Annotated in this window: 51 protein-coding genes and 3 pseudogenes (1 of these 54 running past the window's edge); 30 read left to right on the top strand and 24 right to left on the bottom strand. The window is 69.8% G+C overall.

All coding sequences use genetic code 11. From position 1 onward, the window contains the following. The 3 genes in view from AB0D34_RS39980 to AB0D34_RS39970 are tightly spaced (each overlapping or abutting the next) and all read left to right on the top strand, a layout consistent with a single transcriptional unit that may run on beyond the window. On the top strand, positions 1-1,631 hold the 3' portion of the coding sequence (locus tag AB0D34_RS39980; protein WP_362671284.1) for an AMP-binding protein. The gene continues 85 nt to the left of window position 1, outside the view; 1,631 of the gene's 1,716 nt are visible here — the last part of the coding sequence; the start codon falls outside the window, past its left edge; it ends in the stop codon at positions 1,629-1,631. Then, the gene (locus AB0D34_RS39975) at positions 1,628-2,833 is read left to right on the top strand and encodes an acyl-CoA dehydrogenase family protein (protein WP_362671282.1); all 1,206 of its coding nucleotides are present in this window, start codon (positions 1,628-1,630) and stop codon (positions 2,831-2,833) included. The genes AB0D34_RS39980 and AB0D34_RS39975 overlap by 4 nt, the downstream gene beginning before the upstream one ends. Next, positions 2,830-3,801: an SDR family NAD(P)-dependent oxidoreductase gene (locus AB0D34_RS39970; protein ID WP_362671280.1), complete on the top strand. Its 972-nt coding sequence runs from the start codon at positions 2,830-2,832 to the stop codon at positions 3,799-3,801. The genes AB0D34_RS39975 and AB0D34_RS39970 overlap by 4 nt, the downstream gene beginning before the upstream one ends. Positions 3,802-3,833: 32 nt before the next feature. On the opposite strand, the gene AB0D34_RS39965 is transcribed toward AB0D34_RS39970, so the two are convergent. Genes AB0D34_RS39965 through AB0D34_RS39955 form a run of 3 tightly spaced genes read right to left on the bottom strand, consistent with a single transcriptional unit; the run spans position 3,834 to position 6,451 of the window. Beyond that, the gene (locus AB0D34_RS39965; protein ID WP_362671279.1) at positions 3,834-4,364 is read right to left on the bottom strand and encodes a cupin domain-containing protein; all 531 of its coding nucleotides are present in this window, start codon (positions 4,362-4,364) and stop codon (positions 3,834-3,836) included. Between the two features lie 45 nt (positions 4,365-4,409). Beyond that, positions 4,410-5,462, bottom strand: a complete 1,053-nt coding sequence (locus tag AB0D34_RS39960) for an aminoglycoside phosphotransferase family protein (RefSeq protein ID WP_362671276.1) — start codon at positions 5,460-5,462, stop codon at positions 4,410-4,412. Further along, on the bottom strand, positions 5,459-6,451 hold the full coding sequence (locus tag AB0D34_RS39955) for a C-terminal binding protein (RefSeq protein ID WP_362671274.1): 993 nt from the start codon (positions 6,449-6,451) through the stop codon (positions 5,459-5,461). Before AB0D34_RS39955 ends, AB0D34_RS39960 begins: the two co-directional genes overlap by 4 nt. 684 nt (positions 6,452-7,135) lie before the next feature. Between AB0D34_RS39955 and AB0D34_RS39950 the strand changes: the two genes are divergently transcribed. Beyond that, complete coding sequence (locus AB0D34_RS39950) at positions 7,136-8,404, top strand: MFS transporter (RefSeq protein WP_362671271.1); 1,269 nt, start codon at positions 7,136-7,138, stop codon at positions 8,402-8,404. Positions 8,405-8,675: 271 nt separating this feature from the next. Here AB0D34_RS39950 and AB0D34_RS39945 read toward each other — a convergent pair whose 3' ends face one another. Continuing rightward, positions 8,676-9,455 carry a fumarylacetoacetate hydrolase family protein gene (locus AB0D34_RS39945; RefSeq protein WP_362671269.1) on the bottom strand — a complete coding sequence of 260 codons (780 nt, stop codon included), beginning with the start codon at positions 9,453-9,455 and terminating at the stop codon, positions 8,676-8,678. Positions 9,456-9,634: 179 nt separating this feature from the next. On the opposite strand from AB0D34_RS39945, the gene AB0D34_RS39940 reads away from it, so the two are divergent. The 7 genes from AB0D34_RS39940 (at position 9,635) to AB0D34_RS39910 (ending at position 17,294) form a co-directional block, all read left to right on the top strand. After that, entirely contained in the window at positions 9,635-10,648 is a 1,014-nt protein-coding gene (locus AB0D34_RS39940) for a LacI family DNA-binding transcriptional regulator (RefSeq protein WP_362671266.1), read from the top strand. 547 nt (positions 10,649-11,195) lie between these two features. Beyond that, positions 11,196-12,518 carry a phosphopyruvate hydratase gene (gene eno / locus AB0D34_RS39935; RefSeq protein WP_362671264.1) on the top strand — a complete coding sequence of 441 codons (1,323 nt, stop codon included), beginning with the start codon at positions 11,196-11,198 and terminating at the stop codon, positions 12,516-12,518. 60 nt (positions 12,519-12,578) lie between these two features. After that, positions 12,579-13,583: a VOC family protein gene (locus AB0D34_RS39930; RefSeq protein WP_362671261.1), complete on the top strand. Its 1,005-nt coding sequence runs from the start codon at positions 12,579-12,581 to the stop codon at positions 13,581-13,583. A gap of 25 nt (positions 13,584-13,608) precedes the next feature. Then, positions 13,609-14,160, top strand: coding sequence for a carboxymuconolactone decarboxylase family protein (locus AB0D34_RS39925; protein WP_362671260.1), 552 nt, complete (start codon positions 13,609-13,611; stop codon positions 14,158-14,160). Positions 14,161-14,200: 40 nt separating this feature from the next. Beyond that, the gene (locus tag AB0D34_RS39920) at positions 14,201-15,310 is read left to right on the top strand and encodes an alcohol dehydrogenase catalytic domain-containing protein (protein WP_362671257.1); all 1,110 of its coding nucleotides are present in this window, start codon (positions 14,201-14,203) and stop codon (positions 15,308-15,310) included. Positions 15,311-15,401: 91 nt separating this feature from the next. Further along, complete coding sequence (locus AB0D34_RS39915; RefSeq protein ID WP_362671255.1) at positions 15,402-16,301, top strand: LysR substrate-binding domain-containing protein; 900 nt, start codon at positions 15,402-15,404, stop codon at positions 16,299-16,301. 126 nt (positions 16,302-16,427) lie between these two features. Beyond that, positions 16,428-17,294: a 3-hydroxybutyryl-CoA dehydrogenase gene (locus tag AB0D34_RS39910; RefSeq protein WP_362671252.1), complete on the top strand. Its 867-nt coding sequence runs from the start codon at positions 16,428-16,430 to the stop codon at positions 17,292-17,294. A gap of 88 nt (positions 17,295-17,382) precedes the next feature. On the opposite strand, the gene AB0D34_RS39905 is transcribed toward AB0D34_RS39910, so the two are convergent. The 5 genes from AB0D34_RS39905 to AB0D34_RS39885 all read right to left on the bottom strand — a co-directional run bounded on the left by AB0D34_RS39905 (position 17,383) and on the right by AB0D34_RS39885 (position 22,031). Continuing rightward, the gene (locus AB0D34_RS39905) at positions 17,383-18,348 is read right to left on the bottom strand and encodes an electron transfer flavoprotein subunit alpha/FixB family protein (RefSeq protein ID WP_362671250.1); all 966 of its coding nucleotides are present in this window, start codon (positions 18,346-18,348) and stop codon (positions 17,383-17,385) included. Positions 18,349-18,375: 27 nt separating this feature from the next. Continuing rightward, on the bottom strand, positions 18,376-19,158 hold the full coding sequence (locus tag AB0D34_RS39900) for an electron transfer flavoprotein subunit beta/FixA family protein (protein ID WP_362671247.1): 783 nt from the start codon (positions 19,156-19,158) through the stop codon (positions 18,376-18,378). A gap of 26 nt (positions 19,159-19,184) precedes the next feature. Continuing rightward, entirely contained in the window at positions 19,185-20,360 is a 1,176-nt protein-coding gene (locus tag AB0D34_RS39895; protein WP_362671245.1) for an acyl-CoA dehydrogenase family protein, read from the bottom strand. 36 nt (positions 20,361-20,396) lie between these two features. Then, entirely contained in the window at positions 20,397-21,587 is a 1,191-nt protein-coding gene (locus tag AB0D34_RS39890; RefSeq protein WP_362671243.1) for a CoA transferase, read from the bottom strand. Positions 21,588-21,650: 63 nt separating this feature from the next. Further along, positions 21,651-22,031 carry a zinc ribbon domain-containing protein gene (locus AB0D34_RS39885; protein ID WP_362671240.1) on the bottom strand — a complete coding sequence of 127 codons (381 nt, stop codon included), beginning with the start codon at positions 22,029-22,031 and terminating at the stop codon, positions 21,651-21,653. 408 nt (positions 22,032-22,439) lie between these two features. Here AB0D34_RS39885 and AB0D34_RS39880 point away from each other — a divergent pair, with 408 nt between their 5' ends. Beyond that, entirely contained in the window at positions 22,440-22,835 is a 396-nt protein-coding gene (locus AB0D34_RS39880; RefSeq protein WP_362671238.1) for a hypothetical protein, read from the top strand. 176 nt (positions 22,836-23,011) lie between these two features. On the opposite strand, the gene AB0D34_RS39875 is transcribed toward AB0D34_RS39880, so the two are convergent. The 4 genes from AB0D34_RS39875 to AB0D34_RS39860 all read right to left on the bottom strand — a co-directional run bounded on the left by AB0D34_RS39875 (position 23,012) and on the right by AB0D34_RS39860 (position 27,574). Further along, positions 23,012-23,713, bottom strand: coding sequence for a FadR/GntR family transcriptional regulator (locus AB0D34_RS39875; RefSeq protein ID WP_362671235.1), 702 nt, complete (start codon positions 23,711-23,713; stop codon positions 23,012-23,014). An 89-nt stretch (positions 23,714-23,802) separates the two neighbouring features. Continuing rightward, positions 23,803-24,846: an ABC transporter permease gene (locus tag AB0D34_RS39870; protein WP_362671232.1), complete on the bottom strand. Its 1,044-nt coding sequence runs from the start codon at positions 24,844-24,846 to the stop codon at positions 23,803-23,805. 2 nt (positions 24,847-24,848) lie between these two features. Beyond that, entirely contained in the window at positions 24,849-26,420 is a 1,572-nt protein-coding gene (locus AB0D34_RS39865; protein WP_362671230.1) for a sugar ABC transporter ATP-binding protein, read from the bottom strand. A 104-nt stretch (positions 26,421-26,524) separates the two neighbouring features. Continuing rightward, entirely contained in the window at positions 26,525-27,574 is a 1,050-nt protein-coding gene (locus AB0D34_RS39860) for a sugar ABC transporter substrate-binding protein (RefSeq protein WP_362671228.1), read from the bottom strand. Between the two features lie 791 nt (positions 27,575-28,365). Here AB0D34_RS39860 and AB0D34_RS39855 point away from each other — a divergent pair. From AB0D34_RS39855 to AB0D34_RS39820, 8 genes are read left to right on the top strand one after another with little or no spacing between them, the layout of a single operon-like run. Then, positions 28,366-29,217, top strand: a complete 852-nt coding sequence (locus tag AB0D34_RS39855; protein ID WP_362671225.1) for a fumarylacetoacetate hydrolase family protein — start codon at positions 28,366-28,368, stop codon at positions 29,215-29,217. Between the two features lie 11 nt (positions 29,218-29,228). Continuing rightward, positions 29,229-30,566 carry an L-fuconate dehydratase gene (locus AB0D34_RS39850; protein ID WP_362671222.1) on the top strand — a complete coding sequence of 446 codons (1,338 nt, stop codon included), beginning with the start codon at positions 29,229-29,231 and terminating at the stop codon, positions 30,564-30,566. Further along, positions 30,563-31,336 carry an SDR family oxidoreductase gene (locus AB0D34_RS39845; RefSeq protein ID WP_362671220.1) on the top strand — a complete coding sequence of 258 codons (774 nt, stop codon included), beginning with the start codon at positions 30,563-30,565 and terminating at the stop codon, positions 31,334-31,336. The genes AB0D34_RS39850 and AB0D34_RS39845 overlap by 4 nt, the downstream gene beginning before the upstream one ends. After that, on the top strand, positions 31,333-32,370 hold the full coding sequence (locus AB0D34_RS39840; protein ID WP_362671218.1) for an aldo/keto reductase: 1,038 nt from the start codon (positions 31,333-31,335) through the stop codon (positions 32,368-32,370). The genes AB0D34_RS39845 and AB0D34_RS39840 overlap by 4 nt, the downstream gene beginning before the upstream one ends. A gap of 2 nt (positions 32,371-32,372) precedes the next feature. Next, entirely contained in the window at positions 32,373-33,275 is a 903-nt protein-coding gene (locus AB0D34_RS39835; protein WP_362671215.1) for an amidohydrolase family protein, read from the top strand. Beyond that, positions 33,266-34,006 carry a (Fe-S)-binding protein gene (locus AB0D34_RS39830; RefSeq protein ID WP_362671213.1) on the top strand — a complete coding sequence of 247 codons (741 nt, stop codon included), beginning with the start codon at positions 33,266-33,268 and terminating at the stop codon, positions 34,004-34,006. The genes AB0D34_RS39835 and AB0D34_RS39830 overlap by 10 nt, the downstream gene beginning before the upstream one ends. After that, on the top strand, positions 34,003-35,502 hold the full coding sequence (locus AB0D34_RS39825) for a LutB/LldF family L-lactate oxidation iron-sulfur protein (protein ID WP_362671210.1): 1,500 nt from the start codon (positions 34,003-34,005) through the stop codon (positions 35,500-35,502). The genes AB0D34_RS39830 and AB0D34_RS39825 overlap by 4 nt, the downstream gene beginning before the upstream one ends. Beyond that, positions 35,499-36,134 carry an LUD domain-containing protein gene (locus AB0D34_RS39820; RefSeq protein ID WP_362671208.1) on the top strand — a complete coding sequence of 212 codons (636 nt, stop codon included), beginning with the start codon at positions 35,499-35,501 and terminating at the stop codon, positions 36,132-36,134. Before AB0D34_RS39825 ends, AB0D34_RS39820 begins: the two co-directional genes overlap by 4 nt. Before the next feature lie 215 nt (positions 36,135-36,349). On the opposite strand, the gene AB0D34_RS39815 is transcribed toward AB0D34_RS39820, so the two are convergent. The 4 genes from AB0D34_RS39815 to AB0D34_RS39800 all read right to left on the bottom strand — a co-directional run bounded on the left by AB0D34_RS39815 (position 36,350) and on the right by AB0D34_RS39800 (position 42,708). Next, entirely contained in the window at positions 36,350-39,550 is a 3,201-nt protein-coding gene (locus AB0D34_RS39815; protein ID WP_362671207.1) for a glycoside hydrolase N-terminal domain-containing protein, read from the bottom strand. Beyond that, positions 39,547-39,969: a hypothetical protein gene (locus AB0D34_RS39810; protein WP_362671205.1), complete on the bottom strand. Its 423-nt coding sequence runs from the start codon at positions 39,967-39,969 to the stop codon at positions 39,547-39,549. Before AB0D34_RS39810 ends, AB0D34_RS39815 begins: the two co-directional genes overlap by 4 nt. A gap of 1,172 nt (positions 39,970-41,141) precedes the next feature. Next, a complete protein-coding gene (locus AB0D34_RS39805) occupies positions 41,142-41,666 on the bottom strand; it encodes a hypothetical protein (protein WP_362671203.1) in 525 nt (174 codons plus the stop codon). 385 nt (positions 41,667-42,051) lie between these two features. Beyond that, positions 42,052-42,708, bottom strand: a complete 657-nt coding sequence (locus AB0D34_RS39800) for a hypothetical protein (protein ID WP_362671201.1) — start codon at positions 42,706-42,708, stop codon at positions 42,052-42,054. A gap of 264 nt (positions 42,709-42,972) precedes the next feature. Between AB0D34_RS39800 and AB0D34_RS39795 the strand changes: the two genes are divergently transcribed. Beyond that, positions 42,973-43,773: an alkyl sulfatase dimerization domain-containing protein gene (locus AB0D34_RS39795; protein WP_362671199.1), complete on the top strand. Its 801-nt coding sequence runs from the start codon at positions 42,973-42,975 to the stop codon at positions 43,771-43,773. Next, a complete protein-coding gene (locus AB0D34_RS39790) occupies positions 43,676-44,443 on the top strand; it encodes an alkyl sulfatase C-terminal domain-containing protein (RefSeq protein ID WP_362671196.1) in 768 nt (255 codons plus the stop codon). Before AB0D34_RS39795 ends, AB0D34_RS39790 begins: the two co-directional genes overlap by 98 nt. Here AB0D34_RS39790 and AB0D34_RS39785 read toward each other — a convergent pair. The 3 genes from AB0D34_RS39785 to AB0D34_RS39775 are packed head-to-tail and all read right to left on the bottom strand — an operon-like array spanning position 44,430 to position 46,971. Beyond that, on the bottom strand, positions 44,430-45,077 hold the full coding sequence (locus AB0D34_RS39785; protein ID WP_362671194.1) for a 3-oxoacid CoA-transferase subunit B: 648 nt from the start codon (positions 45,075-45,077) through the stop codon (positions 44,430-44,432). The two genes, AB0D34_RS39790 and AB0D34_RS39785, sit on opposite strands and share 14 nt — an antisense overlap. Next, the gene (locus AB0D34_RS39780; RefSeq protein WP_362671192.1) at positions 45,074-45,769 is read right to left on the bottom strand and encodes a 3-oxoacid CoA-transferase subunit A; all 696 of its coding nucleotides are present in this window, start codon (positions 45,767-45,769) and stop codon (positions 45,074-45,076) included. The genes AB0D34_RS39785 and AB0D34_RS39780 overlap by 4 nt, the downstream gene beginning before the upstream one ends. Next, a complete protein-coding gene (locus AB0D34_RS39775) occupies positions 45,766-46,971 on the bottom strand; it encodes a thiolase family protein (protein ID WP_362671190.1) in 1,206 nt (401 codons plus the stop codon). The genes AB0D34_RS39780 and AB0D34_RS39775 overlap by 4 nt, the downstream gene beginning before the upstream one ends. A 71-nt stretch (positions 46,972-47,042) precedes the next feature. On the opposite strand from AB0D34_RS39775, the gene AB0D34_RS39770 reads away from it, so the two are divergent. Beyond that, positions 47,043-47,924, top strand: coding sequence for a LysR substrate-binding domain-containing protein (locus AB0D34_RS39770; protein ID WP_362671188.1), 882 nt, complete (start codon positions 47,043-47,045; stop codon positions 47,922-47,924). Between the two features lie 631 nt (positions 47,925-48,555). On the opposite strand, the gene AB0D34_RS39765 is transcribed toward AB0D34_RS39770, so the two are convergent. Beyond that, positions 48,556-48,795, bottom strand: a complete 240-nt coding sequence (locus AB0D34_RS39765; protein ID WP_362671185.1) for a hypothetical protein — start codon at positions 48,793-48,795, stop codon at positions 48,556-48,558. A gap of 475 nt (positions 48,796-49,270) precedes the next feature. Here AB0D34_RS39765 and AB0D34_RS39760 point away from each other — a divergent pair, with 475 nt between their 5' ends. Together AB0D34_RS39760 and AB0D34_RS39755 are read left to right on the top strand one after the other, a co-directional pair. After that, entirely contained in the window at positions 49,271-49,855 is a 585-nt protein-coding gene (locus AB0D34_RS39760) for a hypothetical protein (RefSeq protein WP_362671183.1), read from the top strand. A 594-nt stretch (positions 49,856-50,449) separates the two neighbouring features. Continuing rightward, positions 50,450-50,653, top strand: coding sequence for a hypothetical protein (locus AB0D34_RS39755; RefSeq protein WP_362671181.1), 204 nt, complete (start codon positions 50,450-50,452; stop codon positions 50,651-50,653). 8 nt (positions 50,654-50,661) lie between these two features. Here the strand turns inward: AB0D34_RS39755 and AB0D34_RS39750 are convergent. Next, positions 50,662-51,249 (bottom strand): annotated as a pseudogene (locus tag AB0D34_RS39750) (IS630 family transposase); the annotation flags it as partial. A gap of 423 nt (positions 51,250-51,672) precedes the next feature. Between AB0D34_RS39750 and AB0D34_RS39745 the strand changes: the two are divergent. The 5 genes and pseudogenes from AB0D34_RS39745 to AB0D34_RS39725 all read left to right on the top strand — a co-directional run. Next, positions 51,673-52,022, top strand: a pseudogene (locus AB0D34_RS39745) (AAA family ATPase); the annotation flags it as partial. A gap of 135 nt (positions 52,023-52,157) precedes the next feature. Then, a complete protein-coding gene (locus tag AB0D34_RS39740; protein ID WP_362671179.1) occupies positions 52,158-52,655 on the top strand; it encodes a hypothetical protein in 498 nt (165 codons plus the stop codon). Between the two features lie 471 nt (positions 52,656-53,126). Continuing rightward, positions 53,127-53,369, top strand: coding sequence for a PASTA domain-containing protein (locus AB0D34_RS39735; protein ID WP_362671176.1), 243 nt, complete (start codon positions 53,127-53,129; stop codon positions 53,367-53,369). Between the two features lie 464 nt (positions 53,370-53,833). Then, entirely contained in the window at positions 53,834-54,106 is a 273-nt protein-coding gene (locus tag AB0D34_RS39730; RefSeq protein ID WP_362671173.1) for a hypothetical protein, read from the top strand. Between the two features lie 11 nt (positions 54,107-54,117). After that, positions 54,118-54,288, top strand: coding sequence for a hypothetical protein (locus tag AB0D34_RS39725; protein WP_362671171.1), 171 nt, complete (start codon positions 54,118-54,120; stop codon positions 54,286-54,288). Between the two features lie 50 nt (positions 54,289-54,338). Here AB0D34_RS39725 and AB0D34_RS39720 read toward each other — a convergent pair. Both AB0D34_RS39720 and AB0D34_RS39715 read right to left on the bottom strand, forming a co-directional pair. After that, positions 54,339-55,105: pseudogene (locus AB0D34_RS39720) on the bottom strand (transposase). Positions 55,106-55,148: 43 nt separating this feature from the next. Continuing rightward, positions 55,149-55,832: an aminoglycoside phosphotransferase family protein gene (locus AB0D34_RS39715; RefSeq protein WP_362671169.1), complete on the bottom strand. Its 684-nt coding sequence runs from the start codon at positions 55,830-55,832 to the stop codon at positions 55,149-55,151. Positions 55,833-56,138 lie beyond the last annotated feature (306 nt).

Genomic DNA, 56,138 nt, shown 5'->3' with positions numbered 1-56,138 from the left:
GCGCTCCGGACGCCTGTGCCGCGGAGCTGCTCTGCGACCGGCATCCCGCGGACGCGGTGGCCTTCACGGTGGTCGAGAAGGACCTGACGGCCACGGACCTCACGTACGGGGACCTGCGCCGCGACTCGGCCCGTTTCGCCGCCGCACTCGCCGACCTGGGGGTCGGGCCCGGCGACGCGGTCGCCACCCTGATGGCCAAGTCAGCCGACCTGGTCGTGGCCCTGCTGGGCATCTGGCGCCGCGGGGCCGTGCACGTGCCGCTGTTCACCGCCTTCGCGCCGTCCGCCGTGGCTCTGCGGCTCGGCGCGAGTGCGGCGAAGGCCGTCGTGGTCGACGCGGACCAGCGGGGCAAGCTCGCGCCCGGCGAGGACATGCCCGCCGACCAGACCTGGCTGACCGTGGTCGCCGGGGGTGCCCCCGAGGGCGCGGAACTGTCCTTCGGTGAACTGCTCGCCCGGTACTCCGGCGAGGAGCCGCTCGGCCGCCCGGTCGCGACCGGCCCGGATGCTCACCTGGTCCTGCTGTTCACCTCGGGCACCACCGGCGCTCCCAAGGGCGTCCCCGTTCCTGTCCGGGCGCTGGCGTCGTTCCAGGCGTATCTGGAGTTCGGCCTCGACGTGCGCGAGGACGACGTGTTCTGGAACGCCGCCGATCCCGGATGGGCGTACGGCCTCTACTACGCGATCCTCGGCCCGCTCGCGGCCGCACGCCGCAGCCTGCTGCTGCACGCCGGCTTCAGCCCCGCCCTGACCTGGCAGGTCATGGCGGCTTTCGGGGTCACCAACTTCACGGCCGCACCGACCGTCTACCGCAGCCTGCGGGCCGCGTCCGATCCGGTGCCCGAGGGGCTACGGCTGCGGCGGGCCTCCTCCGCCGGTGAGCCGCTCACCCCGGAGGTCGTCGCCTGGTCGGAGCAGGCCCTCGGCGTGGCCGTACGCGATCACTACGGGCAGACCGAGCACGGCATGGTGATCGCCGCCGGCTGGGCCGACGCCGTCCGGACACCGGTGCCGCCCGGCTCGATGGGCCGGCCGCTGCCCGGCTGGTCCGCCGAGGTGCTGTACGAGGAGCGGGACGAACCCGCCCCGCCCGGCACCCTCGGCCGGGTGGCCCTCAGTGTGCCGGACAGTCCGCTGCTGTGGTTCACCGACTACGCGGGAGCGCCGGAGAAGACCGCAGAGAGGTTCACCGCCGACGGCCGCTGGTACCTCACGGGCGACGCCGGTCTCAGGGACGACAACGGCTGCTTCTTCTTCTCCTCCCGCGACGACGACGTGATCATCATGGCCGGGTACCGCATCGGCCCCTTCGACGTCGAGAGCGTGCTCGTGCAGCACGAACGGGTGCTGGAGGCGGCCGTCGTCGGTGTCCCCGACGCCCTGCGCGGCGAGGTGCTGGAGGCGTTCGTCGTGCTGCGCCCCGGGACACCGCCCGACGAGGACCTGGTGACGGAACTCCAGCAGCTCGCCAAGCGGAGGTTCGCCGCCCACGCCTACCCGCGGGCGGTGCACTTCACCGACCAGCTGCCCAAGACGCCCAGCGGGAAGATCCAGCGCTTCCTGCTGCGTCGGCAGCGCGGGCAGGCCACCGGCGAGATGCCGGCCGGCCCGACCCGGGAGACGAACTCATGACCGCGCACGTGTCCCGCCTGCTGCCCACCCAGGAGGCGGCCGAACTGCTCGACCTGACCCGGGAGATCGCCGACGGCGCCCTCGCGCCCCGGGCCTCCGCCGACGAGCGGGCCGAACGCTTCCCACGTGACGTCTTCCGCACGCTCGGCCGGGCCGGGCTGCTGGGCCTCCCCTTTTCCGAGCAGTACGGGGGCAGCGCCCAGCCCTACGAGGTCTACCTCCAGGTCGTCGAGGAGATCTCGGCCCGCTGGGCGAGCGTGGGAGTCGGACTGAGCGTGCACACGCTGTCCTGCTTCGCGCTCGCCGAGTACGGCACCGAGGAGCAGCGCGAGAAGTGGCTGCCCGACATGCTCGGCGGCGAACTGCTCGGCGCCTACTGCCTGTCGGAGTCTCACGCCGGCTCCGACCCGGCCGCGATGCGCACCCGGGCCCGGCGGGACGGCGACGCCTACGTCCTGCGGGGCGAGAAGGCGTGGACGACCCACGGCGGGCACGCGGACTTCTACCAGGTGATGGCCCGTACCTCCGACCATCGCAGCCGCGGCGTCTCCTGTTTCCTCGTGCCCGCCGAGTCGCCCGGGCTGTCGGCCGACCCGCCCGAGCGCAAGATGGGGCTGACCGGATCGGCCACGGCGACCGTGCGGTTCGACGACGTCCGCATCCCCGAGGATCGGCGTCTCGGCGACGAGGGGCAGGGACTGCCGATCGCCCTCGCCGGGCTGGACGCGGGGCGGCTCGGCATCGCGGCCGTCGCCGTCGGCCTGGCCCAGGGTGCTCTCAATGACGCGCTCGCGTACGCGAAACAGCGGGAGACCTTCGGACAGCCGATCGCCGGTCACCAGGGAGTCGCGTTCCTGCTGGCCGACATGGAGGCCGCCGTGGACTCCGCCCGGGCCACCACGCTGGCGGCGGCCCGGCGCAAGGACGCCGGACTGCCGTACGCCCGTCAGGCCAGCATCGCCAAACTCGTCGCCACCGAGGCGGCGATGCGGGTCACCACCGACGCCGTCCAGGTCTTCGGCGGCGCGGGCTACACCCGGGACTTCCCCGTCGAGCGCTACATGCGCGAGGCCAAGGTCATGCAGATCTTCGAGGGCACCAACCAGATCCAGCGCCTCGTCATCAGCCGTGACCTGGTGCGCGACCGCGCCGAGCCCTCCCACCACGTCCTGCGCACCGCGATCGAGGAGCCCCGCGCATGAAACTCACCGGATCCGCCGCTTTGGTCACCGGCGGCGCCAGCGGTCTCGGACGCGCCACCGCCGCCGCACTGCTGCACGCCGGCGCCCATGTGGTCGTCGCCGACCTGCCGTCCTCCCCGGGGTCCGTCACCGAGGAGCTCGCCGGCGCCGGACCCCGCGTCCGCTTCGTCCCCTGCGACGTCACCGACCCGGACACCGTGCAGGCCTCGGTGGACGCGGCGAGCGAGCTGGGCCCACTGCGTGTCGCGGTCAGCTGCGCGGGCGTCGCGACTCCCGGCCGCATGCTCTCCCGCAGCGGCCCCCTGAACCTGGACGCCTTCGCCCGAGTGGTCCAGGTCAACCTCGTCGGCACCTTCAACGTGTTCCGGCTCGCCGCCCAGCGCATCGCCGAGTCCGAGCCCGTGGACGGCGAGCGCGGGGTCCTCGTCGCCACCTCTTCGGTGGCCGCCTACGACGGCCAGATCGGCCAGGCCGCCTACGCCGCGTCCAAGGGCGGGGTGGCCGCCCTCACCCTCCCCGCCGCCCGGGAACTCGCCCAGCACCTCATCCGCGTGGTCTCGATCGCGCCTGGCCTTTTCGACACCCCGTTCATGGCAGGACTGCCTCAGGAGGCCCGCGACTCCCTCGCCCAACAGGTCCCGCACCCCGCGCGCCTCGGCGACCCGGCCGAATTCGCCGCCCTGGTACGGCACATCGCCGAGAACCCCATGCTCACGCGAAGTCATCCGCCTCGACGGTGCCATCCGGATGGCACCCCGCTGAGAAACGAGACGGGCGGGAGGCGCTGCCGAGACGGCTTCGCGGTCGCGTCACGCACGGATCGAGCCGGAAACGGCCTCGGGAAGTTCTCGGGGCGGAGCGGAGTGGTGGCGGTGGTCTCTCGCGCGGGACGGCAGCCCCTCAGGATCGGCGCCCTCGGTCCGCGTCCCGGCGGCATCCGGGACAGACCGACACCCTCGCGCTCATGAACCGCCCACTGCCGCGTTCGCCACGCCCCCCGTCAGCCGTCGCCCTCGGCGCCGATCAGGACGAAAGCCATCGTGGCCGGTTGGCCGCTGCGGTTGCGCCAGGCGTGGCGGGTGCCGTTCTGGATCACGATGTCCCCTGCTGAGAGCGGGGTGCGGTGGCCGTCGTCGAGTTCGAGGACGATCTCGCCCTGCAGCACGATGCCGTAGTCCACGGTCGGGGTGGCGTGCATGCCGTCGGGTTCGATGAGTTCGGCGAGACCGGGCGAGTCGGCCCGCTGCTCCCGGTCGAAGGCGACGGGGTCGAACGCCGGGTCGGCCATCGTGGCCTCCGGCGGGAAGGTCAGGACGATGAACCGGGTGCCGCCCGGCGCCGGGAGCAGGCTGGTGACCTTCGGTGTGGGGTCCTCCCCCGTCCTGCTGACCGGTCCGCCCGGTTCGGTGGCCCAGGGCAGGCGGGACACCCAGCCCGGGAGGCTGGTGAACTCCCGGCTGCGCGGGATCGGGCCGTCGCTGACGACCGTCGATCTGCCGTTCTCGTCATGGCCGGTGACGACTCTGCGCATGTGACTCTCCTCGGTCGGGTCGGCGAACCTGTCTAGTCGGTCGGTTCAGGCGGGCCGGACGCTGCCGGGACCGGCGGAAGACACGAGAGCGGTCTCCCAGGCGTCCACCACGTCCGCGACTGTGGGGGCAGGAGCCCGCAGCAGAGCGGTTGCCACCGTGCGCACGAACAACCGGTGCCGTTCGTTCGTGAGGTACTCCACCGGAGACTTGCCGTCCACCCGCGCGAGCGACAGCGCAGGCAGCAGTGTCGCCGCCCGCTCGTCGAGGGCGGGGCGGGGCTCCCAGTCGACGCACCGGAGGTACTCCTCGGCCAACTCCCGGGCGGACCGCAGGAGTTCGGCGCGGCGCCCGGGCACCACCAGGCTCTTGAGGAGCAGATGGTTGACACAGAACGCCAGGTCGAACGCGGGGTCGCCGTACCAGGCGCACTCGGCGTCCAGCAGTACCGGCCCCGACGGGCCGACGAGGATGTTCTTCGGGCTGACGTCACCGTGCACCAACGCCAGACGCGTGGCGGCCGTACGGTCGGCGAGGTCCTGGAGGGGGCCGCTCAGACCGGGGTGTGCGGCAGCCGTGGCCAGCAGGTACGGCTCGATGCGCAGCGCGTGGAAGTTGTCGTCGGTGGCGAACTCCACGGCGAGGGCGGCGTCGCCCGCGCTCGCCGCGTGAAGGCCGCCGAGCAGTTCCCCGACGGCCGCCGCGGTCGCCACCCGCACCTCGCCGTCCAGCAGTTGCGCCTTCCACATCGGGTACCGCTCGGGCGGCAGGTACGCCATCGCGAAGAGGCCGGCTTCGGGGTCGTGGGCCAGCAGTTCGGGCACGCTGTCCGAACGGTGCCGGGACGCGAACCGCATCCACGCCCACTCGTAGGCGTTGCGCGACACGGGTGCCTGCCAGTCGGCGGAGACCTTCAGCTTGGCCAGGGCACGCTTGACACAGAGGGAACGTCCCGGCAGGTCCACCCGCCACAGGTCCGACGAGACACCGCCGGCCAGCGGCGTCCAGCGCGTGGCCGCACCGGGCTCGGCGAGGCCGTGGGCGATCAGGAAGTCGGCGAGCAGGGGGTCCGGGCTCGTGGGCGCGGTGGTCGGGTTCATCGCCGGTCGCCCGATCCGGCGGGGTGGTTGCAGGGGTGCGCCGGAGCCTCGGCCGCGAGGACCCGTACGACCTCCTCGGCGGCCCGGCGGCGCAGCTCCGTCACCGAGGCGTCGGAGGAGAAGGCGACATGCGGGGTGAGCAGCGCGCCCGGCTGGTCCAGCAGCTCGGCGGGTACGTGCGGTTCGCTCTCCAGTACGTCGAAGGCGGCGCCGTCCAGGTGTCCGCTCTCCAGCGCCTTGGTGACGGCGTCGGTGTCCACCAGCCCACCGCGGCTGACGTTGACCAGCAGGCCGCCCGGCCGCATCCAGGCCAGTTGCTCGGCACCGATGATGTGGTGCGTGCCCGGCGTGAGGGGCACATGGAGGATCACCACGTCACTGCGGCGCAGCAGTTCCTCCAGCCCGACCATCTCCACTCCGGGGGCGTCCCGCGGTGGGTACGGGTCGTGGGCGAGGATCCGGCTGCCGAACGCGCCGAGCTTGCGCGCGGTGGCTCGTCCGATCCGTCCGAAACCGACGATGCCGCAGGTCAGCGTGGACAGACGGCGAAGTCGGGCGCTCGCGGGGTTCCAGTGGCCCGCGCGGACCTCCCGGTCGAACACGGCCAGGCCGCGCGTCCAGGCCAGCACCATGCCGACGGCGTGGTCGGAGACCTCCTCGACGCAGTAGTCCGGCACGTTGGTCACCCACACGCCCCGCGCGGTGGCGGTGTCCACGGCGATGTTGTCGAGACCGACCCCGAGCCTGGCCACGATACGGAGATCCGGCACGGTGCCGATCGCGGTGGCGGAGACGGGTGCCCAGCAGGTCAGGATCGCGTCGGGCCGGTGCTCGGCGACCAGTTCCTCGATCACCTCGGCGGAGGCGGGCTCGGCAGGGCCGGTCACCAGGGTGTGGCCCGCCTGCTCGATGACCGAGCGCTCGACGGAGTCGTCGGGCCACGCGTGGTCGGTGAGCAGCACGGTTCCTGGGCGGCTCGGTGGGTTCATGGCAGATCGTCCTCGAGAAGTCGTGCGACGGCGGAGTCGTGCGGTCGCGGGGGGCGACCGGGCGTCCCGCCCGGTCGCGTCGATCAGCAGGTTTGGTCATCTGGGGGGGCGGCCGACGGTACCGTCCGATCGGGCCTTCGGCCGCCGTGGGCGAAGCGGGAAGAGGGTCGCCGGGCTCGGGTGGGCCGGCGCTCGCCGACTTGTGGTCGGTTCGGGTACAGCGGTAGGCCCCTGGGACGGGTCACGGGATGCCGGGGCACGTCGAATCACTTTGTCACAGCCACGTGATGCTAACGATAGCACTCGGGCACTTCGACACGTCAAGAGTGCGATGTCCGTCGTAGAAATACGCCGTTCATGTCTTGACGCGCCCGGATTCTTCCCTTCATGGTTTCTGCCAACGCCGACCGTGCGGTCCGATAAGGGTCCGCCCGAGTTCCGGCTGTCGAAGACGCCATAGCCACGGACGTCCCCGACGGGCGATATACGGCTGAATTCCGCATGCGGCATCCGACCCGCGCGTCAGCCCGTCGCCCCCATTCCGCCAGTCGGCGGCCGCTTCGCCACCGCCGACTCGATCGAGTCCGTGTTCAGCTCACCGCTTCCCGTTGCCGCCCGCTCGCCCCCGTGCCGGCGGCGCATCCGCCGCGGCCTGCCGTGGCCCGTTTCTCCTCAGGAGCCGCTATGACTCACGCAGCGCAAGTCGACAGCAGTGCGGTGCCCGTCGCCGACGCACAGGAAATCAGCCGTCCCCCGCTTTCCCGGGTCATGATCGGCGTGGGCTTCCTGCTGATCGTCCTCTCCTACATGGTCAACGCGATGGACCGCCAGGTCTTCCCCCCGCTGCTGCCCAACATCCGGGCTGAGTACGGGTTCTCCCTGGAGCAGGGCGGCCTGCTGGCGACGAACTTCACCCTGGGCATGGCCCTGGCCGGACTGCCCGCGGGTTACCTGCTGGACCGTTTCCGCCGCAAGACGGTGCTGCTGGCCAGCATCGCGATCTACTCCGTGGGCACGATGGCCACACCGCTGGCGACCGGTTTCGCCGACATGACGTTGTACCGGGTCGTCTCGGGCTTCGGCGAGGGCATGCAGTCGGCCGCCATCTTCGCGGCGATGGGCGCCTTCTTCGCCCACCGGCGCGGCCTCGCCTTCGGCCTCATCGGCGTGGGCTACTCGGTCGGCGTGTTCGTCGCCCCGCTGATCGGGGTTCACCTCATGAGCGTGCACGGCACCTGGCACTCGCCGTTCTACCTGTTCGGCACGGCCGGGCTGCTGATCGCCGCCGCCTCCGCCTTCCTCGTGAAGGCCGGTCTCACCGAGCACTCCGTCGAGAAGACCGTGTCGACCGCGACGTACGAGTACATGCCGGCCTCCCCCTTCAACCGCAACACGATCGCTCTGGCCGTCCACTCAGTCGTCAGCGGTGTGGCCATCTACGGGTTCCTCGGCCTCTACCCGACGTACCTCATCACCTCGCTCCACTACTCCGCCGAGCAGGCCGCCCTGGCCATGAGCCTGCTCGGCTTCGGCGGGATGACGGCGGTGCTCGGCGGCTGGCTCGGCGACCGCGTGAACCAGCGCAACCTGCTGATCCTCAGCCTGGTCGCCGTCGCCGCCATCAGCGTGTGCATCTACGAGTCGCATGCGGGAGTCGGCGTCCAGTGCGTGTTCGCCTTCCTCATGGGCGCCTTCGGGCTGGGCTTCATCTATCCCAACACCAACAGCGTGATGCAGCGGGCCGTCCGCCCCGCGCAGATCGGACGCGCCTCCGGCCTCTTCGTCACCAGTTACTACGGGCCGGCAGCCTTCTCAGGACTGCTCTTCGCCGCCCTGGTGGACTCCTTCGGCTGGAGCCGGGCAGGTCTGCTACAGGTCACGGTCCTGCCGCTGGTCGGCGTCGCCGCGCTGGCCTTCGTCCGTCCCGCGCAGTTCAACAACGCGGCCCGCTAGCCCTGTCGTCTGCATCAGCTCGGCCGTGAGGACCGGTTCCTCTCGGCCGACCCGAGCGGGCCGTGGTGCGTGCAGCTGCAAGGCGGAGGAGGGAGTCGACGCGCGGGGGTCGGCGACCGGCGACAACGCCACAGATGTGCGCGCCACGGCCCGCGACGCCGGGATGATCCAACCGACAGGGCCCGGGGCGCACCGCCGACATGCAAAGGGGCCTGCCCACCGCCGAGCGGTGGGCAGGCCCCTTTGCATGTCACCTGGTCGGCGCCCTGATTCAACGGCTCTCGGCGACGACCGGATTACGCAGGACTCCGATGCCCTCGATCTCGACCTCCACCTCGTCTCCGGGACGGATCGGTCCCACTCCGGAAGGGGTGCCGGTCATGATCACGTCTCCGGGCAGCAGGGTCAGGTAGCGGCTGAGGTAGCTGACGATGCCGGGCACCGGGAGCAGCAGGTCGGCTGTGCTCGCCGACTGTACGACGGTGCCGTTCACACGGGTCGTCAAGGACAGTGCAGAGGGGTCGAGTTCGGTCGCGATGACGGGCCCGAGGGGAGCGAAGGTGTCCTGCCCCTTCCCGATGAGAAGCGTTCCGAACTGGCTTTCCTTGCGCTGGACGATGCGGTCGCTGACGTCATTGCCACACGTATAGCCGAGAATGTACTCATGGGCCTCGGAGGGCTTCACATGGCGGGCTTCCTTTCCCATGACGACGACCAACTCGCCCTCGAAATGGATCAGTTCGCCGTCCGCGGGATAGACGATGGCCTCACCGGGCCCCACTACCGCCGTACTCGGTTTCATGAAGCACACGGGAACTTCCGGAATCTCACGGTCGGTCTCGTCGACATGTGAGGCGTAGTTGTAGGCGAATCCGAAGATCCTGGGCCGCTCGACAGGCGAGAGGACGACCACGTCGCTTACTTCGTCGACGTGCCCCGTGGGAGCCGCCCCGGTAAAGGGATCTCCCTCGAATCTGGCGATCCTGACGTCACCGGCTTCCAGTTCTCCGTAGTGACACACGCCGTCGACGGCATACCTGACGATCCGCACGGACAACCTCCGCAACTAGGCAGCCGCGGGCGGCTGCACGGCCCTACCAGCAGTGCTAACGTTAGCATAGCCATCATGATCAGCCCGGCGCCTCGCTTCGCCGACCATGGCGCAGAACGTGAGCGCTATCGTTGGCATGCGAAACGGCACGGGACCAGTCAGCCGAGGAGGCCCCTTTCGTGGTCACGACCAGGGACATCGCCGAACGCCTCGGGATCTCCGTCTCGACGGTCGGCCGGGCGCTCGCCGACGACGCGCGCATCAGCGAGGAGACCAAGTTCCGGGTCCGGCAGACCGCTTCCGACATGGGTTACGTCGGCAACCGCGCGGCACGGATGATGCGCGGAGCCTCCAGCAACGTGGTCGCGCTGGTGATCCCGGACATCCGCAACAGCTTCTACTCGACGATCGCGCACGAGCTGTCCAAGAACATGGAGGCCGAGGGCTTCCAGCTGATGCTCTCGGAGACCGACGACGACCGGATGGTGGAGCTGCGTCATCTGCGGGAGCTGTCCGCGAACCGTGTGGCGGGCGTCATCATCGTGCCCACAGCGCGCCCGCACAACGAGTCCGTCAAACTCCTGCGCGCCGTACCGCACCTACAGCTGCTGCGCAGGAACCCGTCGCTCGGCACCCAGTGGTTCGGCGTGGACGACCAGGAGGCGCTGCGCCGGGCCACGGCCCATCTGGTCGCCCAGGGCCACACCCGTATCGCCTATCTCGGCGGTCCCGAGGAACTGCCCACCGGCGCGGAGCGTCTGCGCGGATTCCGCAGCGCCCTGCGCGAGGGCGGCCTGCCCGCCGAGGCCGGGCGCACGGAGCTGGGGCCGCCGGCGTCGGTGGACCACGGTCGCGAGTCGGTGCGTCGACTGCTGAAGGGGCCGGACGCGCCCACCGCGCTCGTCCTGGGGTCGGTCCAGCTCACCCTGGGGGTGCTGGAGGAGCTGTCCCGGCAGGGCGTGAAGGTGCCCGCGGAGCTGTCGGTGGTCGGCTTCGGAGACGAGCCCGGGTTCTCCTGGTGGGGCCCCGGGCTCACCACGATCGGCCTGCCGATCCAGGAAATGGCCACCGGCTGCGCCTTGTGGCTGCTGCGCCGCCTCAAGACGAAGCCGGACAACGACGGCCCGTACACCTCGGTCTCCCCCGGCTCCCTGATCCTGCGCGGCAGCACGGCACCGCCCGGCCCGGCGTAGGAGTGCCGTCCAACTCCGCCTGAAGGAGGGACGGACACCCCCGCCCCGCAGACGTGAAAGGCGCCCGGAGCATCGCGCTCCGGGCGCCTTTCAGTTCTCGGCGCCGCTCAGTACGTTCCGCTGCGCGGCCTCCTGCCGACCATGACCGAGCCCGGCGAACCCGCGCCGCCTGTGCTGTCCGACCGTCCAGGAGCGCGGGTCCGCCGGAGTTTTCGTCGGGCAACTCGATAATGCGAACGATAGCACTGAGGCTCCGGCGAGCCAAGAGAGCGGAAAAAAGCAACGCGTCCTGCCCTTTGAAACGCACCCGACCCCTTGACAGGACCGCCGAGGCTTCGCACGATTGCGCTATCGTTAGCACAGCGAGAGCCGCAGAGTATGAGCATCGCTCACCCTCCCCCTTCGCAGTCGAGCCAGGCGCCGCACGCCCGCTCATCGGCGAGGAACTGCGAACACCCACCCCGGGATGGGGGCGTGCGCGCGCCGATGACAGACACGGACGCCGCTCAGCACCCCGATCGTCCGAACTCCGAAAGGTTGCACCGCCATGACAGACGCGCGGATCTCCAGGCTCCACGCCCGCAGAGTGTGGGACTCACGTGGGCGACCGACCGTGGAGACCGAAGTGCACCTCGCGGACGGCGCGGTCGGCCGGGCCATCGCGCCGGCCGGGGCCTCGACGGGTTCGGGCGAAGCACTCGACCTGCGCGACGGCGGACACCGCTTCGCCGGTCTCGACGTCCGCCGCGCGGTGGGTTCGGTGAACCGTGAGATCGCACCGGCCCTCCTGGGCCGGGACGCGGCCGACCAGGAGGCCGTCGACCGCCTCCTCGTGAATCTCGACGGCACGCCAGACCGCGGCCGCCTCGGCGGCAACGCGATCGTGGCCACCTCCATGGCGGTCCTGCACGCCGCCGCCGCGTCGGCGGGCGTACCGCTGTGGCAGCACCTGTCGGGCGGGCGTCCGGTGCGGATTCCGCTGCCGGAGATCCAGATCTTCGGCGGCGGCGCCCACGCGGACCGCCGTGTCGACGTACAGGACTTCATGGTGGTCTGTCCCGCGGCGGGGAGTTTCGCCGAGGCCCTGGACTGGACGGCGGAGATCTACCGGGCGGCCGGCGGTCTGATGCGGAAGGCGGGCAAGGCGCAGGGCGTGGCCGACGAGGGCGGCTTCTGGCCCGCGTTCGACTCCAACGAGGAGGCGCTGGAGACACTGACCCTGGCGATCGAGACCGCGGGGTTCGCACTCTCGACCCAGGTCGGCATCTCCCTGGACGTCGCGGCCTCGCAGTTCGGCGGCGGCGGGCGGTACACCCTGGCCCTGGACGACCGCACGCTGGACACCGCCGCGCTGATCGACATGCTGGGCGGCTGGATCGAGCAGTATCCGATCCTGTCCGTGGAGGACCCGGTGGGCGAGGACGACACCGACGGCATGGTGGAGTTCACCCGCCGCTACGGCCACCGCTGCCAGGTGATCGGCGACGACTACCTGGTCACGAACGCCAAGCGGGTGGAAGCCGCCGCCACCAGTGGGGCGGCCAACGCCGTCCTCGTCAAGCCCAACCAGGCCGGCACGGTCACGGAGGCGTTCCAGGCCCTGCGCGCCGGGAAGGAAGCCGGCTTCGGCACCATCGTCTCGGCCCGGTCCGGTGAGACCGAGGACGTCACCATCGCGCACCTGAGCGTCGGATGGGACGCGGGCCAGCTGAAGGTGGGCTCGTTCACCCGCTCCGAGCGCATGGCCAAGTGGAACGAGGTGCTGCGTATCGAGGAGTCACTCGGCGAGTCCGCGGAATTCAGCGGATGGTCGGCCTTCACCTTCGCCGTCACCGACGGCGAATCAACGCCTTTCACGACCAAGCCGTAAAACGGTCTCAAAGTATTACAGTCATCGAAATATAGAGCCGATCGGAGCACGGAGACCAGCATGCTGCCACCCGTCAATCTGCGCCCGAGTTTCAACATCACCCGCTCCAGCCACGTCCGGCTCACCGTCGCCGACCTGGCCGAGAGCCGCAAGTTCTACACGAACGCCCTCGGTCTCGTCGTCAGTGACGAGGACGAGCGCACCTGCTACCTCCGTGGCCTGGGCGAAGCCTGCCATCACAGCCTCGTCCTGGAACTCGACGAGGAGCGGGCGGGAACCTGCCGGAGGATCGGGTTCCGCGTCTTCTTCGACGAGGACCTCGACCTCGCGTACGACTGGTTCCGTGAGCGGGGACTGCCCGCCGAGTGGGTCGACGTCCCGTACCAGGGCCGCACCCTGCACGTCAGCGACCCCATCGGCACGCCCCTCGAACTGTGCGCGCACATGGAGACCCGGCCGCGGCTGCACATCGACTTCGAGCACCACAAGGGCGCCCACGCCCAACGGCTCGACCACTACCAGATCTTCGCGCCCGACGCCTACGAGCTGTGCGCCTTCTACAGCGAGCTCGGCTTCCGCAACTCGGAGTACCTGGAGCACGGCGACAAGCTGCTGAGCGCGTTCATGTACCGCAAGGGGACCTGCCTGGACCTCGCGATCGTCGAGAACACCGGGCCCGCCCTGCACCACTTCGCCTACACCGTCTCCGAGAGCCACGACATCTTCACCGCCTGCGACTGGGCGGGCATCCTCGGCTACGGCGAAGGCGTGGAGCGCGGTCCGGGACGGCACGGTCCGGGAGGCATGCTCTTCGCCTACCTGCGCGACCCCGACGGCCACCGGGTGGAGGTCTTCAACAGCCACTACCAGACCATCGACACCGAGGTCGAGCCCGTGCGCTGGGACGCGGCGTCGCTGAGCACGAACGTCCGCTGGGGGCTTCCGGCGCTGGAGAAGTGGTACTTCGAGGCGTCGCCCTTCGCCGGCGCACCGCAGATCCCGCCGGCCGAGCCGCCGAAGCCCATGTCGCTGGAGCGGTTCCTGCTCGAACAGCCCCTCCCCTGACCTTCCCCTCTCGTAAGGACACGCCATGGCACGAGTTCCCTACGTTCGCCGCGAGGACGCGGACGAATCGCTGAAGCCGCTGTACGACCGGCTGGAGACCGAACGCAAGGTCCCGACGGCGAACATCTTCCTGGCCCTCACCAACGCGCCGACGCATCTGGACGCCTTCCTGACCTACGCCAACTCGCTGCGCGCGGCCGACCTCAGCCCCCGGCTGCGGGAACTGGCGATCCTGACGGTGGGCCACGCCACCAGGTCCGCGTACGAGGTCGCGCACCACCAGTCGCACGGTCTCAAGGCCGGGCTCACCGCGGAACAGCTCGCGGCGGTCGCCGACTTCGAGTCGTCCGACCTGTTCGACGACACGGAGAAGGCGGTCATGCGCCTCGCGAAGGAGTCCACGCTCCGGGTCGACGTCTCCGAGGAGACCTGGCGTGCCGCCGCCGTCCACCTGTCGGACCGGCAGATGGTCGAACTGTCGCTGTCCATCGCCTGGTACAACTCCGGCGTCCGCATCATGGGCCTGCTCGACATCGACCTCGAGGACAACTACCCCAGCCCGTTCCCGAATTCGTAGTTCTCGGCGCCGAACGGCTTATCAATTCAGGAGTATTTCAATGGCGAAAATGCTCGCTGCCCGACTGCACACGCTCGGTGAGCCGATGACCGTGGACACGGTCGACGTGCCCACGCCGCGGGCGACCGACGTGCTGGTGCGGGTCAAGGCATGCGGAATCGTGCCGAACATGGCCAACGTGATCACGAACTGGCCCACCTGGTACCCGCACCAGCCGTTGCCCAAGCTGCCCGCGATCTTCGGTCTGGACCCCGCGGGTGTGGTCGAGGCGGTCGGCGAGGCGGTGCTCAACACCAAGCCCGGCGACCGGGTCTACGTCAGCCCGCTGCGGTCCTGCGGCAGCTGCCAGGTGTGCCGCGGCGGCGAGCTCAGCCGGTGCCGCTACTTCACCCTGAACGGCTACTTCAGTACCTCCCGTGACGGTCAGCGGATCTTCGACCTCTATCCGTACGGCGGCTTCAGCGAGTACATGACGGCGCCGCAGTACTCGATCGTCAACATCCCCGACACCATGACGTTCGAGCAGGCCGGCAAGCTCGGTTACATCGGCACGTCCTACGGCGCCCTCAAGAACGCGGCGGCCGCCCCGGGCCAGGTCGCGCTGATCGACGGCATCACCGGCACCCTCGGTGTCGCCTCCACGCTCCTCGCGCTGGCCTCGGGTGTCTCCCGGGTCCTCGGGACCGGCCGCAACGAGGAACTCCTCAAGCGTGTCAAGGAGTTGGCGCCCGACCGGATCGAGGTCATGCGGCTGGGCGAGGGCTCGACCGGCGAGTGGGCCAAGTCCCGCACCGGCGGCGAGGGGGCGGACTTCGTCATCAGCGCGCTGGGTGCCAAGGCCCCGGTGGAGACGATGCTGGACTCCATGCAGGGCGTGCGCCGCGGCGGCAGGGTGGTCAACGTCGGAGGCGTCGCCGACCAGCTCCCCGTGGACGTCAAGTGGCTCATGGACGAGCAGGTCCAGCTGATCGGCTCGAACTGGTTCACCACCGCGCAGGGCCAGGAAGTCGCCGACATGGTGGCCACCGGGGCGCTGGACCTGTCCTACCTGATCACCAAGCCCTTCCCGCTGGCCGAGGTCAACGAGGCGATCTCGGGACGCGCGAGGGACCTCGACGGCGGATTCAGCAACTACGTGGTCCTCCCCTGAACCACGGGCCCAGATCTCCCCTACTCACCCCGCGGCGGTCCTGTTCTGCCCTGACGCCGCCGCGGGGTGTGCGGCAGGACCGGAGGATCCGATGGAACTGCGCTGGCTGGAATCGTTCGTCGTCGTCGCGGAGGAACTGCACTTCGCGCGGGCCTCGGACCGTCTGCACCTGGCCCCCTCGGCGCTCAGCGCCCAGATCAGAGCATTGGAGTCGCACCTGGGGGTACGGCTCATCGACCGCGGACGACGCACCCGCCCGGCGCTGACCAGCGCCGGGCGGTTGTTTCTCGAGGAGGCGAGGCTGACCCTCGAACAGGCCGCACGGGCCGAGGCGGTGGGCCGGCGTGCCGGTCGCGGGGAGCTCGGACACGCCCAGATCGCATACGTCGCCTCCGCCGCGTTCTCCGGAGTCCTGACCGACGTGCTCAACCGCTGCGCGGCCGAACTGACAGTGCAGGTGCGCGAGTTGGAGACACCCGCCCAACTGGAGGCGCTGGCCTGCGGGGACGTCGACGTCGGCTTCCTGCGCTGGAGGCCGCGGTACCCACCCGAGGTCACGGCCACGTGCCTGCTCACCGAGGACGTCGTTCTGGCACTGCCCGCCGCCGCTCCACTGGCCGCCTACGAGGCCGTACCGGCGGCGAAGTTGCGCGACGAGTGCTTCGTGGCCCCGCATTTCGACGAGGAACACGGCTGTCAGGACCAGATCCTGGAGGTGGCCGCGCAGGGCGGTTTCCATGCGCGGTGCGCTCCTCCGGTGCGGGACTTCATCGCGGCGCTGACCCTGGTGGGCGGCGGCCTCGCGGTGGCCCTGGTTCCGGATTCACTGCGCCGCGTGAACATCCCGGGGGTGGCGTACCGGCCGCTGGCCGACGTGTCGCTGACCACCCGGCTCGTCGGCGCCTACCGCAGGGGCGAGACCTCGCCCGCGGTCCGCGGAGTGATCCGCCGGCTGCGCGAGGCCGCCGCCGCGACGGTCACCGAAGTCTGAGGCTTTCGGTCCCGAACCAACGCATGTTTGTACGTGGATGGCGCACCGTTCAAGCAGGTCAGAGGGGGTGCGACCGGCCTACGCTCAACACGGCAGCACACACCGGAGGGACAGGCGGAGCAGCACATGACATCGATCAAGCACGTGGGCGTCGTAGGCGCGGGTCAGATGGGCCGGGGCATCACCGAGGTCTGCGCCCGGGCCGGGCTGCGCGTCACGTTGTGCGACGTGACCGAGGACAGGGCCCGGGCCGGTCTGGCCGGCGTGGCGGACTCCCTGCTCAAGGCGGAGAAACGCGGCGCCATCGTGGCCGGGGACCGCGCGCACGCCCTGGCCGGGATCTCGGTCACCGGCGATCTCGCCCGCCTGTCGGGCGCGGATCTGGTCATCGAGGCCGCCGTCGAGGACGAAGAGGCCAAGACGGCGCTGTTCCGCCGACTGGGCGAGGTGGTCACGGACCCGGCGGCCGTGCTGGCGAGCAACACCTCCTCGATCCCCATCGCCCGGCTCGCGGCCGCGGCAGGCAGGCCCGACACGGTGGTCGGGCTGCACTTCTTCAACCCGGTCCCCGTCATGCCGCTGGTCGAGGTCATCCCCTCGCTGCACACCTCCAAGGCCACGGAGCTGCGGGTGCGTTCCTTCGCGGGCGAGATCCTGGGCAAGAAGACGATCGTCGCGCAGGACCGCGCGGGCTTCGTGGTGAACTCCCTGCTGGTTCCGTACCTGTTGGCCGCGGTCCGGATGGTTGCCACCGGTACCGCGACCGCGGAGGACATCGACACGGGGATGACGGCCGGCTGCGCCCACCCCATGGGCCCGCTGCGCCTCACCGACCTCATCGGCCTCGACACCGTGGCGGCGATAGGAGAGGCGCTGTACGAGGAGTACCGGGAGCCGCTGTACGCCCCTCCCCCGCTGCTGCGCCGCATGGTCGAGTCGGGTCTGCTGGGCCGTAAGTCGGGACAGGGGTTCTTCAGTTACGAGGCCGCCTGAGTGTCCCTCAGGCCGCCAAGGAGTTGGCGGGCAAAAGCGAAGTCCGAGCAGGGGATTGCTCGGACTTCGCGGCATTTCCAGGGTGACGTCAGCCCACAGCGCGGCGGGCGGCCACTTCCTCCGTGAGCTGGGGAGCCACCGTGAACAGGTCGCCCACCACGCCGAAGTCGGTCAGGCCGAAGACGGGTGCCTCCGGGTCCTTGTTGACCGCGACGATCGTCTTGGACGTCTGCATCCCGGCCAGGTGCTGGATGGCCCCGGAGATGCCGAGGGCGATGTACAGCTGGGGAGAGACGGACTTGCCGGTCTGTCCGACCTGGTACTGGTGCGGGTAGTAGCCGGCGTCGACCGCGGCACGGGAGGCGCCCACCGCTCCGCCCAGGACGTCGGCCAGTTCCTCCACCACCTTGAAGCCGTCCGCTCCCCCGACGCCGCGTCCGCCGGACACCACGACGGCCGCCTCCGTGAGCGCGGGACGGTCGCCCGCGAGCACGGCACGGCGGGCGGTGATGCGGGCGGACGCCGCGGGGTCGATCGGCAAAGGAGCGAGCACCCGATCCCGCGCTTCCACCGGATGCTCCGCCGGTTCGAAGGACCCCGGTCGTACGGCGATCACCGGTACGCCATGGGTGACCTCCGAACTCACGGTGCAGGACCCGCCGAACACGATCTGGGTGACGGTGCCGGCCGAGTCCAGGCCGACCGCGTCGATCAGCAGCCCGGCGTCCAGTCGTGCGGCGAGACGGCCGGCCACCTCCTTGCCGTCCGTCGTCGCGGACACGAGTACGGCGGCGGGAGCGGCCTCCCGGACCGCGAGTTCCAGGGCGTCGACGGCGGGCGTGCCGAGAAAGTCGCCCGCTTCGGCGGACTCGGCCGCGTAGACGTTCACGGCTCCATGACGGGCGAGGGACTCCCCGAGGCGGGCCGTCGTACCGGGGGTTCCCACGACGACGGCGGCCGGATCGCCCAACTGCCTTGCGGCGGCCAGGAGTTCATACGTGGACTTGTGGACGCGTTCCCCGTCGTGGTCGACGAGGACGAGGACATCGGGCATCGGTGCCTGCTTCTTGGTCGGAACGGTTCAGACGAGCTTCTGGGCGATCAGGTATGCGGCGAGCTCACGCCCACCCGAGCCGTCGTCCGTGATACGGAGTCCCGCGGTCCGCGCCGGCCTCGGCACGGCGTTCACCACGCGGGTGCGGGTCACGAGGAACCCCGTGTCGTCCGCGCCGGGGAACAGGTCGTCGAGGTCGACGGTCCGCACCGGCTTCTTCTTCGCGGCCATGATCCCCTTGAAGGAGGGATAGCGCGGCTCGTTGATCTTCTCGGTGACGCTCACCAGCGCGGGCAGCGGCGCGTCGAGCGTCGCCTCGCCGCTCTCGGTCTCGCGCTCCGCGCGTACCCGCCCCGCCTGAACGGTCAGCTCCCGCGCGTGCGTCAGCTGGGGCAGGCCGAGCAGGTCCGCGACGACGGCGGGGACCGCGCTCGTCTGTCCGTCGGTCGTCGCGTTGCCCGCCAGCACCAGGTCGACGTCCGGCACGGTCCGCACGGCGGCTGCCAGGACCTTCGCGGTGGTCACCACATCGGCTCCGTGGAGTCGGTCGTCGCAGATGTGGATGCCGCGGTCGGCGCCCATCGCCAGGACCTTGCGGACGGCGTCGAGCGCGGAGCCGGGTCCCATGGTCACGACGGTGACCTCGCCGCCCTCGGCCTCCTTCAGGGTCAGAGCCTCTTCCGCGGCACGCTCGTTGATCTCGTCCAGGACGGGATCGGCGCCCTCGCGGTCAACGGTGTGGTCGCCTTCGGACAGGGCGCGCTCCGCCGCGGTGTCCGGGACCTGCTTGACGAGTACGACGATGTTCACGTTCCTCTTCCTCCGGTCGCCGGTGCTCAGCGGAACGCCGGGTAGCCGGTGACCGCCTGACCGACGACCAGCGTGTGCATCTCGCTGGTGCCTTCGTAGGTGAGGACGGACTCCAGGTTGTTGGCGTGACGCAGCGGCGAGTACTCCAGTGAGATGCCGTTGGCTCCGAGGACGGTGCGGCACTCCCGCGCGATGGCGATCGCCTCCCGGACGTTGTTGAGCTTGCCGACGCTGATCTGCTCCGGCCGGATGCGGTGCTGGTCCTTGAGCCGGCCCAGGTGCACGGCGAGCAGCGCGGCGTTGCCCACGGACACGCTCATGTCGGCGAACTTCTTCTGGGTGAGCTGGAAGGCACTGATCGGCTTGTCGAACTGGACCCGGGAGTCGGCGTATTCGACGGCCGCCTGCAGCGAGTCGCGGGCCGCGCCGACGGCGCCGAACAGGATGCCGAAGCGGGCCTCGTTCAGGCAGGACAGCGGTCCGCGGAGCCCCTGCGCGAGCGGCAGTCGCGCCGCGTCGGGCAGCCGTACGTCGTCGAAGTACAGCTCCGAGGTGATCGAGGCGCGCAGCGACATCTTCTGCTTGATGTCCTGGGTGGTGAAACCGGGGGTGCCACGGGGCACGAGGAAGCCGCGGATGCCGTCCTCGGTCTGCGCCCAGACGGTGGCCACGTCGGCGATACCGCCGTTGGTGATCCACATCTTCGATCCGTTGAGGATCCAGTCGTCGCCGTCCCGGACGGCCCTGGTGCGCATCCCGGAGGGGTTGCTGCCGAAGTCGGGTTCGGTCAGGCCGAAGCAGCCGATCGCCTCACCGGCGGCGAGCCGGGGCAGCCACTCCTGCTTCTGCTCCTCCGAGCCCCACTTCCAGATGGAGAACATCGACAGTGAGCCCTGCACGGAGACGAAGCTGCGGAAACCGGAGTCCGCCGCCTCCAGTTCCATGCAGGCCAGTCCGTAGCTGACGGCGTTGGTGCCGGCGCAGCCGTACCCTTCGAGGTGCATGCCGAGCACGCCCAACTTGCCGAGTTCGGGCGCGAGTTCGCGAGCGAAGTGGGCGTTCTCGAACCACTCGGCGAGGTGCGGGCGGACCCGGTCGGCGAGGAACCTGGCGACGGTGGCCTGGATCTCGCGCTCCTCGTCGGTGAGGACGGAGGCGATGTCGAGCAGTTCGAGGGGGTCCTTCAGTGGCGTGCCGCTCATGTGGGGCTCCTTTGTCATCGGTAGGGAATTCGGGGGTCAGGTTGAGGCGTGGTCGGACGAGCCGTGCAGGATCTGCGCGGTGTGCTGGCCCAGGCGCGGCGGGGGCAGGCGGTACCGGGCCGGGGTCCGGTCCAGCGCGATGGGATGCGCGACCTGGCGGGAGGGCCTGCCTTCTTCTCCGTCGCCGGGTGCGGCGGGGATCTCGACGATGCCGGGAAGGCCGAGCCTGTGGGCGAAGGCGAAGGCGTCGTCGAGCGTGTTGACCGGTCCGGCGGGGACACCGGCGGCCAGCAGGACGGTCGACCAGTGGTCGGCACCCGCGGTGCTGAGCCGCTTGGTCAGGATGTCCCGCAGTTCGGCGCGGTGGGCGACCCGGTCGGCGTTGGTGCGGAAACGGTCGTCGAGAGCGAGACCGGGCTCTCCCACTGCCGCCGCGAGCGCGGCGAACTGCCGGTCGGTGCCCACCGCGAGGGCGAGCGGGCGGTCCGCGGTCGGGAGGGTCTCGTACGGGGCGATGCTGGGGTGCTCGTTGCCCATGCGCCCCGGGACGACACCGGCCACGGCGTACGCGGACGCCTGGTTGACCATGGCCGACAGCAGCGAGCCGAGCAGGTTCACCTCCACGAGCTGTCCCTCGCCGGTGGCGTCCCGGTGCCGTAGGGCCGCCATGATCCCGAGCGAGGCGTGCAGTCCGGTGATCACGTCGACGAGGGCCACGCCGGCCTTGACCGGCTCGCCGGCGGCGTACCCGGTCACGCTCATCAGGCCGCCGACCGCCTGCACGAGCAGGTCGTATCCGGGGATCGCGGCTCCCGCGCCGCTGCCGAACCCACTGATCGAGCAGTAGATGAGCTCCGGGCGCTCGGCGCGGAGCTTTTGGTGGCCGAGGCCCAGCCGTTCCATGGTGCCGGGGCGGAAGTTCTCCACCAGGACGTCGGACTCGGCGATCAGGGCACGGGCCTGTTCGAGGCCGGTGTCGGTCGTCAGGTCCAGGACGACGGACCTCTTGTTGCGGTTGACGCTCAGGAAGTAGGTCGACGTGCCGTCGCGGTCCGCCGGGGGGTGCCAGGCCCGGGTGTCGTCCCCGGTCGCCGGCCGCTCCACCTTCACCACGTCTGCGCCGAGGTCGGCGAGGAGCATGGTGGCGTACGGTCCCGCGAGAACCCGGGAGAAGTCGGCGATCCGCAGACCGTTCAGTGCGGCGTCTGTTCCGTAGTGGGTGCCCACGCACCCTCCTCTCTGATCGTGCCGCCGGTGCGAGCGTGAAATGGCCGGACCTCTTCCCGCTCGCTACCAGCGGTCCGAGGACGTTGCGCGATGGGTGAGTTCGACGAGGGGAAACCCCTGGGCGAGCGGAGGGACGGTCCGTACGACACGCACTCTCGCCCCGACCGCGACCACGACCGGCTCCACCCTGGTGACCTGGCAGGTCAGGGTGAATCCCTCGTCCATCGCGGCGAACCAGGTGTTGAGCGGAACCTGGCCGACGCGACGCACGAGGACCCCGGCCCCCGAGCTGCGCTCCCGCCTGAAGGCGGTGGACCCGCAGGCGCGGCAGAACGAACGGCGATAGGCCGGCGTGCCGCACCAGAGGCAGCGCTGGAAGAGCAGTTCTCCGCTGCTCGTCGGCGCGTCCGACTCGATGGGTTCACGGGTGTCTGTCTGGGGCATCACGGCCTCCTGCACGCGGTTCGGTGACCGGAAAGGGGCGATCGGAATCCGGTTCGGCACGGAATCCGATTCGGCTCCACCACACTGGCCCGCCACGGATCGCTGGTCAACGACGGGTTGACGCATCTTTGTGCGCGGACGGCGTTCTGTTCGCCGAGGTCAGAGCCTCTTCCCGGCGCTACTGTCAGACGTCGACGACCGAGGTGGCGGCTGGTGCCTTGTCGGTGAAGCGCGGCAGGGCGGCGGGGCCCATCTGCGCGTGCCTGCCTACGCCACCGAGGTGGGTGGGCAGATCGGCGAGCACACTGCGGAACAGACCGGCGAGTTGGACGACGGCGCCGACAGGGAGGGCGCGGCGGAGGGTGCCGCCCTCAGAAACCGGATCTCGATCCGATCCTGCTCGCGGATATGGCCGACAGACAGGCGGGGGCAGTCCTCGAACGTGTCGCCGTCGACCGTCACGGTCAGGATGCCGGGCAGATTCGAGGGCCGGCCCAGATTCTCGACTGGCGGTCCTGCCTGGCGCGGTGGAGCGCGGAGTGGGCAGACGCCGCGGCCTGCGAGGACCAGTTGAGCGAGGCGGACGAGGAGGCCCTGCGGCCTCGCCGGCTGGGCTTCACCCCCTGCGTCCCCCGAGCGCCTCGCAGCGGAGTACGCCGCGCTGCCCTCACCGCCGAGTTCGGCGTCCGGCTGCCCCGCTTCGCCCTGCGAACGCCCGGACCGGGCGAGACCTGCGCGGTCATCCGCACGGGCCCGCGCAGGACCTCACCGAGCAGGTCCCGGACACTGGGGTCGCCGCCATGAACTGTGATCCGAACCGGCGCCGGCACCGCGCCGGCATGCAGCACCTTCCTGAGCGTCTCGGCTGCCGCTGCACCCGCGATGACCCTGCGGCGCCCAGACGGCACCAGCGACGCTCGATGCAGCGCTGCCATGTCCGCGCTCGACCGACGCCCACATGACCAAAGCGGCGGGGGCCGTCAGCCGTCGATCGGGCGGAGAGTGTCGTCGTCGCAGCTCGTCGCCAGCCACTGCTCGACGGCGGTGATGTGCACAGTCGCGGCGGAGACCGCGAGCAGCGCGTCGCGTGCCTGGAGCGCGCGGAGGATCGCCTCGTGGTCCTGGTGGGCGCTGTCCAGCGCATCACGGGTGCGGCTGCCTCGGACGATGCGTACCCGCTGGGTGCGCGTGGAGAGCACCTCCAGGAGCATGGAGAGGACCGGGTTGCCGACCGCTTCGACGATGCGCAGGTGGAAGGCGATGTCGTGGGCGACGAAGTCCTCCACGGTCGCGGCGGAGCGGCATCGGTCGAGGAGGTCGCGCAGTTCTTGGAGGTCGTGCGGTTGCAGCATGGCCGCGGCCAGTCCGGTCGCCTGGGGTTCGAGCAGCCTGCGGACCTGGAGCAACTGCAGGGCGGCACGCCCCTGGGAGACGTCCGCTGCGAAGGACAGCGTCTCGAGGAGAAGGTGGGGCTCCAGGCTGGAGACATAGGTGCCGTCGCCCTGTCGGCTGACCAGTATCCGCATGGCGGTCAGGGCCCGCACGGCTTCGCGCAGCGAGTTGCGGGAGAGGCCGAGCTGTCGGGCGAGGACGTCTTCCTTGGGCAGGCGGGAGCCGGGCGCGAGTTCGCCGGCGACGATCATCGCCTTGATCTTGTCCATCGCCTCGTCGGTCAGTGCCACGAGGTGCCTCTCTGTGGGGGTGGGTAGGGCCCCGGCGGCTCCGCCCAGTCCGCGTCCGAACGAAGAGCGGAGCCGCCAGGAGCCGGCCTTTACTCCTGCTTCTCGCCGGAGGCGAAGCGGGAGATGATCAGGGCGACGATGATGATCGCACCGTTGAGGAACTGGTTCCACAGGGGCGGTACGCCCGCCAGGGTCATGACGTTGATGACCAGTTGGAGGGTGAGGACACCGGTGAGGGCGCCGAACACGGACCCCTTGCCGCCGTTGAGGCTGACCCCGCCGATGACGGTCGCGGCGAAGACCTGGAAGATCCAGCCGCTGCCCTGGGTGGCGGAGATGGAACCGTAGTGGCCGGTGTAGAGGATGCCGGCGAACGCGGCGAGCAGGCTGCCGAGGATCAGCACCACCCAGACGATCCGGTCGACGCGGATGCCCGCGGTGCGGGCCGCCTCGGCGTTGCCGCCGATCGCGTACAGCGCGCGGCCGTGCCGCAGCCACGCCAGCGCGCTGCCGCCCACTGCGAACAGCAGCGCGCAGATCCAGATGGAGGCCGGGACGCCCAGCCATGAGGCCTTGCCCAGGTACGTGAAGGAGGACGGCAGTTCCACGATGGACTGGCCCTCGGAGAGGGCAACCTGCAGTCCGCGCAGCATGGTCAGGCCGCCGAGGGTGACGATGAAGCCGTTGAGCCGCAGTCTGAGGATGAGGAAGCCGTTCAAGGCGCCGATCGCCGCGCCGACCAGGAGGCAGAGAGGGACCGCCGTCCATTCGGGAAACATCCCGAGGCCCGTGAATCGCCCGCCGCTGGAAGGCAGTACGAGCCACACGGCGATGACCGGGGCCACGCCGATGGTCGACTCCAGGGACAGGTCCATCCGTCCGCAGATGAGGATGAAGGTGGTCGCGAGGACGAGCAGGCTCAGCTCGGTGGACTGCTGGGCGACGCCGATGAGGTTGTCGGCGGTGAGGAAGGCCGGCGAGACGATGAACCCGATCACCATCAGGACGAGGATGGCCGGGACCAGGGACAGCTCACGGAAGCGGCCGAGGTCGACGCGGATGCGGGCGGTGTCCGCTGCGGCCGGCTCCGCCGCACTCGCTGCGGGCTCGGTGAGATCTGTGGTGGCGGACATGACTACCTTCCGTGCTCGTCGGTGCCGGATACGGCGGATGCGAGAGGGGTGCCGACGCCCTCCATGGCGGCGACGACGTGTTCGTCCTTCCAGCCGCGGTCGAACTCGGCGACCACCCGGCCGTGGAACATGACGACGACCCGGTCACACACTTTGAGGTCGTCGAGTTCGTCGGAGACGATCAGTGCGGCCTTGCCTGCGTCGGCGACCTGCCGGATCCTGCCGAGCAGGAACTCCTTGGACTTGACGTCGACGCCGTTGGTGGGGCGGATGGCCACCAGGACGTGAGGGTCGGTGGCCAGGGCGCGGGCGACGACGACCTTCTGCTGGTTGCCGCCGGAGAGGGCGGAGACCGGGGTGGCGGCGCCCGGGGTCTTGATGTCGAGGTCCTCGATCATGCGCTGGGCGAAGGCTCTGGTCCGCGCGGGCAGGACCGTGCCCCACGGGCCGAGCTGGTCGGTGACGGTCAGGGTGGCGTTCTCCGCCACGCTGCGGTTGTTGACCAGTCCCTGGAGGTGGCGGTCCTCGGGGACCAGGCCGACTCCGGCGGCCAGGGCGGACGGCACGCTGCCGGTGCGCACGCTCCTGCCGCCGACCGAGATACTGCCGTCCTGGGCCCGGTGCAGACCGGCGACGGCCTCGCCCACCTGGACGTTGCCGCTGGCCGCGGCACCGGCGAGCCCGATCACCTCGCCCGCGCGCACCGAGAGGGACAGCTCCTCGCAGGCGCCGGGAAGTGTCAGACCGCTGATCTCCAGCACCTCGGCGGAGCCGGCCCGTGCGGCCGGGGACCCGCTCTCGCCGACCGCCGCGACGGAGGCGGACTCGCCGGTCATGGCCTCCACCAGCGCCTGGTGACCGAGCTCGGCCACGGGCGCGGTCAGGATGTGGGCCGCGTCGCGGTAGACGGTGACCGTGCTGCAGAGGTCGTACACCTCTTGCAGGTGGTGGGAGATGAAGAGGAAGGCGACGCCCTGGTCCTGCAGGTCGCGCAGCTTGTCGAAGAGGCGGCCGATGCCGCGGGCGTCGAGCTTGGCGGTCGGTTCGTCGAGGATGATGAAGCGGGCGCCGAAGGACAGCGCCCTGGCGATCTCGACGAACTGCCGCTGCTCGACGGTGAGGTCCTTCGCGCGTGCGGCGGGGTCGACGGCAACGCCGTACTCGCCGAGCAACTCCTCTGCGCGCAGCCGCAGTTGCTTCCAGCGGATGGGCTGCACCGCGCCGGCGCTCTGCCGGTTCAGGAAGAGGTTCTCCGCGACGGTCAGGTCACCGATGATCGTGGAACGCTGGTAGACACACGCGACGCGGGAACGCCAGGCGTCGATGTCGCCGAAGGCGGGCGCCGACTCCCCCGAGAAGCGCAGGGTCCCGGTGTCGGGCTGCTGGAGACCGGTGAGGATGGAGACGAGCGTCGACTTGCCGGCGCCGTTGCGGCCGACCAGGGCGTGCGACTCACCCGAGGCGATGCTGATACGTGCGTCGCGCAGGGCGACGGTCGCGCCGAACCGTTTGCTGATGCCGGTCGCCTCGGCCACCGGGGCCGGATGCCCGGGACCGGTCGCGGTATCCGCCATGGGGATTCCGTCCTTTGACGTCGGATGCGGGGAGCGGGGAAGGGCGCGGTGGGGACGGAGGCAGGTGCCGGTCCCTCCCCACCGCGGGCTTGAGCTGCCGGTGATCAGCCGACGTTGTTGCCCCACAGGGCCTTGTCGTCCACGTTGTCCTTGGTCACCAGCGGGGCGGGCAGCTGGTCCTCCAGGCCGTTCGGGATCTCGACGATGGTGGAGTCGTGGTCGGTCTTGCCCGGCTTGAAGGTCTTGCCCTCGGCCGCGGCCTTGGCGTAGTACAGCGCGTACTTGGCGTAGAGGTCGGCGGGCTGGGAGATGGTGGCGTCGATCTGGCCCTTGCGGATGGCGTCGAACTCCTGCGGGATGCCGTCGTTGGAGATGATCGCGATGTGGCCCTTCTGGCCCGCCGGCTTGAGCAGCTTCTTCTGCTCAAGCAGTGCCAGGGTCGGCTGCAGGAAGACACCGCCGGCCTGCATGTAGATGCCGTTCAGGTCCGGGTGCTGGGCCAGCAGCGACTGGAGCTTGGCGGAGGCGACGTCGCCCTTCCAGTCGGTCGGCAGCTCGAAGATCTTGATCTTGGGGAACTTCGTCTTCATGCAGGCGGCGAAAGCCTCGGAGCGGTCGCGGCCGTTGATGGAGTCCAGGGCGCCCTGCAGCTCGGCGACCTTGCCCTCGCCGTTCAGCTGCTTGCCGAGGTACTCGCAGGCCTTGGTGCCGTACGCCTTGTTGTCGGCGCGTACGACCATGTAGACGTCGCCCTTGTCGGGACGGGTGTCGACGCTGACGACCGGGATCTTCTTCGACGCGAGGGTGTCGAGGGTGGAGGCGATGGCGCCGGTGTCCTGGGGCGCCATGACGACGGCCTTGGCACCGGTGTTCTGGAACACCTGCACGTTCGCGACCAGCTTGGTGACGTCGTTCTGCGAGTTGCTCAGCGGCAGGGCGTTGATGCCGTCGGACTTGATGTCCTTCTTCACGTACTCGGCGTAGGAGTTCCAGAAGTCGGAGTCCGAGCGCGGCAGGTCGATACCGATGGCCGGTGCGGCACTGCTCGCGCCGGCCGAGTCGGAACTGTCGCGGTTGCACGCGGTGACGAGCGTCATCGCCGCCAGGACGGCGAGGACGCCTGCGGCGGTGGAGCGGGGGCGAGCGAGCTTCATGACCGTGTTCTCTCTTCAGGCAGGGCGGGGAGCCGCCGAGTGAGGGTGAAGGGGGCGTATTCGCCTGCGGGGGAAGGACGAGGCCGCCGGCCGGACAGCCTGCGGATCCGGCACAAGGACGTGCGGACCACAGCAGACAGGGGCGTGAGGGAGTGGCAGCCAGACGGACGTGGAGGCCGAACGACCGCACGCCGCACCGGTTGCTCACCGGAACGTGCAAGCCATTCCTCCGATGTATATCGGACGTCGAGGACGTTACGACGGCATTGCCGACGTTGACAAGAGTCCACTGCCGCAGATTTCTGTGACATCGGCCTGCGGGGTGCCGGGGGTCCGCGCAGGCGCTCTTGATCGCCTCCCGAAACCTCTTCTCACCTGGGTTTATATCGACACCAGGGAGTTCGTGGCGCCAAGCGACAACAACTCACGATTCGGCAACGACGCCACCGCCGACCACTCCGCGATGGCCGGAGAGGAGGCGCACGAGGGGGTGCCCACCCCCGCGAGACCAGGCGATCCGCCCTGCCCGACCTGCTCTCATCAGGGAGGATGAGCGCGTGAATGCTCCTTGGATTCATCGGGGGGAAGGAGTCGACCTCAGACTCCATTCCCGTACAAATTTGCCCATATCACCCAAGCGTGAGAGGTGCAGCCGCCAGCCATGACGAAATACATCCGAGGTTTCCTTTGTCAGTGGGCCCTTCTACGTTTACAGTCACCCTGCCGCGATTCCTCCGATGACTGCGGTCCCTCACCCCCTCACGAACCACCCATGGCAAGGGAGTTGCCCAGTGAAACTGCTACGAGTCGGCGCACCCGGCGAGGAGCGGCCCGCTGTCCGCACCGAGGACGGCCGTCTGCTGGATCTGTCCTCCGTGGCCTCCGACATCGACGGCGCCTTCCTTGCCGGGGACGGTGTCGACCGGGCCCGTGCGGCGGTCGGGGCGGGCGAGCTGCCCGAACTGGACGCGGACGGTCTGCGGATCGGCGCACCTGTCGCCCGTCCCGGCAAGATCGTCTGCGTCGGCCTGAACTACCGCGACCACGCCGCCGAGACCGGAGCGCCGATCCCGCCGCGTCCGGTGGTGTTCATGAAGGACCCGGGCACGGTCGTGGGCCCGTACGACGAGGTGCTGGTCCCGCGAGGCTCGGTGAAGACGGACTGGGAGGTCGAACTGGCGGTGGTCATCGGCCGCCGCGCACGCTACCTCGACGGCCCCGCCGCCGCGCGGGCCGTGATCGCCGGCTACGCGATCAGCCACGATGTCTCGGAGCGCGAGTTCCAGCTGGAGTACTCGCCGCAGTGGGACCTGGGCAAATCCTGCGAGACCTTCAATCCCCTCGGCCCCTGGTTGGTCACCGCCGACGAGGTCGGCGACCCGCAGAACCTCGGACTGCACCTGAGCGTCAACGGCGTGAAGCGGCAGGACGGCCACACCAGCGACATGATCTTCCCGGTCGACCACATCGTGGCCTATCTGAGCCAGTACATGGTTCTGGAGCCGGGCGATGTGATCAACACCGGTACACCCGCGGGTGTGGCCCTCGGCCTTCCCGGCACCCCGTATCTGCGTTCCGGCGACACCGTCGAGCTGTCCGTGGACGGACTCGGCGGCCAGCGTCAGACCTTCGGCCAAGCGTGAAAGGCATCCCCTTGACTGCAACCTCCGCCCGGATCACCGCGGTCGACACCTATGACGTCCGTTTCCCCACCTCACGGGAACTGGACGGCTCGGACGCGATGAACCCGGACCCCGACTACTCCGCCGCCTACGTCGTCCTGCGCACCGACGCCGGCGACGGGCTCGAAGGCCACGGCTTCACCTTCACCATCGGCCGCGGCAACGACGTCCAGACGGCAGCGATCAACGCACTGCGGCCGCATGTGGTGGGCCGTGACGTGGCGGAGCTGTGTGCCGACCCGGGCTCGCTCAGCCGCGACCTGATCGGGGACAGCCAGCTTCGCTGGCTCGGCCCCGAGAAGGGGGTGATGCACATGGCGATCGGCGCCGTCGTGAACGCCGTGTGGGATCTCGCCGCCAAGCGGGAGGGCAAGCCGCTGTGGCAGCTGCTCGCCCACGCCGATCCCGAGTGGCTGGTCTCCCAGGTCGACTTCCGCTACATCGCCGACGCCCTCACCCCCGAGGACGCCCTGGGGCTGCTGCGCGAGGGCCGGACGGGGCTGGCCGAGCGCGAGACGATCCTGCTGGAGCGCGGCTATCCCGGCTACACCACCTCCCCCGGCTGGCTCGGCTACTCCGACGACAAGCTCACCCGGCTGGCCAAGCAGGCCGTCGCCGACGGCTTCACCCAGATCAAGCTCAAGGTCGGCGCCGACCTCGACGACGACATCCGGCGAATGCGCACCGCCCGTGCCGCCGTCGGCGACGGCATCCGCATCGCCATCGACGCCAACCAGCGCTGGAACGTCGACCAGGCGATCGAGTGGACCAACAGCCTCGCCGAGTTCGACCCGTACTGGATCGAGGAGCCCACCAGCCCCGACGACATCCTCGGCCACGCCACGATCCGCAAGGCGGTCGCGCCGGTCAAGGTCGCCACCGGCGAGCACGTCCAGAACCGCATCGTCTTCAAGCAGCTCCTGCAGGCCGGCGCCCTCGACGTCCTCCAGATCGACGCCGCCCGGGTGGGTGGGGTCAACGAGAACCTCGCCATCCTGCTGCTCGCCGCCAAGTTCGGGGTGCCGGTGTGCCCGCACGCCGGCGGGGTGGGGCTGTGCGAACTGGTGCAGCACCTGTCGATGTTCGACTACCTGGCCCTGTCCGGCACCACCGAGAACCGGGTCATCGAGTTCGTCGACCACCTTCACCAGCACTTCACCACACCCGTCGTGATGCGCGACGGCCACTACACCGCTCCGCTCGCCCCCGGTTTCTCCGCCACCATGCGCGAGGAGTCCATCGCCGAATACCGCTACCCCGACGGGACGTTCTGGGTGGCCGACCGCGCCGGGCAGGAGGATGCGGCATGACCGATCTGTCAGGTCTCAGAGCCGTCGTCACCGGCGGTGCTGCCGGAATCGGGCTCGCCACCGCCCGCACGCTGGCCGCGCAGGGCGCAGCGGTGGCCGTCCTGGATCTCGAACCCGCCGGTGTGCCACAGCCGTTGCTCGGTCTCAAGGCCGATGTCAGCGACGACACCTCGGTACGCGCCGCCGTGGAGGCCGCGGCCGGCGCGCTGGGCGGCATCGACATCCTCGTCAACAACGCCGGCATCGGTGCCATCGGTACCGTCGAGGACAACCCCGACGAGCAGTGGCACCGCGTCCTGGACGTCAACGTCCTCGGCATGGTCCGCACCACCCGGGCCGCGCTGCCCCATCTGCGCCGCGCCGCCACCGCCCGTCCGGGCACTGCGGCCGTCGTCAACACCTGCTCCATCGCGGCCACCGCGGGGCTCCCGCAGCGCGCCCTGTACTCCGCCAGCAAGGGCGCCGTGCTCTCCCTCACCCTGGCCATGGCCGCCGACCACGTCCGCGAGGGCATCCGCGTCAACTGCGTCAACCCCGGCACCGCCGACACCCCGTGGGTGGGTCGGCTGCTGGACGCCGCCGACGACCCGGAAGCGGAGCGTGCCGCGCTCAACGCCCGCCAGCCCCTGGGCCGTCTGGTCACCGCCGACGAGGTGGCGGCCGCCATCGTCTACCTCGCCGGTCCCGCAGCGGCGTCCGTCACCGGCACCGCACTCGCGGTGGACGGCGGCATGCAGGGGCTGCGGCTGCGCCCGGCGGACCGGTCGTGAGGACCACCACGCTGGGCGGCAGCGCGGTCGGGATCACGCAACTCGCGCTCGGCTGTGCCGGTCTCGGCAACCTCTACCATCCGGTCACCGAGGAGGCCGCCCTCGCCACCGTGGCGGCGGCCTGGGACGCCGGAGTCCGCGCCTTCGACACCGCACCCCACTACGGGCTGGGCCTGTCGGAACGGCGGCTCGGCACGGCACTGCGCAACCGCCCCCGGGACACGTACACCGTCTCCACCAAGGTGGGCCGGCTGCTCGTACCCGACCCGGAGGGCGACTGCGGCGACGATCTCGCGAACGGCTTCGCCGTCTCCGCGACCCACCGTCGCGTCTGGGACTTCAGCGCCGACGGGGTGTCGCGCTCGCTGGAGGCGAGCCTGGACCGCCTCGGCCTCGACCGGATCGACGTGGCGCTGCTGCACGACCCGGACGACCACGCCGAGCAGGCGCTGCGTGAGGCGTACCCGGCGTTGGAACGCCTGCGCAGCGAAGGCGTGGTCGGGGCCATCGGCATCGGCATGAACCAGTCCGCGCTGCCCACCCGCTTCCTGCGCGAGACCGACATCGACGTGGTGCTGCTGGCCGGCCGCTACACCCTCCTGGACCAGGACGGCCTTGCCGAACTGCTGCCGGAGGCCGCCGCCCGCGGCCGGAGCGTGGTCATCGGCGGGGTCTTCAACTCCGGCCTGCTCACCGCTCCGCGACCCGGCGCCACGTACGACTACGCCCCGGCGCCCCAGCCGGTGCTCGACCGCGCGCTGCGCCTGCTGGAGGTGACCGAACGCCATGGCGTTCCGCTGCGCGCCGCCGCCCTGCGCTTCCCCTTCGGCCACTCCGCGGTCGCGAGCGTCCTGACCGGCGCCCGCTCCACCGAAGAGGTACACGACACCGTCGAGCAGCTGCGCCGCCCGATCCCGGACGCCCTGTGGGACGAGCTGCGCGCCGAGGGGCTGCTCGCCGACGGCACCCCCGTCCCCGTATCGACGCCGTCGAAGGACCCCACATGCACCGGGGCCGGCGAGTGGACGCTGTGACCGTGCCGCATCCCTGGCCGGGCATCATCGACGCCCACCATCATGTGTGGCAGCTCTCGGTACGCGACCAGGACTGGATCACCGGTCCCGAACTCTCCCCGCTACGCCGTGACTTCACCCTCACCGACCTGGCGCCGGAGGCCCGTGCCGCCGGTGTCTCGGCCACCGTGCTGGTGCAGACGATCACCGTCCCGGAGGAGACCCCGGAGTTCCTGGCCCTCGCCGCGTCCAGCGATCTGATCGCCGGTGTGGTCGGCTGGACCGACCTGACCGCCCCTGATGTCGCCGATGCTCTCGCGTGGCTGCGCGCGGGCTTCGGTGGCGAGTACCTGGTCGGCATCCGCCATCAGGTGCAGGGCGAACCGGACCCCGGTTGGCTGGTGCGCCCCGAGGTGCTGCGTGGCCTGACCGCGGTCGCCGAAGCGGGACTCGTCTACGACCTGGTGGTGAAGCCCCATCAGCTCACGGCCGCGGTCGAGGCCGCCGCGCGCCTGCCGGAACTCACGTTCGTCCTGGACCACGCGGGCAAGCCGCCCGTCGTGTCCGGTGCCCTCGACCCATGGGCCGAGGAGATCCGATGGTTCGCCGCCCTCCCCAACACGGTCTGCAAACTGTCCGGCCTGGTCACCGAGGCGGACTGGGGCACATGGACCGTCGAGGACCTCAGGCCGTACACCGACACGGTCCTGGATGCCTTCGGCCCCGAACGCCTGATGTTCGGCTCCGACTGGCCGGTCTGCCGGCTCGCCGCCTCCTACGGCCAAGTGGTCGACACGGCACAGAAGCTGACGGCCTGGCTCGCCCCCGCAGAACGCCACGAGGTCTTCACCGGCACCGCCGCACGGACCTACGGCCTGACCGTCACCGGATTGCCGGGCCAACCCCAGGAAGCCCCATGCGCATAGCTCTCTTCATCACCTGTTTCAACGACACCATGTTCCCCCGCACCGGCCAGGCGGTGACCGCACTCCTGGAACGCCTCGGCCACACCGTGGAGTTCCCGCAGGCTCAGACCTGCTGCGGCCAGATGCACTTCAACACCGGCTACCGCCCCGAGACCCTGCCCATGGTGCGCCGCTTCACCGAGGCCTTCGCGGGCTACGACGCCGTCGTCGCCCCCTCCGGATCCTGCGCCGGCATGGTGCGCGACCACCACCGGACGGTCGCCGCCCAGTACGGGGACTCCGCCCTCACCGAGGCGGTCGAGCAGGTGGCGCCCACGGTGTACGAACTGTCGGAACTCCTCGTCGACGTGCTCGGCGTCACCGACGTCGGCGCGTACTTCCCGCACCGCGTCACCTACCACCCCACCTGCCACTCACTGCGCATGCTGCGCGTCGGCGACCGGCCGCTCAGGCTGCTGCGTGCGGTGAAGGGCATCGACCTCGTCGAACTGCCCGCCGCCGACTCCTGCTGCGGCTTCGGCGGCACGTTCGCGCTGAAGAACGCCGACGTCTCCAACGCCATGCTGGCCGACAAGATGCGCCATGTCCTGGACACCGGCGCCGAGTTCCTGACCGCGGGCGACAACTCCTGCCTCACGCACATCGGCGGCGGCCTGTCCCGGCTCCGCACCGGCGTCGGGACCCTGCACCTGGCCGAGATCCTGGCCGCCACGGAAGGGGACACACGGTGAGCGGCGCCGACAACGTCGTATGGCTGGGCACACCGGCGTTCCCCGAGGCCGCGCGCGAGGCGCTCGCCGACACCCGGCTGCGGGCGAACCTGCGCCGGGCCACCGGCACCATCCGCGACAAGCGCCTCGCGGTCGCCGCCGAACTGGAGGACTGGGAGGAGCTGCGGGAAACGGCCGCGACGATCAAGCGCCACACGCTGCGCCACCTCGACCACCATCTCCTGCGGCTGGAGAAGGCGGTGACCGTCGCGGGCGGAACCGTGCACTGGGCGGCGGACGCCGCCGAGGCCAACCGCATCGTCACCGGCCTGGTGGCGGCGACCGGCGAGAGGGAGGTCGTCAAGGTCAAGTCGATGGCCACTCAGGAGATCGGCCTCAACGAGGCACTCGCCGACGCCGGCATCCGCGCGTACGAGACCGATCTCGCGGAACTCATCGTGCAGTTGGGCGGCGACCGCCCCTCCCACATCCTGGTGCCGGCCATCCACCGGGGCCGCTCCGAGATCCGGGAGATCTTCCGGCGGGAGATGGGCGAGTGGGGCAGGCCCGCCCCCGACACCCTCACCGACGACCCGCGTGACCTCGCCGAAGCGGCCCGGCTCCATCTGAGGGAGAAGTTCCTGCGGGCCAAGGTGGCCGTCTCCGGTGCCAACTTCGCCGCCGCCGACACCGGCACGGTGGTGGTCGTGGAGTCGGAGGGCAACGGGCGGATGTGCCTGACGCTGCCTGAGACACTGATCACCGTCATGGGCATAGAGAAGGTGCTGCCGTCCTTCGCCGACCTGGACGTCTTCCTCCAGTTGCTGCCCCGCTCGTCCACGGGCGAGCGCATGAACCCGTACACCTCCCTGTGGACCGGCGTCACCGAGGGCGACGGCCCCCAGAACTTCCACCTGGTGCTCCTCGACAACGGCCGCACCGCCACCCTGGCGGACGAGGTGGGCCGCCAGGCGCTGAACTGCATCCGCTGCTCGGCCTGCCTGAACGTCTGCCCGGTGTACGAGCGCACCGGCGGCCACGCCTACGGCTCCGTCTACCCCGGGCCGATCGGCGCCGTCCTGACCCCGCAGCTCGTCGGCGTCGAGAACGCCGCCTCGCTGCCCTTCGCCTCGACCCTGTGCGGGGCCTGCTACGACGCGTGCCCCGTGAAGATCAACATCCCTGAGGTGCTGGCTCATCTGCGCGCCGAGGTCGTTGAGGCGAAGCGCCGGAAGCGGCAGCTGCCCACCACCGAGGCGCTGGCCATGAAGGCCGCGGCGACGGTGCTGTCCTCCCCCAAACGCCTGGCGGCCGCCCAGAGGCTCGCAGCTTTCGGCGCCCGCCTGGTGGCCCGCGAGGGCCGGATCGGCTTCCTGCCGGGTCCCCTCGCCCGCTGGTCCGCCACCCGGGACGCACCCGCACCGGCCCGGGAATCGATGCGTGCCTGGTGGCGCCGTACGAGAACAACCGGACAAGACGAAGGCCGTACGACGGCGGAAGGGAAGGAAGCACGATGAGCGGCCGCGAGACAGTCCTCAGCGCAGTGCGGACGGCTCTGGGAGATGTGCCGGGCGCCGAGAGTCCCGATGACGTACCGGTCCCGCACGGAGGTCGCGCGGACCACGCGGGGCCGGACATCGTCGGGCTGTTCACCGAACGCGCCGCCGAGTACCGGGCCACCGTGGTCCGTGTGCCGATGGCCGGCGCCGCGGCCGCCGTCGGGCGCGCGCTGGCACGTACCGGAGCGCGGTCCGTGGTCCTGCCGCCGGAGTTCCCCAAGGACCTCGTCCCCGAGGGGCCCTGGTCGCGGCTGGCGGACGTCCCGCCGCTGACGGTGAGCCGGCTCGACGCGGCGGACGCCGTGATCACCACCGTCGCCACCGCCATCGCCGTCACCGGAACCGTGACCCTCGACCACGGCCCCGGCCAGGGCCGCCGGGCCCTGACCCTGCTGCCGGACCAGCACATCTGCGTGGTCCGGGCGAGCCAGATAGCCCCCGACGTCCCCGAGGCGCTGCAACGACTGGACCCGTACCGGCCGCTGACGTTCGTCTCCGGGCCCTCGGCCACCAGCGACATCGAACTGGACCGGGTGGAAGGCGTGCACGGGCCGCGGGTCCTGGACATCGTCGTGATCGAGGACACGTAGCGGCTGGTCGAGTCCACTGTCCCCGATGTGACCGCTCACCGCTCGGCACGACGCGGTCGCGAGACCGGCCGTGCCGGCGACGGACGGCGACGGACGGCGACGGACGGCGACGGACGGCGACGGACGGCGACGGACGGCGACGGACGGCGACGGGCCGAGAACGGATCAGTGTTCGCCGTCACGCCCCCGCGGCCGCCGTCTCCGCATTGCGGCCTTCAGGACTTGATCGGCTTCACCTTCCTGTCGGCGCCGTTCACCCGCACAGTGATGTTCCGCTGGTTCCGTGCCCGGTCGGCCACGATCTTGTAGGACGTGACCTTCCCGTCCCGCCATTCACAGCTGACCTCGTAGCCGCCGCGGGCGCGGAGCCCGGTGAAGGAACCCTTGGCCTTCCAGGCGTCGGGCAGGGCGGGCAGCAGGTGGATGACGCCGTCATGGCTCTGGAGGAGCATCTCCGTCACGGCGCCGGTGATGCCGAAGTTGCCGTCCATCTGGAAGGGCGGGTGGTTGCAGAACAGGTTGGGCAGCGTGTTGTAGGTCAGCAGTCCGCGCAGCATGATCTGGGCGCGTTGCCCGTCACCGAGGCGGGCGAAGAGGGCCGCCCGCCAGGGCCAGGTCCATGAGCGGCGGCTGTCGCCCGACACCGTCGCGGCCGTGAACGGAACACCTTCCTTCTCGCCGCACCGGGCCTTGAGCGAGACGAGGGCGGCGGCCGCGAAGTCGGGTGTCTTCGGTGTGATCTGGCGGCCCGGGTAGACCGCGAAGAGGTGTGAGGTGTGGCGGTGGATGTCGGTGGGGCTGTCGATGTCCTCCTGCCACTCCTGCAACTGCCCCCACCTGCCGATCTTGTTCGGCGCGAGTCGCGCCTGCAGGTCCGCGACCCTGGCACGGTAGGCGGGATCGGCCTCGAGCACCGCCTCGCAGTCGAGGTAGTTCTGGAACAGGTCCCAGATGATCTGCTGGTCGTACATGACGCCGTCCTCGCGCGGCCCGTGCTCGGGGGACCAGCCGTTCGGAGCGACGAGGAGTCCGTCCTCGCGCTCCTTGAGGTGGTCCTCCCAGAACTCGCAGATCTCCTTGATCATCGGGTACGCGACGGTACGGAGATACTTCATGTCCTGGGTGAACGCCCAGTGTTCGTAGAGGTGTTGTGCGTACCAGGCACTCGCGACGGTGTTCCACTCCCACGCGTTGCCGCCGAAGATGCTCTGGCTGGTGCGGGCGGTCCAGCCTCGCGTGTCCTTTCCGAACGCGTTGTGCGTCGCCACGCGGCTGGGCACCGCCACCTGCTCGATGAACTCGACGAGTGCTTCGTGGCACTCCGGCAGGTTCGTCGTCTCGGCACCCCAGTAGTTCATCTGGATGTTGATGTTGGTGTGGTAGTCGGAGGCCCAGGCCGGTGAGTTGCTGTCGTTCCACAGGCCCTGGAGGTTGGCCGGCAGGCCCTTCGGGCGCGAGGAACTGATCAGCAGGTAGCGGCCGTAGTCGAACATCGCCTGTTCGAGGGTGGGGTCCTCTCCGCCCGACGCGTAACGCGCGAGCCGGGCGTTGGTGGGCAGGGCGATGACGGCGTCGTCGGAGGTGCCCCAGCCGACGGAGACACGGTTCATGAGCGCATGTGTCTCGGTGGTGTGCTCCTCGCGCAGTTCCCTGTAGGACCGGGCGGCCGCCTTGTCGAGTGTTCTGTCGATGACCAGTTCGGGATCGGTTCCGCGCCATCCGGCGGCGGCGTCGAGCTTGTAGTCGGTGCGGGCGTCGAGCAGCAGGGTCAGGCTTGTACAGCCCCTGAAACGGAGGGCCGATCCGTCGACGCGGAGGTCGCCGTCGGTGTGCACGACCTGGACGGTGCAGGCGTGCTTGAGGCCGTTGCCCATGACTCCGCTGAACGCGATCCGCCGGGCGTCGGCGTCGACGGTCGTCGGAGCCCCCTGTTGTCCGGATGTCAAAGAGATGGTGCCGGAGAGTCCCTGGTCGGTGTCCGACGTGTACCGGAAGACCAGGGCGTCGGCGGACCGGCTGGCGAAGGCCTCCCGACGGACGCGCCGCCCTGGCGTGCCGAAGCGGGTGACATGAACACCCGTCAGGAAGTCCAGGGCGCGCTGGTAGTCGACGAACGTGCGCTGCGTGCGCGTGTCGAACCCCCTGCCTTCCAGTACGACTTCGGCGATCTGGAAGCACGTTGACGACTCACCCGGGGTGAACGTGAGCCGATAGGCGCGGTAGGCGGTGCTGTTGGTGATCCGGAACGTCCGGCTCTCGCCACGGCCGGCGAAGGGCGCGCCGGCGCTCTGCGTGTCGAGGGTCACCCAGGCCTGCCCGTCCTGCGACGCCTCGAGCGTCCATCGCCCGGGGTCGTCCTGCGGACGGTCCGGGGCCGCCGTCAGCGTGTACGAGGTGACGGCGACCGCGCGGGGCAGGTCTGACTGCCAGACGACCGCGGGTGCGGCGTCGTCGATGCGCCAGACCGTGGCCGGATCGCGGTCCACCGAACACGAGATGTCAGTGGCCCGGGATCCGGCCCCGGCATCCGATCCCCGGGAGTGCCCGCTCGGCGACGACAGGTACAGCGCGGCGCCGCCGAGGTCGACGCCGGTCAGACCGATCTCGCCCACCTGGAAGTGGCTGACCCCTGCCTTGGGGACGAAGTCGAACCGGTAGAAGCGGTACGACCCGCTGGTGGCACAGGTGAACTCCTTCGTCTGGAAACGGCTCTCGAAGGGCGCCGCCAAAGTGCGGCTGTCCAGCGTGGTCCAGTCGGCGCCGTCGACGGAACCGGACAGCGTCCACTCCTGCGGGTCGCGCTGCGGCACATCGTTGGCACTCGTCAGACGGTAGGAGGCGACCGCGACGGGCTCGGGGAGCTCGACCTGCCACTGCACCCTCGAACCGGGCCCGTCGATGCACCACTTGGTGCTCGCGTTGCCGTCGTACGACTTCTCCACGCCCTCCGACGCGGAGGTGCGGTACGGACCCCCGGGGGCCGTGACCTTCGCACGATCGGCGAACGTGACGACGACGTCGCCGAAGTTCCGGTACGAGCCGAAGCCGGTCATACCGGTGTCGAACACACTGTCGGGCTTGCCCGCGAGCGCGTTGTCGTAGTTGTTGACCCCGCCCCACAGACTCTGCTCGTTGAACTGGATGCGCTCCTGGTCGGGGTCGGCGAACAGCATGGCGCCGAGACGGCCGTTGCCGATCGGCAGGGCCTGCGACTGCCAGTCCAGGGCGGGGACCGAGTACGACAGCGACTTGCGCGACAGGGTCGGCCACCGTCCGGCCTCCGACGCGGCCGAAGTGCCGGCGAAGGCCAACCCCGCAGGGGTGCCGTCGGCCAGCTGAGTGATCAGGGGGGCGAGGGCGAGGGCGCTGCCGAGCTTCAGGACGCTTCTTCGCTGCGGGTGGGATGCATGGGTCACGGCAAGATCTCCCAGCGATGGACGAGTTCTTCCGGGGTGCACGTCATCTTTGCCGCGACATAGATCGGATGTCTAGAGGGCTGCAGCACCAACTCACGCAGCTTCAACCGGCGCAAGAAGGGTGTCTCTGGCGGGCCAAGAAAGGAGGTTTGCGCACGTCGACCGCGGCCAGGCAACCAGTAGAGGACAGCGAGGATCCCCCGAATACATCGGATGTCAAACCAGCAGCCGACGCTCGGCGGAGGTGAGATTACCGAGCTGACCGCGGCCACACGATCAGCCAGGTCGCCGGCAGGGATGTCGATGAGGTCGAAGCCGAACGCGCGGGAGCTCTGTTCGTGGAACTTCTCGCATACCAGCGACTCCTGGTAGCTGATCCGACGGGCGCTGGTGGGCTCACAGAATCCCAGATTGCGCACGAAGAACACCTGCCGCGCACGGGAAACCGGCCGCCCAGAGGTACTTCGCGAGCGCGTACGTGCAGACCGGCGACCTCATCGATGAAGGATGCCCGTGTCCATGGCTCGTCCTCGCCCTCAGCCTGCGCTAGTGCGATGACTGCGGTGGCGGCTTCCTCGACAACCTCGTAGCCATGCTCGGTCGTGTCCCTCTTCGTGGTGTAAGCGACCTTGCTCGACGAGTTCCGGTAACCGCGCGTCGGCCACGCCATGGGACATGGCTCCCGGGTCGCGCAGCGGCTGACCTGCCGTCAGCGCCATGCGCGGCCCCGAACCGCACCGATGCGGCGATGACCTGCGGATTCCGGCGCTGATCCGCTACACCACCTGGCGGGACGCCACCCCATGCTCCGCCAGGCACCGCAGGATCGATGCCTTGCCCGCGCCTGGCGTGCCAGTGAGAACGTACCGTCGCATGCTCGGATGCCTTCCGCGTTGGGAGACAGGCCAACTGATGCCTGACACGCCTCTTGTGGAAGCATCACAGTGGAGCCCTGGAGGAGCAAAGCCTGCTTCAGCCAGGTTGCTCAACGTCACGCCAGCCGCTGCAAGGAGCCTGGCTGAGGTTTCTTCGTGCGTGACGCGCCCATGTGGACGATCGTCCGGCTGAAGCCCCATGGAGCCTCCCGCCGAGTGGCGACCGCCCTCCGTACTCCACCACACACGGCCCCGGCTGGTCTCCCCCGTCCAGCCGGGGCCCCTCACACCGGCGACCGACACAGCGCCGTCGGGAAGATTCCGGCGTACGGCACGCACTGCCCTCCAGCCGCCTTCAGCCGAGGTGAAGGACGGTCAGAGCCGTGGTCCAGTCGGTGACGACGGCCTCTGCGCAGCCGCGAGCGTGATCTGACCGTCGCAGACCGCGGTCGTCTTCATCTGATCAACAGGTTGGACCAGCTTCGTCTCCACCGCGTCCTACTTGTTGTTCATCCCGGGACCCCCGCGGTGGCCGGGGTCGGTCAGCTCCACCCACTGCCTATGCCCCCTGGGTGACTTGCCGGGTGCCCGCTGGTCGGTCGCTGGTGCTCCGTGCTCCCGAACTCTGTGTGTGGCGCTCGGTCTGCCTTCCGAGAGGGGTCGGTCTGCTCCCGGAGGAGCAGACCGACCCCGCGCCGAGCAGAGGGGATCAGGGATCAGCTCAACCCGAGGTTCGTCAGTGCGGTCGTCCAGTCCGTGACGATTGCGTCCTGGGCGTCGGCGAGGGTGACGGTGCCGGCGCAGACGGCCTTCTTGAGCTTGTTCTCGACGGTGTCCTTGTTGGCCGCGGTCGTGGTGCCGTACTCCGGCTCGGGCCAGAGGTTGAGCTCGCTCTTGGGGGCACCGCCGAGTTCGAGGGGGACGAAGTGGTCCTCCTCGTAGTCCGAGGTGCTGGTGTCTGTGTAGCCGTACTCGACGATCTGCTTCTTTTTCAGCGCGGTGGTGTAGGAGCTGGACGGCCGGACGGTCGCAGTCCATCCGGAGACGCAGATCGTGGAGTCGATGGTGGACTGGGTGACGTCCGGGTTGAAGTCGCCGGGCTGGCAGCTGGAGTCGGGGAGGGGGAGGTAGTCCTGGCTGCAGCTCTGCGCGTGGGCGGTGCCGGCTGCGACGGTGAGGCCGGCGGCGGCGAGGGCGAGGGAGGAAAGAGCGGTGACCAGCGAGCGGGATATTCGGGGCATGGGGGGTTCTCCCGGAGCGGTGCCCGGCAGGAATTCCGGGCGGTCGCGAACATGACAGCACCGGGGCCATCTATGCGGGTAGATCTGTTTGCCGGCCGTAGAGATTCCTTGCTGAACGTTTGACTACGGTGGGACTGGCGGGGAGAAGGTCATGGACCGCGCTTGGTTGTCGGCATCGCGCGCCAGGCCCGCTGACGGCCCCTCGTCACGTCAGCTCCAATGACCGGATGGACGCACTGCGTTCGCCCCCGGCCGTGCCCATGAGCTGTCCCCCGGCGCAGGCGACGCAAGGGAACCGGCCAAGTCGAATCCCCCGACCGGCGACCCGCACAGACTCGTCGGGGACATCCCGGCGTACGGCACACACCGCCCTCAAGCACCCTCTTCACTCGAGGTGAAGGACGGTCAGGGCTGTGGTCCAGTCAGTGACGATGGCCTGCTGCGCGGCCGCGAGCGTGACCTGGCCCTTGCAGACCGCGGTGTGCAGCTTCGTCTCCACCGGGTCCTTCTTGTTGTTCACCCCGGCACCCTTCTTGTGGCCGGGGTCGGCCGGCTCCACCCACAGGTTCCTCGGATCGTTGGGGTCGCCGCCGAGCTGCAGGCTGATCAAGTGGTCGTACTCCGCATCACCCATGCGGCCGGTGTATCCGTAGGAGGCGGCGTTGAGCCTCTTCTCCTTGCCCGTCACATACGCGGAGGGGCGCACGCCGGAGGTGTAGCCGCCCTTGCGGCAGATCGTCGACCTCAGATTCGCCTGCGTCACCGCCGGAGATATGGCGCCCGGCGTGCAGGTGGGGTCCTCAAGGGGCTCGCCATGCTCGGAGCGGTAATGGCATGAACCGGCGGCCGGTTGCTCCTGCACGGTGTAGTGCTTCTGCGGGCCCGCCCCCACCGCGATCGCCCGCCCTGACCCGCCGGGCGCACCGGGCGCAGGGCTCTGGGACCTGGAGGGTGTCGGTGTGCCGAATTGGACGGACGAACAGCCCGTCATCAGGAGGCAGGCGAGCAGGATGGGCGGTACGGCACGGCGGACAGGAGGCATGACGATCCTTCACGGGCTGGGGACGGCTGAGCAGATGCTCCCCCATCACCACTTGGTCTTACCCGCCGGGGGTACGACGCACCGGTACACGACCGCCTCGCGGCCCTGGGCCAACCCGCGGCTACCTCAACTGAGGCCTCCGGCACGGCATGTTCCCCACCTCACAACGACCGCCGGGCCTGGCGGGAACAACCCGCGAGAGTTGAACGTTCATCCACATGTGGCTGCGGAGGGGACAGTGTCCCCGGGCCTCACCCATAGCCCATGGGGACGATCGTCCGGCTGAAGCCCCATGGAGCCTCCCGCCGAGAGGCGACCGCCCTCCGCACTCCACCACACACGGCCCCGGCTGGTCTCCCCCGTCCAGCCGGGGCCTTCGTCCAGCCTCGGGCACGCAGCCGGCCCGGTTGCCTGTCATTCGCGCACACGAAAACGTCCACCAGGCGATCTGCCTGCCGCACCGTGGCGGCCTGGAAACGCAAGCCCGGCGTGCTGTGTTCCGGCCGCTGCGCCCCGCGCCGCCGGTGCCGCGTTGATGAGGGCGCCACCCGCTCCATCGCTCCAGGCACCCGGATCAACCAGCGCCCGGCCGAAGACACGGATCCCAGATCGCCAGTCACTGGGAGGGCGACCTCATTGTCGGCCAGGGCGAGAGATCGGCCACGGCACCCTTGTCGACCGCACCAGCCACTACGTGAAGCTCCTGCACCTGCCCGACGGGGGCGGGCAGCCGAGCACGTCCGCGATGCCCTCCTGCACGCCTTCGCCGGTCTGCCCGCCGGGTTCGCCCGCGCGCTGACCTGGGATCAGGGCAGCGAGATGGGCAGGCACGCCGAGTTCACCCGCGCCACCGGGATCTACCAGCGCTACATGGGCTGGTTCGACGGCAACCCGGCCCATCTGTGGCAGCATCCGCCCACCGAAGCCGCCGTCCGGTACGTGGAGTTCACGGGTTGGAGCCGACGCGGTGGTCGCCAAGGCGCGCACGTCGTACGAGGCCGGGGACCTGAGGTGGGTCGCGGAAGTGCTCGCCCACGTCCTGTTCGCCGAGCCCGGCCACCCTGAGGCCCGCACCTTGCAGGCCGACACCTTCGAACGGCTCGGGCACGGCTCCGAGTCCGGGCCGTGGCGCAACTTCTACCTGATGGGCGCCGCCGAGCTGCGCGACGGCATCCTCGGGACGCCGACGCCCCAAGCGCCCGATGTCCTGGCCGCCCTGACGGCCGAGCAGATCTTCCAGTCCATGGCCGTACGCGTCGACGGCCCGCGCGCGGCCGGGGCCGGACGTCTGCTGCTGCGCTGGGAGTTCACCGACACCGGCGAGGTGTGGACGCTGCTGCTGTCCAACGGGGCGCTCACCCCGATGCTCGGCGACGCCCCGCGGGGCGAGCGGCCCGCCGTGGTGTTGCGGCTGGCCCGCACCACCCTGAACAGGGTCCTCGGCGGGGCGACGACCTTCGCCGACGAGATCATGAGCGGAGCCGTGGTTCTCGACGGCGACGCCCACACCCTGATCACGTTCGGCTCGCTGCTGGAATCACCGGACCCGGACTTCGCCATCGTCACTCCACCCGGACCTTCGCCGAGGCGACCCTCACTGACGAGTCCACCCGCTGGACAAACCCCTACAGCGGAAAGTAGCGCCCATCAGCCGACGGCCTCTGCCGCCCCGTTCGGGGTGACACCGAGGCCGTCGGCAGGCACGGGCCGCGCGGAATGCGCTACGGCAGCGTGATGCCGAGTCGCTCCCCGAGTTCGTCGGCGCTGACGCCGTACGTCTCCCGGATCCGTACGCCCTCGGGGCCGACGTCGAAGACGCCGTGGTCCGTGTAGACGCGGCTGACGCAGCCGACGCCGGTGAGCGGGTAGGTGCACCGCGGCACCAGCTTGGGCTCACCGGAGCGGGTGAAGAGGGTCATCATCACGTAGACGTCCTTGGCGCCGATGGCGAGGTCCATGGCTCCCCCGACGGCGGGGATGTCCTCGGGCCTGCCGGTGGTCCAGTTGGCGAGGTCGCCGTCGAAGGCGACCTGGTAGGCCCCGAGGACGCAGACATCGAGGTGTCCGCCGCGCATCATGGCGAAGGAGTCGGCGTGGTGGAAGTACGCCGCTCCCGGCAGTTCGGTCACCGGGACCTTGCCGGCGTTGGTGAGGTCGGGGTCGACCGCGTCGCCCTCGGCCTTCGGGCCCATGTTGAGCATGCCGTTCTCGGTGTGCAGCACCACCCCGGAGCCGTCCGGCAGATGGTCGGCGATCTTGGTGGGCTGCCCGATGCCGAGGTTGACGAAGGAGCCGGCCGGGATGTCGCGTGCGATGACGGCGGCCAGTTCGTCCATCGAGAGGCGGTGATCGGTGGGCGTGGTGGTCATCGTGCCCCCTGGACGGTGTAGTGGCGGGCCTCGACCTGGACGATCCGGTCGACATAGATGGACGGGGTCACGACGGCCTCGGGGTCGAGCTTGCCGGCATCCACGACCTCGTCGACCTGGACGATGGTCGTCGTCGCGGCCGTGGCCATGACCGGGCCGAAGTTGCGGGCGGTCTTGCGGTAGACGAGGTTGCCCATGGTGTCCGCGACATGCGCGCCGATCAGCGCGTAGTCGCCCTTGATGGGGTACTCCAGCAGGTACCTCCGGCCGTCGATCTCCCGCTCCTCCTTGCCCTCGGCCAGTGGTGTGCCGACCGCGGTCGGACAGTAGAAGGCGCCGATGCCGGCACCGGCCGCGCGCATCCGCTCGGCCAGGTTGCCCTGCGGCACCACCTCCAGCTCGATCTTCCCGGCGCGGTAAAGGCCGTCGAAGACCCAGGAGTCGGCCTGGCGGGGGAATGAGCACAGCACCTTGCGCACCCGCCCCGCGGCGAGCAGCGCGGCCAGTCCGACATCACCGTTGCCGGCGTTGTTGGACACGATCGTGAGGTCCTTCGCGCCCTGCCGGATGAGCGCGTCGATCAGGTCGAACGGCATCCCGGCCAGCCCGAAGCCGCCGACCAGAACGGTCGCCCCGTCCTCGATGCCCGCGACCGCCGCGTCGGTGCTTTCGAGGATCTCCGCCCGGCTCATCGGACCGACCCCGTGGCGTCGCAGTTCTCGAGTACGACGGCCAGGCCCTGACCGACCCCGATGCAGATCGCGGCGACGCCGTAGCGCTGACGCGTCTCACGCAGCACCTTGGCCAGCGTGGCGAGGATGCGGCCGCCCGAGGCGCCCAGCGGATGGCCGATCGCGATGGCGCCGCCCTTCTGGTTGACGACGCCCGGGTCGATCTTCCAGGCGTCGACGCAGGCGAGCGACTGCACGGCGAACGCCTCGTTGAGTTCGACCGCCCCGACCTGGTCCCAGCCGATCCCGGCCCGGGCCAGCGCACGGTTCGCGGCCTCGACCGGGGCGTACCCGAAGGACTGCGGTTCCAGCGCCATCACCCCGCGGCCTGCGATACGGGCGATCGGGTCGGCCCCGATCGCGGCCGCGGCCTTCTCACTGCCCAACAGCACTGCGGAAGCACCGTCGTTGAGCGGGCTGGCGTTGCCGGCGGTGATGGTGCCGCCCTGATCCGCCGTACGGAAGACCGGCTTGAGCCCCGCCAGCACCTCGGGTGTGGATCCGGGCCGGATGCCCTCGTCGCGGGCCAGGTCGACGCCTTCGACCGGCACCACCAGGTCGTCGTAGAAGCCCGACTCCCAAGCGGCGTGGGCGAGTTGGTGGGAGCGGGCGGCGAACTCGTCCTGGCGCTCGCGGGAGATGCCGAAGCGGTCCCGGAGCTGCTCGTTGGACTCGCCGAGGCTGACCGTCCACTCCTTCGGCATCCGCGGGTTGACCAGCCGCCAGCCGAGGGTGGTGGAGACGGCGGTGACGTCGCCGGCCGGGAAGGGCTTCGCCGACTTCGGCAGCACCCACGGCGCACGCGTCATCGACTCGACGCCGCCGGTGAGCACCACCTCGGCGTCCCCGGACTCGATCGTGCGGCTGGCCGTCATCGCCGCGTCGAGGCTCGATCCGCACAGCCGGTTGACCGTGGTGCCGGGGACGCTCACCGGGAGGCCGGCGAGGAGCGCCGCCATGCGGCCGACGTTGCGGTTCTCCTCGCCGGCGCCGTTGGCGTTGCCCCACACCACGTCGTCGATGGCGGCGGGGTCGAAGCGGGGCACCCGGGCGAGCGTCGAGGTGATCGCGGCGGCGGCGAGGTCGTCGGGGCGGACACCTGCCAGGGCGCCGTTGAAGCGGCCGAACGGCGTGCGGGTCGCGGCGTACAGGAAAGCACTCATGGCAACGACGCTACCCATGGTCCGCGATATTCTGAAGTACGCATATCCAAGCCAATTGATATGGACGACATATGGATCTCCGCCATCTCCGGTACTTCGTGGCGGTGGCCGAGGAGCGGCACTTCGGTCGTGCCGCCGAGCGGCTCCACATGGCCCAGCCCCCGCTCTCCCAGCAGATCCGGCAGCTGGAGGCGGAGCTCGGCGTCGAGCTGCTGCACCGCACCACCCGGCGCGTGGACCTGACCGAGGCCGGCCGCGCCTACCTGGAGCGGGCACGCGCGATCCTCGCCGATGTCGACGAAGCCGCCCACCAGGCACGGCTCGTCGCCGCCGGTTCGGTCGGGCACCTCGCGATCGGGTGCGTGGGCTCGGCGACGTACAGCCTGCTGCCCGCGCTCTCCCGCCGGCTCACGGCGGAACTGCCCGGCGTCGACTTCTCCTTCCGCGGCGAGATGCTCGCACCCGACCAGGTCGAGGCGTTGCGCACCGGCGCGATCGACGTCGCGCTGCTCCGGCCACCGGCGGCCGACCTGTCCCTCACCGTGCACACCCTGCGCCGGGACCGGCTGGTCGTCGCCGTACCGGTCGACCATCCGCTCGCCCGCCGGAAACGGCTGCGGGTCGTCGACCTCGCCGGGGCCGACCTGATCGTGCACTCCGCCGACCGCCGATCCGTGATGTACGACGTCGTCCTGGGCCTGCTGCTCGACGCCGGCGTCGAGCCGCACATCCGCCACGAGGTCGGCGAGACCTCGACGCTGGTCACCCTCGTGGCCGGCGGGTTGGGTGTTGCCGTCGTACCCGAACCCGTGACCGCACTGGCGCTCGACGGCGTCGCCTACCTGCCACTGACCGGGGCCGACGCACGCGTGGAGTTGGCCGTCGCCCACCGAGCCGACCGCGCCGAGCCGCACCTGGCGCGCACCGTGGGGATCATCCGGGCCGTGATCTGAGGACCAGGGACCGCGATACTCCGGCCGGAGTCCTACGCGACGATCTTCGCGACGGAGTCACGAGCCTGGTTCGCGATCCGGTCGGCGGGTGAATCGATCTGGACCATGGACGACTCCTTGCGCGCGGCTCGCGCTGCTGTCGGAACCGGCGTTCACCGCCGGATTTTGCTGGGGGTGCTTCTCTACGGCCATGCGGGGACGCCGCTGCCGAACCGCCCCGGGGGCCTGCGCGGACCGGCTCCGCGCAGCTCTGCGACCAACCCTGATTCAGGTCGCTCGGCGTGCTGATCGACCCGTGCCGAGCAGCGACAAGGTAGGCAGCGACCGCCGTCACGCTCAATGGACATGTTCGTCGGACGGACAAGTCATCGCCCCGATCGGCAACGAGAGAGCGGGCGGTGCTGGACGCAGCGATCTGCTCAGGTGCCTGTGCGACCCGGCCTCAGCTCCGGGCGAGCAGCCCACGAAACGGAGCCGGCACTGAAGCACGACACATCGGCCGGTCACTGGAAGTCGCACCCCGGGTTGGGGTGCCGACCGGATCGACGTACAACGCGTCGAGGACCACCGGGCACCGTCCAGGTTGCGGCCGATGTGGACGTGGCCCGGTCCGGCCGGGTCGGTGATGGTGTCACCCGAGGAAGACACGCCGTTCGCTCGCGCAGTCCGCGTCGGCGAACATCACCGCCAGGTCGACGGCCGGCAGACGGGATCCGGCGTGGCCGACCGCTCCGCGGCTGTCGGCCGAGCCGACGAGACGGGGACGCGACCCGGTGGTGTGCAGGCAGAAAATGCCTTCCTGTGGGGTGTACAGCCCATGCGTTGCCTGAGCGGGTGAGTCCCGGCGCTCACGCTCCGTCTGGCCTCGCACTGTAGAGATCATCGCACTTGGCTGGCTCGGCGTCTTGGCACGCAGATGTCGTACCGACTCGATGCTGTCATAGGTGACTTCGACCGCTTGCGAAGCCGGGCCGAAGGAGTGCCGGGGACGGTGGTCGCCCGAGACGGAGGCGTAACTCTCGCCACTCCGTACACCGGAGGCCGAGACGGCCCGGCAGCGGCTGCCTGAGTGTGAAGCCGCAGGCGATTTCGAGGGCTTCTGCGTCGAGGAGTACTCAGCCCCGTACGCCGCCTGGGCCGGCCCCTGGGACGTCTCCGCGCTGTTCGCCCGCCCCGGACTTCACCAACGACTCCTGGACATTGCGATGACCGCCAACTGATGGAGCCTGAACTTCCCACCCACAGACCCGTCATTATCCGCGATGAGCCGGTGCTTGTGTCGAAGGTGGATCAGTAAGGTTGAGTCGTGACGGGCGCAGCGCCAGCCAGCGTCGGGGGAGATCGCCGTGTTGTTCGGGTCCCGGACCGGATTCGGTTTGGAGTTCCACGTCGAAGACGACCCGCAGCTGCTGTGCGTCGACATCTTCGTCGGCGGACTCCATGTGAACACGTGGGACAACGTGTTCTACCCGCCACTACTGGTCAAGAAGCTCAAGGACGAGCTCAGCCGCTTTCGCACGCCGACTGCGCCGTCGGCGGGCTTCGTCTCGCCACTCGAGGCGTTTCGCGTTGCCGAGGACTGGATGTGCGGCGACGCCGGTACGGGAACTGCCTCCGAAGCCGGGGCGGAGTTCGCGAGGTGTGAGTTCCTGGAGTGGGGCGAGTGCACCGATCAGTTGCTGGCGTTCGCGTTCCCCGATGGGGACCGAGTGCACCTCGTCTGTCGGGTACGCGATGGAGGTGGTCCTGCCTGGGGCACCGAGGCCCGGCATGAGCCGACGGTGGTGTCGGTGAGCCGGACGGTGCTCGTCGAAACGCTGGAGCACGGCCTCGCGATCGCCGAACGCGTGTGGTCTGCCCGGCTCGCTGCCGTCAGGGACCGCAGTGATACCCGCGACGGCGGCGACATGTCCAGCGCGTGTTCTTCGTAGCCTCCTGCTGCGAAAGGCGCTGGTGACAGTGTCCGTTCTCGTGCTTGTCGCGGCAGCCGGGGCTTCGGGTTCCCGGGCTGCGAGTCCGACAGGATGAAGGAGCGACGTCGACATGACAGAGGCGGTTTCCGGGGCGACGGCGGCCACGCCGACGGATGTGGCGCGAGCTCGGGCCGAACTTGTGCCGACCCTTCCAGCTCCGCTGGTGGCGTTGTGGAAGGTGGCGGATGGTTTGATGACTGATGCTGGTGTGACCGTGTACTCAGCTGGGTGCGCCGCAGGTTTCTCCTGCGTGCCGACGATCCGGGCTCCGCCGTGTTCTCCTCAGATCTGGGAGACCTGGGTCCTGAAGACTTCGAAGTCGAGTCCGTCGACTTCGCGTCCTGGATCGAATCGCTCTGCCCTGACCCCTTCTGCTGACAGAAGGGGCGTTCCCGGGTTCGTATGCACTCACGATGGCCGGTGTGCGCATTCAACCGATCACGCGGTGGCCGAAGGTCACAGCATGACCGACGACGGCTCCACCGAATCCGGCCCCTTGAGCGACCAGTGCTGTGACCGTGGTTCGGTGCCGTCGTGTGGATAATGCCTCCCGTGACTTCAGACATAGCCCGCCCGAGATGGTGGTCCGCACTTCGAGGCTTCCTGATCTTCTTCGTGTCTGGCGGGCTTGGCTCCTTCGCCTACGCGGTGGTGCGGCATCGCCCGGTCGCCGGGATGCCGTGGGGCGGACTGCTGTTCGGGGCGATCGTCTGCGCGACGCTCAGCGCCGTGCTCCCGGCGCACCGGCGCCGCTGACGTCACTCTCACACGAGGGAACGCGTCCAGGCCACGTCAGCCAGGGGCCGTCCGCCCCAACGGATCCCCTTCTCGCTACGGATGCGGGTCCGCTCACGGCGCTGGGCTGTCGGCACGTCGGGGTGACGGGCATTGGTGTTGCGCCAGCGTAGACAGGAATGCAGGGCCGGGTCTGCACAGTGTGGTTGGCGTGGTTGGAGTTGGCGATGGTGAGCTGCCGCAGTGGTCCGAAGTGGGCCTCGGTCGGGTTGGCCCAGTACGCCTAAGTCGGGGTGAAGCACAGCTCGACCCGGTTCTTCCTCGCCCAGCGCCGGATCGTCTCGCCATGCGGACGGGTTGTCCAGGATCACGTAGATGGGGGCGCCTTCGGGTCGGGCGGCCCGGATCGACTTCAGTGCGGCCAGGGTGTTCGCGGCGCCCTTCTTGCGGTGGTTGACGTCCGACAGGGTGTCGTCGCCGATCGGGTAGCAGCCGTGGAAGTAGCGGATGCCGTGGGTGCGGTGGTAGGTCGCGCGGTGCCGCCCGGGGTGGGCGGCAGGGCCCCAGCCGGAACCGCCGCTGGGGCGGATGCCGAGCGGGCCGAACTTCTCGGCAGCCCGCCATCTGCTCGCCGCGGGCCTGGTGCCATGGAAGTCCTGATTTAGCGGTGTGCATTGTGAAGTTGCCGGTCATGGGGCTGGTGTGTGGGCGTCTTGCTGTACTCGCGCCGACCGGCGGCCGGTGGCACGGTGAAGATCGTCTGCCAGGGCGGCCGGGCGGTTCTCGGGTTCTGCTGCCCCTGTCCTGAGGGTCCGCCTACGATCCGTCGCCGTACGGATACGCCGCCGGATTCTCGGGGAGGGAGCGGGGGCCTGCTGGCCGCCCGCGCTCTGCGCCTGGACCGCGCGCTGAAGAGGATCACCCGATCCGATGGCGGAGTCGTACTGCTGGACGGCTCGCTGATACGCACCCGCCGCCGCACCGGAGCCGAGAACCGGAAGAACTACTCCGGCAAGAGCAAGTGTCACGGCCTGCTCCGGTTCGCCGACCGGCCGCCCCACCACCTCTCCTTCGGGCAGCGCCGCCGGGTCGCCGCCGCGACCGTCCTCGCCATGGAGCCGGAGATCCTCGTCCTCGACGAGCCGTCCTCCAACCTTGACCCGGCCTCGCGCCGCGAGTTCGCCGACATCCTCCGCACCCTCGACGTCACCGCCCTGATGGTCACCCACGACCTCCCGTACGCCCTGGAGCTCTGCCCGCGCTCGGCGATCCTCAGCGAGGACGCCACCGCGGAGGACGGCCCGACCGCCGCGATCCTCTCCGACGAAGCGCTGATGGCCCGGCATCGCTGGAGCTGCCGTTCGGCTTCGTACCGAGTTCCCTCGCATGACGTTGATCCGACTGGTCGGCTTTTCCGGTGAGTCGTGTCGGGACGCTCCGTGCGTGGCAGAGCCAGGGCTATCAATGAATCGGATGGTATTTCGCCATTCGGTCATTCATGGACATCAACCTCAGGAGTCGCATGATGCGCCCCATCAGAGCGGCCGGCCTCGGCACGGCCACGCTGGTCACCCTCCTCGCCTGCACCCCCGTCGCGACCGCCGCGACGGACACCGGTTCCGCCCACGCCAGGGGCAAAGCCCCGATCATCACACTCCTGGCCGAGGTGCAGCAGCTGACCCGCTTCCCCGTCACCCCCGGCAGCGTCTCGCAGGGCGATCAAGTCGTCGTCCGCTCGGACCTCTTCGACAAGGCGCACAACAAGGTCGGCGAGACCCACGGCACCTGCACCACCACCCGGGGCGGCGCCGATGAAGCGGAGCAGTGCCTCGTGACCTACACCCTTCCGGGCGGCCAGCTCACCACGCAGGGGGTGTACTTCAACTACATCGACCAGGGTCCCTTCGACAGCGCGATCACTGGCGGCACCGGGAAGTACAAGAAGGCTCGCGGCTGGGTCCACTCCGACACGATCGCCACAACCCCCAAGGTCGTGAGGCGCTTCACGATCAACCTCGTCTGACCGCCCGGACGTCCACCCGACCCCAGAATCCGGCCTTCTCCCCTCGCGTTGCACCATGGGAGACGGTCGTCCGAAAGGAAGCGTGGGGGCAGGTGGACGTCCAGGGCACGGTGGCGACGCGCTGGCCGCTTGCCCAACTCCTCGGCGAGCGAGTCCAGCTCGCTCCGACGGGCCGTGATCCGCTCCAGCCCGGACATCCCCGCTCCCTCCCCTAGAATCCGGCGGCGTATCCGTACGGCGACGGATCGTAGGCGGACCCTCAGGACAGGGGCAGCAGAACCCGAGAACCACTCGGCCGCCCTGGCAGACGATCTTCACCGTGCCACCGGCCGCCGGTCGGCGCGAGCACAGCAAGACGCCCACACACCAGCCCCATGACCTGCAACTTCACGATACAGGGATGTGGGACGGCGTCTTGTCGTTGGGGGGGAAGCCTCCCCGCTGCGGCGTGGTCGCCCGTATGGTGCGGGGATGGGTGACAGGCCGCCAAGTATCGAAGTCCCTGACGTGGTCGGGATGACGGGGCGCGAAGCGCGTGCTCTTTGCCGTGGTCTGGGGCTGTTCCTGGGCTACTTCAACATGGATCAGCAACTGCCACAGACCATGGTGATCGCTTATCAAGAGCCCCCACCCGGAACCTCGGCAGCACCTGCCACGGCAGTCAGGATCTGGACGACGTTGGATCCGCTGCCAGGGGATCGGGGATCGCAGTAACCGGGGAGCCAGTGGGTGGACGACCGCCGCCCTCGTCGACGCTTCGACGCCCTCGACGACGTCCCGGTTGGCCACTGGCCCTTGATCGTCATGGACGACATCCAGCAGGACGGCGCCGCGGGCGTCCACGCCGACAACAACGGCCAGTCCTTGTCCCTCATCGAGTACAGCGAGCTGGTCACTGACGCCCCACGAAATGCTCGGCGGCCCCGGGTTACTCGTCGAGGTCGCCGACCCGTCCGAAGCCCCCGAGAACGGCTACACCATCAACGGCCTGCTGATGTCGGACTTCTTCATCCCCGCACTTCTACGACCCCGTCGCCGCCCCCGGGGTCCGCTACAGCTTCACCGGCCAACTCGACGGCCCCCGCAAGATCCTGCCCGGCGGTCACATCAGCTGGCACGACCCGGTCAGCGAACACTGCTGGCAGCAGGTCTGGTTCGGCACCGACGAGCCCGAGTTCGTGGACCTGGGCAAGCTGACCGCCCGTGCCGGCAACCCGCGCGCGGCCATCGACTCCCGCACCGGCACCATCGCGCGCATCGCCCACAGCGGACCGCAATGCCAACGCTTCAGCGCCGCCCGCTCCCTGACCGCCGCGGTCAAGCGATCCACGGCATCGCGGGCCGCCGGGTGGCGCGAGCGCATCCAGCAGCTCCAGGCCGAACCGGTCGTCGAGTCACCTGGGAAGGCGGGGCGTAGGACAACGAGCAACGACACCGCTCAGCCCGCCTGAGGGAGGGCACCATGGCCGACGACGACAACCGTGGCAGGGACCGTGCTGATCAGGTGCGTGAACTGATCGAGCAGCTGAAAACCCGCACGGCCTCCCTTGGTACTCCTGGCCCGGCCGGCGAGCGCAAAGCAAGCCTGCGCGAAGCCGTACACCGGCGGGCACGCGTAAAGGTTGTCCCGTAATGGATCTTTGGGTCGGGCTGAACGTGGCTGGTCACTGTGTGTCCGGCCTGCTATCCGACGAGGCTGAGGTTATGTAGGCGAGCAATGCCGAGCATGGCGTGCTGAACGCCGTCGCCTTTGAGGCGGCAGTCGCGGAGGATCTTCAGGCCTTCATGCGAGCGAAGACATGCTCGACCCGGGCACGAACCTGTTTGTGCGAGCGGTTGTGCTCCTGCTTCCACTCGGACAACTCCTCGCCTCGGGTGCGGCGGTGCGGCATGAGAAGTCCGGTGCCTGGATAGCCGCCGTCAGCCATCGTCAGGGCCTTGCCCACGGCGGCTCGCGCCCCGGATTCCTCCCACGCCTTGCAGTCGTTGCGGTTGCCGGGGAGGGGCTCACCGACCACGACGACCAGACGGGTGTCGGCATCGACGACGACCTGGTGGTTGGTGGAGTACCGGTAGTTTTTGGACTGTTCGGCGATCGTGTGGTCACGGGTAGGGACGAGGGTGCCGTCCACGATGAGCACCGTGCCCTTGCGGAACCGTTTGCGGGGCCGGAGTGCGAGTGACGGCCCGAGGCGGTCGATGATGCGGTCGGCCGCGGACTTCGAGATGCCGAACAGTGGGGCCAGCTGGCGCAGCGCCAAGTTCGTGCGCCAGTAAGCGATCACCAGTAGCACACGGTCCTCCAGGGATAGGCCCCATGGCCGCCCCCGCCGCACCTCGTCGGCACCTTCGCGGCGCAGTGCGATCACCAACTTTTCGAAGCAGCGCGGGCTCAGCCCGGAGAACGGCGCTATCCAGGACGGCTCCGACGCCGTGATCACACCAGCCACGCGAAGATCATCCCACTGGTGGTCTACAGGCTGGAGAGGGTCGTCACTTGCGCCCGGGGTCCAAGAGTGCGTCGCTTTCCGAGCGGATCCAGCACTGCTCGGCCCGCATCTCGTCCGCGTCACCGCGGGCGAGAAAGGTCGCCCATGGCTCGGCGCCTTGCCTGCCGAGGCGTTCGATGCGCGCGGCCTCGCGGGATTGAAGGTCGTCCAGCGCCTCGATCACAGTGACAGGCTGTTCCCCGTAAGCAGTGCAGAGCGCATGAAGGCGGGCCTGCAGAGTGCTGGAGCCAGTGACCGACGCTCGTCGCTGCTGCTCCAGGGGCCGCAGTGGGACGGCGTACCAGGCGAGTTGGGCCAAGTCGTCGATGGCGTGGCCGGGCGCCGCGAAGTCCCAATCGATGAAGCCGGTGAGCCGGTCACCATCCCAGATCGAGTTCCATGGCCCGAGGTCTCCGTGTCGGATCACCATGCCTGGCCGCCACTCTTCTTCCTGGCCCTGCCAGTGGGCATCGGCCGGCGGCCGGAAGGTCCGAACGGCATCGTGGTAGCCCCGCAGCCAGCGGCCCAGCTCACCGACTCCAGGTGAGGAGCGCAGACTTTCCGGCCAGGGCGTGAATGCGGGTTCGCCGTAGAGCAACGACAGCACTTCGTCGGCGCCGTCAGTGCCCAACGCGCGGGGAGCCCTGCTGAATCCCACCTCCTCCAGGTGGCTCAGCAGGGCGTGCACGGCAGATGTCCATGTGCCTGTCGGCCTACGGATCGTCGCGCCGATCCGTCGCACTGTCGTGACACTGCCGCGGTCAGTGGAGCCGTCCTCAATCACTCGGCCAGCGTAGTTCGGCTACCTCAGTCGGCGCCTTGAACACCAGTGCGCCAGACCCACGTCCCACATCCGGCTGACAACACATGTGGCCATGCCGCCAGTTGCGGGACAGCCTTTAAAGGGTGTTGCACAAGACTCTGAGCTGGGCATCTTCCTTGTATGGCCGGGGTCTTACGCGCTGAGCGGGTGTGGGTGGAGACGTTCACGGGG

The sequence above is a fragment of the Streptomyces sp. NPDC048420 genome, from assembly GCF_040651535.1.
Lineage (GTDB): Bacteria > Actinomycetota > Actinomycetes > Streptomycetales > Streptomycetaceae > Streptomyces.
Note: the sequence above shows the minus strand (reverse complement) of the source record. Positions and strands in the feature narration are given on the sequence as shown.

Excerpts from the sequence above, each read along its gene's own strand:
- AB0D34_RS39975 (WP_362671282.1), top strand. The coding sequence starts at position 1,628 with ATGACCGCGCACGTGTCCCGCCTGCTGCCCACCCAGGAGGCGGCCGAA.
- AB0D34_RS39970 (WP_362671280.1), top strand. The coding sequence starts at position 2,830 with ATGAAACTCACCGGATCCGCCGCTTTGGTCACCGGCGGCGCCAGCGGT.
- AB0D34_RS39965 (WP_362671279.1), bottom strand. The coding sequence starts at position 4,364 with ATGCGCAGAGTCGTCACCGGCCATGACGAGAACGGCAGATCGACGGTC.
- AB0D34_RS39960 (WP_362671276.1), bottom strand. The coding sequence starts at position 5,462 with ATGAACCCGACCACCGCGCCCACGAGCCCGGACCCCCTGCTCGCCGAC.
- AB0D34_RS39955 (WP_362671274.1), bottom strand. The coding sequence starts at position 6,451 with ATGAACCCACCGAGCCGCCCAGGAACCGTGCTGCTCACCGACCACGCG.
- AB0D34_RS39950 (WP_362671271.1), top strand. The coding sequence starts at position 7,136 with ATGACTCACGCAGCGCAAGTCGACAGCAGTGCGGTGCCCGTCGCCGAC.
- eno (WP_362671264.1), top strand. The coding sequence starts at position 11,196 with ATGACAGACGCGCGGATCTCCAGGCTCCACGCCCGCAGAGTGTGGGAC.
- AB0D34_RS39930 (WP_362671261.1), top strand. The coding sequence starts at position 12,579 with ATGCTGCCACCCGTCAATCTGCGCCCGAGTTTCAACATCACCCGCTCC.
- AB0D34_RS39925 (WP_362671260.1), top strand. The coding sequence starts at position 13,609 with ATGGCACGAGTTCCCTACGTTCGCCGCGAGGACGCGGACGAATCGCTG.
- AB0D34_RS39920 (WP_362671257.1), top strand. The coding sequence starts at position 14,201 with ATGGCGAAAATGCTCGCTGCCCGACTGCACACGCTCGGTGAGCCGATG.
- AB0D34_RS39915 (WP_362671255.1), top strand. The coding sequence starts at position 15,402 with ATGGAACTGCGCTGGCTGGAATCGTTCGTCGTCGTCGCGGAGGAACTG.
- AB0D34_RS39910 (WP_362671252.1), top strand. The coding sequence starts at position 16,428 with ATGACATCGATCAAGCACGTGGGCGTCGTAGGCGCGGGTCAGATGGGC.
- AB0D34_RS39905 (WP_362671250.1), bottom strand. The coding sequence starts at position 18,348 with ATGCCCGATGTCCTCGTCCTCGTCGACCACGACGGGGAACGCGTCCAC.
- AB0D34_RS39895 (WP_362671245.1), bottom strand. The coding sequence starts at position 20,360 with ATGAGCGGCACGCCACTGAAGGACCCCCTCGAACTGCTCGACATCGCC.
- AB0D34_RS39885 (WP_362671240.1), bottom strand. The coding sequence starts at position 22,031 with ATGCCCCAGACAGACACCCGTGAACCCATCGAGTCGGACGCGCCGACG.
- AB0D34_RS39880 (WP_362671238.1), top strand. The coding sequence starts at position 22,440 with ATGGCCGACAGACAGGCGGGGGCAGTCCTCGAACGTGTCGCCGTCGAC.
- AB0D34_RS39870 (WP_362671232.1), bottom strand. The coding sequence starts at position 24,846 with ATGTCCGCCACCACAGATCTCACCGAGCCCGCAGCGAGTGCGGCGGAG.
- AB0D34_RS39865 (WP_362671230.1), bottom strand. The coding sequence starts at position 26,420 with ATGGCGGATACCGCGACCGGTCCCGGGCATCCGGCCCCGGTGGCCGAG.
- AB0D34_RS39860 (WP_362671228.1), bottom strand. The coding sequence starts at position 27,574 with ATGAAGCTCGCTCGCCCCCGCTCCACCGCCGCAGGCGTCCTCGCCGTC.
- AB0D34_RS39845 (WP_362671220.1), top strand. The coding sequence starts at position 30,563 with ATGACCGATCTGTCAGGTCTCAGAGCCGTCGTCACCGGCGGTGCTGCC.
- AB0D34_RS39830 (WP_362671213.1), top strand. The coding sequence starts at position 33,266 with ATGCGCATAGCTCTCTTCATCACCTGTTTCAACGACACCATGTTCCCC.
- AB0D34_RS39820 (WP_362671208.1), top strand. The coding sequence starts at position 35,499 with ATGAGCGGCCGCGAGACAGTCCTCAGCGCAGTGCGGACGGCTCTGGGA.
- AB0D34_RS39805 (WP_362671203.1), bottom strand. The coding sequence starts at position 41,666 with ATGCCCCGAATATCCCGCTCGCTGGTCACCGCTCTTTCCTCCCTCGCC.
- AB0D34_RS39800 (WP_362671201.1), bottom strand. The coding sequence starts at position 42,708 with ATGCCTCCTGTCCGCCGTGCCGTACCGCCCATCCTGCTCGCCTGCCTC.
- AB0D34_RS39795 (WP_362671199.1), top strand. The coding sequence starts at position 42,973 with ATGGGGACGATCGTCCGGCTGAAGCCCCATGGAGCCTCCCGCCGAGAG.
- AB0D34_RS39785 (WP_362671194.1), bottom strand. The coding sequence starts at position 45,077 with ATGACCACCACGCCCACCGATCACCGCCTCTCGATGGACGAACTGGCC.
- AB0D34_RS39780 (WP_362671192.1), bottom strand. The coding sequence starts at position 45,769 with ATGAGCCGGGCGGAGATCCTCGAAAGCACCGACGCGGCGGTCGCGGGC.
- AB0D34_RS39775 (WP_362671190.1), bottom strand. The coding sequence starts at position 46,971 with ATGAGTGCTTTCCTGTACGCCGCGACCCGCACGCCGTTCGGCCGCTTC.
- AB0D34_RS39770 (WP_362671188.1), top strand. The coding sequence starts at position 47,043 with ATGGATCTCCGCCATCTCCGGTACTTCGTGGCGGTGGCCGAGGAGCGG.
- AB0D34_RS39740 (WP_362671179.1), top strand. The coding sequence starts at position 52,158 with ATGCGCCCCATCAGAGCGGCCGGCCTCGGCACGGCCACGCTGGTCACC.
- AB0D34_RS39735 (WP_362671176.1), top strand. The coding sequence starts at position 53,127 with ATGGGTGACAGGCCGCCAAGTATCGAAGTCCCTGACGTGGTCGGGATG.
- AB0D34_RS39725 (WP_362671171.1), top strand. The coding sequence starts at position 54,118 with ATGGCCGACGACGACAACCGTGGCAGGGACCGTGCTGATCAGGTGCGT.